Source organism: Streptomyces sp. NPDC031426, from assembly GCF_055581585.1.
The window spans coordinates 1-55,356 of the sequence record NZ_JBVIJE010000004.1; the positions used below are offsets into that span (position 1 = coordinate 1).

53 protein-coding genes, 1 pseudogene and 2 riboswitches are annotated in these 55,356 nt (G+C 71.1%); of the genes and pseudogenes, 19 read left to right on the forward strand and 35 right to left on the reverse strand.

All coding sequences use genetic code 11. The features are described 5' to 3' along the window. Positions 1-154 precede the first annotated feature (154 nt). From ACZ5NH_RS08170 to ACZ5NH_RS08180, 3 genes are all read right to left on the reverse strand, one after another. Positions 155-520, reverse strand: a complete 366-nt coding sequence (locus tag ACZ5NH_RS08170) for an Rv2175c family DNA-binding protein (protein ID WP_061919720.1) — start codon at positions 518-520, stop codon at positions 155-157. Between the two features lie 137 nt (positions 521-657). Further along, the gene (locus ACZ5NH_RS08175) at positions 658-1,917 is read right to left on the reverse strand and encodes an NAD(P)/FAD-dependent oxidoreductase (protein WP_468773542.1); all 1,260 of its coding nucleotides are present in this window, start codon (positions 1,915-1,917) and stop codon (positions 658-660) included. Between the two features lie 32 nt (positions 1,918-1,949). Further along, positions 1,950-2,300, reverse strand: coding sequence for an avidin-fold protein (locus ACZ5NH_RS08180; RefSeq protein WP_388621486.1), 351 nt, complete (start codon positions 2,298-2,300; stop codon positions 1,950-1,952). A gap of 53 nt (positions 2,301-2,353) precedes the next feature. Beyond that, positions 2,354-2,465, forward strand: a riboswitch (TPP riboswitch). Here ACZ5NH_RS08180 and thiO point away from each other — a divergent pair. The 5 genes from thiO to ACZ5NH_RS08205 all read left to right on the forward strand — a co-directional run bounded on the left by thiO (position 2,463) and on the right by ACZ5NH_RS08205 (position 8,109). Then, positions 2,463-3,635, forward strand: coding sequence for a glycine oxidase ThiO (gene thiO / locus ACZ5NH_RS08185; RefSeq protein ID WP_468773544.1), 1,173 nt, complete (start codon positions 2,463-2,465; stop codon positions 3,633-3,635). Its footprint overlaps the riboswitch before it by 3 nt. Beyond that, a complete protein-coding gene (gene thiS / locus ACZ5NH_RS08190) occupies positions 3,632-3,850 on the forward strand; it encodes a sulfur carrier protein ThiS (protein WP_468773546.1) in 219 nt (72 codons plus the stop codon). Before thiO ends, thiS begins: the two co-directional genes overlap by 4 nt. A 3-nt stretch (positions 3,851-3,853) precedes the next feature. After that, positions 3,854-4,648 carry a thiazole synthase gene (locus ACZ5NH_RS08195; RefSeq protein WP_388621492.1) on the forward strand — a complete coding sequence of 265 codons (795 nt, stop codon included), beginning with the start codon at positions 3,854-3,856 and terminating at the stop codon, positions 4,646-4,648. Between the two features lie 123 nt (positions 4,649-4,771). Further along, positions 4,772-6,724 carry a Stk1 family PASTA domain-containing Ser/Thr kinase gene (gene pknB, locus ACZ5NH_RS08200; protein WP_388621494.1) on the forward strand — a complete coding sequence of 651 codons (1,953 nt, stop codon included), beginning with the start codon at positions 4,772-4,774 and terminating at the stop codon, positions 6,722-6,724. Between the two features lie 491 nt (positions 6,725-7,215). After that, on the forward strand, positions 7,216-8,109 hold the full coding sequence (locus ACZ5NH_RS08205; RefSeq protein WP_388621495.1) for a deoxyribonuclease IV: 894 nt from the start codon (positions 7,216-7,218) through the stop codon (positions 8,107-8,109). A 76-nt stretch (positions 8,110-8,185) separates the two neighbouring features. On the opposite strand, the gene ACZ5NH_RS08210 is transcribed toward ACZ5NH_RS08205, so the two are convergent. Continuing rightward, complete coding sequence (locus ACZ5NH_RS08210) at positions 8,186-8,818, reverse strand: sulfite oxidase-like oxidoreductase (protein ID WP_388621497.1); 633 nt, start codon at positions 8,816-8,818, stop codon at positions 8,186-8,188. A gap of 176 nt (positions 8,819-8,994) precedes the next feature. Here ACZ5NH_RS08210 and bfr point away from each other — a divergent pair, with 176 nt between their 5' ends. Next, the gene (gene bfr, locus ACZ5NH_RS08215) at positions 8,995-9,513 is read left to right on the forward strand and encodes a bacterioferritin (protein ID WP_388621499.1); all 519 of its coding nucleotides are present in this window, start codon (positions 8,995-8,997) and stop codon (positions 9,511-9,513) included. 19 nt (positions 9,514-9,532) lie between these two features. On the opposite strand, the gene ACZ5NH_RS08220 is transcribed toward bfr, so the two are convergent. Beyond that, positions 9,533-9,757, reverse strand: a complete 225-nt coding sequence (locus ACZ5NH_RS08220) for a (2Fe-2S)-binding protein (protein ID WP_388621501.1) — start codon at positions 9,755-9,757, stop codon at positions 9,533-9,535. A 157-nt stretch (positions 9,758-9,914) separates the two neighbouring features. After that, on the reverse strand, positions 9,915-11,267 hold the full coding sequence (locus tag ACZ5NH_RS08225) for a class II 3-deoxy-7-phosphoheptulonate synthase (RefSeq protein WP_450980710.1): 1,353 nt from the start codon (positions 11,265-11,267) through the stop codon (positions 9,915-9,917). A gap of 107 nt (positions 11,268-11,374) precedes the next feature. On the opposite strand from ACZ5NH_RS08225, the gene ACZ5NH_RS08230 reads away from it, so the two are divergent. Beyond that, positions 11,375-11,431: a trp operon leader peptide gene (locus ACZ5NH_RS08230; RefSeq protein WP_115913573.1), complete on the forward strand. Its 57-nt coding sequence runs from the start codon at positions 11,375-11,377 to the stop codon at positions 11,429-11,431. Between the two features lie 93 nt (positions 11,432-11,524). Next, positions 11,525-13,405 carry an anthranilate synthase family protein gene (locus ACZ5NH_RS08235; RefSeq protein WP_468773551.1) on the forward strand — a complete coding sequence of 627 codons (1,881 nt, stop codon included), beginning with the start codon at positions 11,525-11,527 and terminating at the stop codon, positions 13,403-13,405. A gap of 68 nt (positions 13,406-13,473) precedes the next feature. Here ACZ5NH_RS08235 and ACZ5NH_RS08240 read toward each other — a convergent pair whose 3' ends face one another. The 4 genes from ACZ5NH_RS08240 to ACZ5NH_RS08255 form a co-directional block, all read right to left on the reverse strand. Beyond that, complete coding sequence (locus ACZ5NH_RS08240; RefSeq protein WP_388621505.1) at positions 13,474-14,502, reverse strand: 6-phosphofructokinase; 1,029 nt, start codon at positions 14,500-14,502, stop codon at positions 13,474-13,476. Positions 14,503-14,613: 111 nt separating this feature from the next. Beyond that, on the reverse strand, positions 14,614-15,291 hold the full coding sequence (locus ACZ5NH_RS08245) for a response regulator (protein WP_388621506.1): 678 nt from the start codon (positions 15,289-15,291) through the stop codon (positions 14,614-14,616). Continuing rightward, complete coding sequence (gene macS, locus ACZ5NH_RS08250) at positions 15,288-16,493, reverse strand: MacS family sensor histidine kinase (protein ID WP_468773554.1); 1,206 nt, start codon at positions 16,491-16,493, stop codon at positions 15,288-15,290. Before macS ends, ACZ5NH_RS08245 begins: the two co-directional genes overlap by 4 nt. Before the next feature lie 34 nt (positions 16,494-16,527). Next, on the reverse strand, positions 16,528-17,238 hold the full coding sequence (locus ACZ5NH_RS08255; RefSeq protein ID WP_388622319.1) for a lysophospholipid acyltransferase family protein: 711 nt from the start codon (positions 17,236-17,238) through the stop codon (positions 16,528-16,530). A 186-nt stretch (positions 17,239-17,424) separates the two neighbouring features. On the opposite strand from ACZ5NH_RS08255, the gene ACZ5NH_RS08260 reads away from it, so the two are divergent. After that, positions 17,425-18,204, forward strand: coding sequence for an alpha/beta hydrolase (locus ACZ5NH_RS08260; RefSeq protein ID WP_468773556.1), 780 nt, complete (start codon positions 17,425-17,427; stop codon positions 18,202-18,204). Beyond that, positions 18,197-18,754 carry a hypothetical protein gene (locus tag ACZ5NH_RS08265; protein ID WP_468773558.1) on the forward strand — a complete coding sequence of 186 codons (558 nt, stop codon included), beginning with the start codon at positions 18,197-18,199 and terminating at the stop codon, positions 18,752-18,754. The genes ACZ5NH_RS08260 and ACZ5NH_RS08265 overlap by 8 nt, the downstream gene beginning before the upstream one ends. Positions 18,755-18,837: 83 nt before the next feature. On the opposite strand, the gene ACZ5NH_RS08270 is transcribed toward ACZ5NH_RS08265, so the two are convergent. The 6 genes from ACZ5NH_RS08270 to ACZ5NH_RS08295 all read right to left on the reverse strand — a co-directional run bounded on the left by ACZ5NH_RS08270 (position 18,838) and on the right by ACZ5NH_RS08295 (position 24,061). Beyond that, entirely contained in the window at positions 18,838-19,629 is a 792-nt protein-coding gene (locus ACZ5NH_RS08270) for an endonuclease/exonuclease/phosphatase family protein (RefSeq protein ID WP_468773560.1), read from the reverse strand. A gap of 69 nt (positions 19,630-19,698) precedes the next feature. Then, the gene (locus ACZ5NH_RS08275) at positions 19,699-20,652 is read right to left on the reverse strand and encodes an ROK family glucokinase (protein ID WP_055705252.1); all 954 of its coding nucleotides are present in this window, start codon (positions 20,650-20,652) and stop codon (positions 19,699-19,701) included. A 67-nt stretch (positions 20,653-20,719) separates the two neighbouring features. Beyond that, complete coding sequence (locus ACZ5NH_RS08280) at positions 20,720-21,223, reverse strand: DUF5304 domain-containing protein (protein WP_468773562.1); 504 nt, start codon at positions 21,221-21,223, stop codon at positions 20,720-20,722. 60 nt (positions 21,224-21,283) lie between these two features. After that, positions 21,284-22,459, reverse strand: coding sequence for an ArsA family ATPase (locus ACZ5NH_RS08285; RefSeq protein ID WP_468773564.1), 1,176 nt, complete (start codon positions 22,457-22,459; stop codon positions 21,284-21,286). A gap of 226 nt (positions 22,460-22,685) precedes the next feature. Continuing rightward, positions 22,686-23,126 (reverse strand): SRPBCC family protein, encoded by a 441-nt coding sequence (locus ACZ5NH_RS08290; protein WP_388621519.1) that lies wholly within the window; start codon positions 23,124-23,126, stop codon positions 22,686-22,688. 122 nt (positions 23,127-23,248) lie between these two features. Beyond that, on the reverse strand, positions 23,249-24,061 hold the full coding sequence (locus ACZ5NH_RS08295) for a metallophosphoesterase family protein (protein WP_388621521.1): 813 nt from the start codon (positions 24,059-24,061) through the stop codon (positions 23,249-23,251). Between the two features lie 296 nt (positions 24,062-24,357). Here ACZ5NH_RS08295 and ACZ5NH_RS08300 point away from each other — a divergent pair, with 296 nt between their 5' ends. Next, entirely contained in the window at positions 24,358-26,154 is a 1,797-nt protein-coding gene (locus tag ACZ5NH_RS08300; RefSeq protein WP_468773567.1) for an AMP-dependent synthetase/ligase, read from the forward strand. A gap of 13 nt (positions 26,155-26,167) precedes the next feature. Here the strand turns inward: ACZ5NH_RS08300 and ACZ5NH_RS08305 are convergent, their stop codons facing one another. Both ACZ5NH_RS08305 and ACZ5NH_RS08310 read right to left on the reverse strand, forming a co-directional pair. Then, entirely contained in the window at positions 26,168-27,790 is a 1,623-nt protein-coding gene (locus tag ACZ5NH_RS08305) for a GMC oxidoreductase (RefSeq protein WP_468774218.1), read from the reverse strand. 189 nt (positions 27,791-27,979) lie between these two features. Next, positions 27,980-29,122: a glycosyltransferase family 4 protein gene (locus ACZ5NH_RS08310; protein WP_468773569.1), complete on the reverse strand. Its 1,143-nt coding sequence runs from the start codon at positions 29,120-29,122 to the stop codon at positions 27,980-27,982. Positions 29,123-29,239: 117 nt separating this feature from the next. On the opposite strand from ACZ5NH_RS08310, the gene ACZ5NH_RS08315 reads away from it, so the two are divergent. Together ACZ5NH_RS08315 and ACZ5NH_RS08320 are read left to right on the forward strand one after the other, a co-directional pair. Further along, a complete protein-coding gene (locus tag ACZ5NH_RS08315) occupies positions 29,240-30,475 on the forward strand; it encodes a glycosyltransferase 87 family protein (RefSeq protein WP_468773571.1) in 1,236 nt (411 codons plus the stop codon). A 471-nt stretch (positions 30,476-30,946) separates the two neighbouring features. Next, positions 30,947-31,111, forward strand: a pseudogene (locus ACZ5NH_RS08320) (PadR family transcriptional regulator); the annotation flags it as partial. 24 nt (positions 31,112-31,135) lie between these two features. Here ACZ5NH_RS08320 and ACZ5NH_RS08325 read toward each other — a convergent pair. The 5 genes from ACZ5NH_RS08325 to ACZ5NH_RS08345 all read right to left on the reverse strand — a co-directional run bounded on the left by ACZ5NH_RS08325 (position 31,136) and on the right by ACZ5NH_RS08345 (position 36,546). Further along, positions 31,136-32,329, reverse strand: coding sequence for a hypothetical protein (locus ACZ5NH_RS08325; protein WP_468773573.1), 1,194 nt, complete (start codon positions 32,327-32,329; stop codon positions 31,136-31,138). Positions 32,330-32,357: 28 nt separating this feature from the next. Further along, positions 32,358-33,386, reverse strand: a complete 1,029-nt coding sequence (locus ACZ5NH_RS08330) for a C40 family peptidase (RefSeq protein WP_388621535.1) — start codon at positions 33,384-33,386, stop codon at positions 32,358-32,360. Positions 33,387-33,672: 286 nt separating this feature from the next. Further along, positions 33,673-34,707, reverse strand: coding sequence for a C40 family peptidase (locus ACZ5NH_RS08335; RefSeq protein ID WP_388621537.1), 1,035 nt, complete (start codon positions 34,705-34,707; stop codon positions 33,673-33,675). Between the two features lie 212 nt (positions 34,708-34,919). Further along, complete coding sequence (locus ACZ5NH_RS08340) at positions 34,920-36,263, reverse strand: NYN domain-containing protein (protein WP_468773576.1); 1,344 nt, start codon at positions 36,261-36,263, stop codon at positions 34,920-34,922. A gap of 43 nt (positions 36,264-36,306) precedes the next feature. Further along, a complete protein-coding gene (locus tag ACZ5NH_RS08345) occupies positions 36,307-36,546 on the reverse strand; it encodes a hypothetical protein (RefSeq protein WP_014672226.1) in 240 nt (79 codons plus the stop codon). 155 nt (positions 36,547-36,701) lie between these two features. Here ACZ5NH_RS08345 and ACZ5NH_RS08350 point away from each other — a divergent pair, with 155 nt between their 5' ends. Together ACZ5NH_RS08350 and ACZ5NH_RS08355 are read left to right on the forward strand one after the other, a co-directional pair. After that, positions 36,702-37,496, forward strand: a complete 795-nt coding sequence (locus tag ACZ5NH_RS08350) for a rhomboid family intramembrane serine protease (protein WP_468773578.1) — start codon at positions 36,702-36,704, stop codon at positions 37,494-37,496. Then, on the forward strand, positions 37,493-37,774 hold the full coding sequence (locus tag ACZ5NH_RS08355) for an Lrp/AsnC family transcriptional regulator (protein ID WP_388621543.1): 282 nt from the start codon (positions 37,493-37,495) through the stop codon (positions 37,772-37,774). The genes ACZ5NH_RS08350 and ACZ5NH_RS08355 overlap by 4 nt, the downstream gene beginning before the upstream one ends. A gap of 23 nt (positions 37,775-37,797) precedes the next feature. On the opposite strand, the gene ACZ5NH_RS08360 is transcribed toward ACZ5NH_RS08355, so the two are convergent. From ACZ5NH_RS08360 to ctaE, 6 genes are all read right to left on the reverse strand, one after another. Next, positions 37,798-39,159, reverse strand: a complete 1,362-nt coding sequence (locus tag ACZ5NH_RS08360; protein WP_468773581.1) for an aminotransferase class V-fold PLP-dependent enzyme — start codon at positions 39,157-39,159, stop codon at positions 37,798-37,800. A 158-nt stretch (positions 39,160-39,317) separates the two neighbouring features. Further along, positions 39,318-39,434, reverse strand: a riboswitch (SAM riboswitch). 75 nt (positions 39,435-39,509) lie between these two features. Continuing rightward, positions 39,510-40,574 (reverse strand): anthranilate phosphoribosyltransferase, encoded by a 1,065-nt coding sequence (gene trpD / locus ACZ5NH_RS08365; protein ID WP_468773583.1) that lies wholly within the window; start codon positions 40,572-40,574, stop codon positions 39,510-39,512. A 118-nt stretch (positions 40,575-40,692) separates the two neighbouring features. Next, the gene (gene qcrB, locus ACZ5NH_RS08370) at positions 40,693-42,330 is read right to left on the reverse strand and encodes a cytochrome bc1 complex cytochrome b subunit (protein ID WP_388621548.1); all 1,638 of its coding nucleotides are present in this window, start codon (positions 42,328-42,330) and stop codon (positions 40,693-40,695) included. Further along, a complete protein-coding gene (gene qcrA / locus ACZ5NH_RS08375) occupies positions 42,327-43,385 on the reverse strand; it encodes a cytochrome bc1 complex Rieske iron-sulfur subunit (RefSeq protein WP_388621550.1) in 1,059 nt (352 codons plus the stop codon). The genes qcrB and qcrA overlap by 4 nt, the downstream gene beginning before the upstream one ends. Further along, positions 43,382-44,194 carry a cytochrome bc1 complex diheme cytochrome c subunit gene (gene qcrC, locus ACZ5NH_RS08380; RefSeq protein WP_388621551.1) on the reverse strand — a complete coding sequence of 271 codons (813 nt, stop codon included), beginning with the start codon at positions 44,192-44,194 and terminating at the stop codon, positions 43,382-43,384. The genes qcrA and qcrC overlap by 4 nt, the downstream gene beginning before the upstream one ends. A gap of 63 nt (positions 44,195-44,257) precedes the next feature. Beyond that, positions 44,258-44,878: an aa3-type cytochrome oxidase subunit III gene (gene ctaE, locus ACZ5NH_RS08385; protein WP_351203789.1), complete on the reverse strand. Its 621-nt coding sequence runs from the start codon at positions 44,876-44,878 to the stop codon at positions 44,258-44,260. 167 nt (positions 44,879-45,045) lie between these two features. Here ctaE and ACZ5NH_RS08390 point away from each other — a divergent pair, with 167 nt between their 5' ends. Further along, positions 45,046-45,447, forward strand: a complete 402-nt coding sequence (locus tag ACZ5NH_RS08390; protein WP_388621553.1) for a response regulator — start codon at positions 45,046-45,048, stop codon at positions 45,445-45,447. Positions 45,448-45,502: 55 nt separating this feature from the next. Here the strand turns inward: ACZ5NH_RS08390 and ACZ5NH_RS08395 are convergent, their stop codons facing one another. The 4 genes from ACZ5NH_RS08395 to ctaC form a co-directional block, all read right to left on the reverse strand. Beyond that, positions 45,503-46,762: a L,D-transpeptidase gene (locus ACZ5NH_RS08395; RefSeq protein ID WP_468773587.1), complete on the reverse strand. Its 1,260-nt coding sequence runs from the start codon at positions 46,760-46,762 to the stop codon at positions 45,503-45,505. Positions 46,763-46,927: 165 nt separating this feature from the next. Then, entirely contained in the window at positions 46,928-47,326 is a 399-nt protein-coding gene (locus ACZ5NH_RS08400; RefSeq protein WP_388621557.1) for a cytochrome c oxidase subunit 4, read from the reverse strand. Continuing rightward, positions 47,323-49,056 carry an aa3-type cytochrome oxidase subunit I gene (ctaD, locus tag ACZ5NH_RS08405; RefSeq protein WP_468773589.1) on the reverse strand — a complete coding sequence of 578 codons (1,734 nt, stop codon included), beginning with the start codon at positions 49,054-49,056 and terminating at the stop codon, positions 47,323-47,325. The genes ACZ5NH_RS08400 and ctaD overlap by 4 nt, the downstream gene beginning before the upstream one ends. Next, entirely contained in the window at positions 49,053-50,012 is a 960-nt protein-coding gene (ctaC, locus tag ACZ5NH_RS08410; RefSeq protein ID WP_451554651.1) for an aa3-type cytochrome oxidase subunit II, read from the reverse strand. Before ctaC ends, ctaD begins: the two co-directional genes overlap by 4 nt. A 284-nt stretch (positions 50,013-50,296) precedes the next feature. Between ctaC and ACZ5NH_RS08415 the strand changes: the two genes are divergently transcribed. Beyond that, entirely contained in the window at positions 50,297-51,676 is a 1,380-nt protein-coding gene (locus ACZ5NH_RS08415) for an aminotransferase class V-fold PLP-dependent enzyme (RefSeq protein WP_468773591.1), read from the forward strand. Positions 51,677-51,715: 39 nt separating this feature from the next. On the opposite strand, the gene ACZ5NH_RS08420 is transcribed toward ACZ5NH_RS08415, so the two are convergent. Next, on the reverse strand, positions 51,716-52,690 hold the full coding sequence (locus tag ACZ5NH_RS08420) for a carbohydrate kinase family protein (RefSeq protein ID WP_468773593.1): 975 nt from the start codon (positions 52,688-52,690) through the stop codon (positions 51,716-51,718). Between the two features lie 130 nt (positions 52,691-52,820). On the opposite strand from ACZ5NH_RS08420, the gene ACZ5NH_RS08425 reads away from it, so the two are divergent. Together ACZ5NH_RS08425 and ACZ5NH_RS08430 are read left to right on the forward strand one after the other, a co-directional pair. Continuing rightward, the gene (locus tag ACZ5NH_RS08425) at positions 52,821-53,039 is read left to right on the forward strand and encodes a hypothetical protein (protein WP_388621565.1); all 219 of its coding nucleotides are present in this window, start codon (positions 52,821-52,823) and stop codon (positions 53,037-53,039) included. A gap of 100 nt (positions 53,040-53,139) precedes the next feature. Further along, positions 53,140-54,714, forward strand: coding sequence for a hypothetical protein (locus ACZ5NH_RS08430; RefSeq protein ID WP_468773596.1), 1,575 nt, complete (start codon positions 53,140-53,142; stop codon positions 54,712-54,714). Between the two features lie 73 nt (positions 54,715-54,787). On the opposite strand, the gene ACZ5NH_RS08435 is transcribed toward ACZ5NH_RS08430, so the two are convergent. Further along, positions 54,788-55,144 carry a HesB/IscA family protein gene (locus ACZ5NH_RS08435; protein ID WP_468773598.1) on the reverse strand — a complete coding sequence of 119 codons (357 nt, stop codon included), beginning with the start codon at positions 55,142-55,144 and terminating at the stop codon, positions 54,788-54,790. Between the last annotated feature and the right edge of the window lie 212 nt (positions 55,145-55,356).

Consider the following 55,356-nt stretch of genomic DNA (forward strand, 5'->3'; position numbering starts at 1 on the left):
GGGGTGGGGAGGGGGGGGGGGGGGGGTGGAGGGGAGGGGGGGGGGTGGGGGGGGGCGCTTGTGTTTTTCCTTTTTTTTGTTTTTTTTTTGTGGTTGGGGGGGTTTGTCCCCCCCCCCCCCCCCCCCCCCCACCACCCCTCATGTGCGATTCGGCTCAGACGGCGAGCGCCTGGGCGCGGCGCTTCACCTCCGTGCCGCGATTCTCGCTCAGAGCCTGCGCGGGGGTGCCGGGCAGGGTCGGGTCGGGGGTGAAGAGCCACTCGATCATCTCTTCGACCGTGAAGCCGTCGTCCCGCAGGAGCGTCAGGGTGCCGGACAGGCCCTTGACGACCTTGTCCCCGTCGATGAAGGCGGCGGGGACGTGCAGTGCGCGGTTCTCACCCCGGCGTACGGCGATGAGCTGGCCCTCCTTGACCAGCTGCCGCACGCGCGTCACCTCGACGCCGAACTGTTCGGCGATGTCGGGGAGGGTGAGCCAGGCGGGGACGAGAGCATCGATCTTTGCGTCAATCTCGGTCACAGGACAAGCGTAGGCGCTCCGCCGGTTCGGCCGCGATGTGGTCGGTCCCGGGTTGTGTCGTCCGGCGGGTGCGGGTTCGTCCTGGTTGCTCGTGCCCACGCGGCGGTAGCCGCGTATCAGACACAGCCCCGCGCCCCCTACGGGCGCCGCCCGGAGCCCCCTGACTGGTCGACCGCGGCATCCTTCAGGGGCTTTCCAGGGTCGGCCACGGCCTCCGGGTCCATGGCGCGGCCCGCCTCGATCAGCCGCCGGCCCTGCGCCAGATCACGCGGACGGCCCACCGCCAGCAGGGCCATCAGCCGGTTCTCGTGGAGCCAGCACACCGTCCAGGCCGGGCCGGACGGGTCGCCGCGCCAGACCATGCGGTCGGCGGCGGCGTGGTGGCCGGCGTACTGCACGAAGCGGCCGAACTGCTCGGACCAGAAGTACGGCACCGGGTCGTAGACCGCCGGGGTCTCGCCGAGGATGTTCGCGGCCACCGTGCGCGGGCCCTGGAGGGCGTTGTCCCAGTGGTGGACGAGCAGCCGTTCGCCGTAGCGGGCGGAGGGGAAGGACGCGCAGTCGCCGACGGCGTACACGTCCTCCACGGAGGTGCGCAGACGGTTGTCGGCGAGGACGTCCCCGTGCGGGCCCAGCTCGACGCCGGAGCCGGCCAGCCAGGCCGTGGCGGGGCGGGCGCCGATGCCGACGACGGCGGCCCCCGCGGGCAGCCGGGTGCCGTCGGCGAGCACCACCGCGCCGGGCTCGATGCGCTCCACGCGCGCGTGGGTGCGCAGTTCCACACCCGCGTCGGCGTACCAGCCGGTCATGGGGGCCGCGACCTCGGGGGGCAGGGCGCCGGCGAGCGGACGGTCGGCGGCCTCCACGACGGTCACCGCGCAGCCGGCCTCGCGGGCGGCCGTGGCGAACTCGGCGCCGATCCAGCCGGCGCCGACGACCACGATGTCGTGCTGCCGGGCGAGCACCGGCTTCAGCCGTTCGGCGTCGTCCAGGGTGCGCAGCAGATGCACCCCGGGCACTCCCTCGGTGCCGGGCAGGGTGATCGGCTCGGCGCCGGTGGCGAGGACCAGGACGTCGTACGGCACCGGGCCCGCCTCGGTGTCCAGCTCGTGTTCGGCGGGGCGCAGGGCCAGCGCCTCGCAGCCGAGCCGCAGCTCGACGCCGAGGGACTCGAAGTCCACGTCGAAGGCGGAGTCCTCGGCCTTGCCGAGCAGCACGGCCTTCGACAGGGGCGGCCGGTCGTACGGCTGGTGCGGCTCCGCGCCGATCACGGTGACGGGGCCCTTGAAGCCCAGTTCCCGCAGCGCGACCGCGGTCTGCACCCCGGCCATGCCCGCACCGACGACGACCACGCGCCGCCCCGCTGACGTGCCCCCTTGCGCTGTCTGCTCGCTCACCCGATCACCATAGACACGTGACAACGCGTCAGTCAGCGGGCGTGCCCGGTGACCTCTTCCACAACGCTCGTACCGGCGCCGGCCTGGGACTCCCACTCCCAGGTCTCCTCCAGCCGCACCCGCCCGTCCGGCAGCTCCACGACCGTGGAGACACAGTGCCCCGAGGAGGTCGTCCCGTCGGTCTTCAGCTGGACGTAGCGGAAGTCCAGCCGGTCACCCTCCCGGGTGCCGACCAGATGACCGCGTACGACATCGCCGCCCGCGTACTCGGCCCAGATCCCGCCGTCCTCCTCGTGGTACGCGAACCGGGTGCGGGTACCCACCTGACCTGGGGCTTGGTCCGCCACGGGGGCGAGGATCAGTCCGTCGAGCGACCGGGTCATCGGCAGGGGCTCCCTTACGGGTGACGAGGGGGGCGGGCTAGGGTGGCCACCGTACAAGCACTCGCGGGAGCCCGGACGCACCGGGCTGAGAGGGAGGCTGGCGGCCTCCGACCGTACGAACCTGATCCGGGTCATGCCGGCGAAGGGAGGGGCTGGACGCCCATGTCGTCACGTACGTCCGATACGTCCGACGTCCTTGTCCTGGGGGGCGGAATCATCGGCCTGGTCACGGCCTGGCGCGCGGCGCAGCGCGGGATCGCGACGGCCGTGGTGGACCCCGAGCCCGGGGGCGGGGCCGCGCGGGTCGCGGCCGGGATGCTGGCCGCGGTCACCGAACTGCACTACGGCGAGGAGAAACTGCTCGCCCTGAACCTGGAATCGGCCCGGCGCTACCCGGACTTCGCGGCCGAGCTGACCGAGCTGACCGGCCACGACCTCGGCTACCGCCGCTGCGGCACCCTCGCGGTCGCCCTCGACGCCGACGACCGCGCCCATCTGCGTGAACTGCACGCGCTGCAGCAGCGCTCCGGCCTGGACTCGGAGTGGCTGTCCGGGCGGGAGTGCCGGCGCCTGGAGCCGATGCTGGCGCCCGGGGTGCGCGGCGGGCTACGGGTCGACGGCGACCACCAGATCGACCCGCGGCGGCTCGCGGCGGCGCTGGTGGCCGCGTGCGAGCGGGCCGGCGTGGTGTTCCACCGCGCGTGGGCCGAGCGGCTGGACGTCGTACGGGACCGGGCCGCCGGGGTCACGCTCGCGGACGGCACCGAGTTGCGCGCCGGGCAGGTGGTGCTCGCGGCCGGCAGCATGAGCGGGCGGCTCGCGGGCGTGCCGGAGGCGCTGCTGCCGCCGGTGCGGCCGGTGAAGGGGCAGGTGCTGCGGCTGACGGTGCCGCGCCGGTACGCGCCGTTCCTCAGCCGTACCGTACGGGCCGTGGTCCGCGGCAGCCAGATCTATCTGGTGCCCCGTGAGAACGGCGAACTGGTCGTCGGCGCGACCAGCGAGGAGCTGGGCTGGGACACGACCGTCACCGCGGGCGGGGTGTACGAGCTGCTGCGCGACGCCCATGAGCTGGTGCCGGGCATCACCGAACTGCCGCTCACCGAGACCCGGGCCGGGCTGCGCCCCGGCTCCCCCGACAACGCGCCGCTGCTCGGCCCGTCCGGCCTGGAAGGGCTGCTGCTGGCCACCGGGCACTACCGCAACGGGGTGCTGCTCACGCCGGTCACCGGGGATGTGCTGGCCGAGGTGCTGGCGAGCGGCCGGCTCCCGGAAGAAGCCCGTCCCTTCACGCCGCAGCGCTTCGGCGCCGCCGTCCTCATGGAGCAGCCCGCATGACCATCTCCCTCACCGTTTCCATCGCTGTCAACGGAGAGCGCCGGGAGATCGCTCCGGGCACCGCTCTCGACGCCGTCGTACGGTCGCTGGCCCCGTCGCCCGCCGGGGTGGCCGCCGCCGTCAACGAGACCGTCGTCCCGCGCGCGCAGTGGGCGACCACGGCGCTGGCCGAGGGCGACCGGGTCGAAGTCCTCACCGCGGTCCAGGGAGGCTGAGCCATGGCCGACGATCCCTTGGTCCTGGGGGGTACGACCTTCTCGTCGCGGCTGATCATGGGCACCGGCGGTGCGCCCAGCCTGGAGGTGCTGGAGCGGGCGCTGGTCGCCTCCGGTACGGAGCTGACGACGGTCGCGATGCGGCGGGTGGACCCCTCCGTGCACGGTTCGGTGCTGTCGGTGCTGGAGAGGCTGGGCATCCGGGTGCTGCCGAACACGGCGGGCTGTTTCACGGCGGGCGAGGCCGTGCTGACCGCGCGGCTGGCGCGGGAGGCGCTGGGCACGGACCTGATCAAGCTGGAGGTCATCGCCGACGAGCGGACGCTGCTGCCGGATCCGGTGGAGCTGCTGGAGGCGGCGGAGACGCTGGTCGACGACGGGTTCACGGTGCTGCCGTACACCAATGACGATCCCGTGCTGGCGCGGAAGCTGGAGGACGTGGGGTGTGCGGCCGTCATGCCGCTGGGGTCGCCGATCGGGTCCGGGCTCGGGATCCGCAATCCCCACAACTTCCAGCTGATCGTCGAGCACGCGCGTGTGCCGGTGATTCTGGATGCGGGGGCCGGTACGGCGTCCGATGTCGCGCTGGCCATGGAGCTGGGGTGTGCGGGGGTGATGCTCGCCTCCGCGGTGACGCGGGCGCAGGAGCCGGAGCTCATGGCGGCGGCGATGCGGCATGCCGTGGAGGGGGGTCGGCTGGCTCGGTTGGCGGGGCGGATTCCGCGGCGGTACCTCGCGCAGGCGTCGTCTCCTGCGGAGGGGTTGGCCCGGCTGGATCCTGAGCGACCGGCGTTCTAGTCGCCGCCGTCGGCGGCCGCGGGTGCGTGGGTGGTGTGGGAAGCGTTACAGGTCAGCTTCAGTACCAGGGCGGAAATGGGCTCGGCCGGGGGTTTGTCGGTCCGTCCTCGTAGACTCCCCTGCGTGGATACGACCCTTCAGGACCCCCTCGTCGGGCAGGTGCTCGACGGCCGTTATCGCGTCGACGCCCGGATCGCGGTCGGCGGGATGGCCACGGTCTACCGGGCCCTGGACACCCGTCTGGACCGTGTGCTCGCGCTGAAGGTGATGCACCCGACGCTCGCGGCCGACGGATCCTTCGTGGAGCGGTTCATCCGGGAGGCGAAGTCCGTCGCCCGGCTGGCGCACCCGAACGTGGTACAGGTCTTCGACCAGGGGACCGACGGGTCGTACGTGTATCTGGCGATGGAGTACGTCGCCGGGTGCACCCTTCGGGACGTGCTGCGCGAGCGCGGGGCGCTGCAGCCCCGCGCGGCCCTGGACATCCTCGAACCCGTCCTCGCCGCGCTCGGCGCCGCGCACCGGGCCGGGTTCGTGCACCGGGACATGAAGCCCGAGAACGTGCTGATAGGCGACGACGGGAGGGTCAAGGTCGCCGACTTCGGGCTCGTGCGGTCCGTGGACACCCAGACCAGCACCACCGGCGCCGTCCTCGGGACCGTGTCGTATCTCGCGCCCGAGCAGATCGAGCAGGGCACCGCCGATCCGCGTGTCGACGTCTACGCGTGCGGTGTCGTGCTCTACGAGATGCTGACCGGCGGCAAGCCGCACTCCGGGGACTCCCCCGCCCAGGTCCTCTACAAGCACATCCACGAGGACGTGCCGCCGCCCTCGGCGCTGGTGCCCGGGCTGTCGTACGAGCTGGACGAGGTGGTCGCCTCGGCGACCGCGCGCACCCCGGACATCCGGCCGCACGACGCCGTGGCGCTGCTCGCCCAGGTGCGCGAGGCACGCCAGGGACTGAGCGACGAGCAGTTGGACGCGGTGCCGCCGCAGGCGCTGTCCGCGGTGCACGACAACGCCGGCGACCGTACGAGCGTGATACCGCGCTCGCTGACCTCCCCCACGCTCGGCTTCGCTCGCGCGGGGGGATCCAAATCCCGGCCGCTGCCCGTCGACGAGGAGGAGCCGGCCGGGGGTGGCGTCCAGCACACCAGCCGGCTGCAGGCGCCGCCGCTGCCGCCGCGCCGGTCGCGGCGCCTGGTGCTGACGATCGTCGCCGCCGTGCTGGTGGTGTTCGGCGTGGGCGCCGGGGTCTGGTACATAAACTCCGGCCAGTTCACGAAGGTCCCGCCGCTGCTGGCCAAGACCGAGGCACAGGCCCGGGACCGGCTCAGGTCGGCCGGCCTGGAGGTCGGGCAGGTCAAGCGCGAGTACAACGACGCGGTCCAGCGGGGCACGGTCATCGGCACCGATCCCGCGCCCGGCGCCCGGATCCGTGACCACGACTCGGTGACGCTGACCATCTCGCTGGGCCCGGCGACGGTGAACGTGCCCGATGTCGCGGGCCGTCCCCTGGCCGAGGCGCGAGCGCGGCTGAGGGCGGACGGGCTGGAACCGGGCATGGTCACCCGGGAGTTCAGCGAGGACGTCGCCAAGGGCGCGGTGATCGCGACCACTCCGCAGGCCGGCACCAAGCGGCACGCCGGGTCGGCGATCGCGCTGACCGTCAGCAAGGGCCGCCCGATCGACGTGCCGGACGTCACCGGTGACGATCCTGCCGACGCCAGACAGCAGCTGACGGACGCCGGGCTGAAGGTGCGGATCGCGCCCCAGCAGGTCAACTCCGAGTACGACAAGGGCAAGGTGGCCCAGCAGAGCCCGGGAGACGGCAGCCAGGCCGCCGAGGGCGACACGGTGACGCTGACGCTGTCCAAGGGACCGGAGATGGTCGAGGTGCCGGACGTGGTCGGCGACAGCGTCGACGACGCCCACAAGGCGCTGGAGGGCGCCGGGTTCAAGGTGAACGAGGACCGCGGCCTGCTCGGGCTGTTCGGCGACACCGTGAAGAAGCAGTCGGTGCGGGGCGGCGACAAGGCGCCCAAGGGGGCGACCATCACGATCACCATCCGCTGACCGGGGCACTTGCGCGCCCGTCGGCAACAGTGTCAACCGGCCGCCGTCGATGGGCCTCTGAGGGTGGAACCGGTCGCGGAGTTGACCGCAACCGACGTCTGGCAGCTGAGCATCCGCCCTCGGCCGGCCGTGGCAGGACGGCCCGGGCGCCACCGGGGCGATCCCTGGTCGGCGACCGGTTCCCCACCTCGCACGGCGGCTGCGGTGCGAAGGACGTGGCGGCCTCCCGGGTGATGGGGCCGGCGGTCCTGCGGGACAGGGCACCGGACGCGGCGGTGACCCGGAGGATGATCCCGATGGCCCGGCCGGCCCGGTCCCGGCCCCCGTAGACGTCCTCGTCGACCGGTTCGACGCGGACGCTGCCTCCGTCCGGCAGTGAGAGGCTGACGACGTCCCCCTGTACACCCGCCCCTGGCGTCCGCACAGGTGCGCTGGTGCAGTCGTACCCTGATCGAGGGCGTCCCCACTCGTCCTGGCATGCTGGGTGAGCCATGACCTCAGCAAACTCTCCCTCGCTCCCGGCCTCCCCCGCCCGCAACCCCGTCGGCGGTCATGTCCCCGTCGCCGGTGGCCTGCACTCCGTCGGGCTGTCGTACGCCCGTGAGCTGCGGGCGGAGACCGTGCAGGTCTTCGTGGCCAACCCGCGGGGCTGGGCCACGCCCGCCGGGAATCCCCGGCAGGACGAGGCCTTTCGCGCGGCCTGCGCCGAGGAGTCGATCCCGGCCTACGTCCATGCGCCCTACCTGATCAACTTCGGCTCGCACACCGAGGCGACCGTGGAGCGGTCGGTGGAGTCGCTGCGGCACTCCCTGCGGCGCGGGCGGGAGATCGGCGCGCTGGGTGTGGTCGTGCACACCGGGAGCGCGACCGGCGGGCGGGCCCGGGAGGTGGCGCTCAAGCAGGTGCGCGCGCACATGCTGCCGCTGCTGGACGAGCTGACGCACGACGACGACCCGTTCCTGCTGCTGGAGTCGACCGCCGGGCAGGGCGCCTCGCTCTGCTCGCGCACCTGGGACTTCGGACCGTACTTCGAGGCACTCGACGCGCACCCGAAGCTCGGGGTCTGCCTGGACACCTGCCACGTCTTCGCCGCGGGCCACGATCTGACCGGGCCGAGCGGGATGCACCAGACCCTGGACCTGCTGGTGGACACCGTCGGCGAGGGCCGCCTGAAACTGATCCACGCCAACGACTCCAAGGACGTGGTCGGCGCGCACAAGGACCGGCACGAGAACATCGGCGCCGGCCACATCGGCGAGGCCCCCTTCCGGGCCCTGATGGCCCACCCCGCGACCGAGGGCGTACCCCTGATCATCGAGACGCCCGGCGGCAAGCTGGGACACGCGGCGGACGTGGAACGCCTGAAGAAGCTCAGGGACGGATGAGGCGCCGGGGTCGGTCGCGCGAGCGAACGGGCCTTCTCGTCGCCGGAGATGGTAGCGGCGCTGAGAGCCCCGCCGGTCAGAGTTCCGGCCCCTCCCCCGGTTCCTCCTGGTACGAGTACCGCTGTTCCTTCCATGGGTCGCCGATGTTGTGGTAGCCGCGTTCCTCCCAGAAGCCGCGGCGGTCGGCGGTCATGTACTCGACGCCGCGGACCCACTTGGGGCCCTTCCAGGCGTACAGGTGCGGCACGATCAGGCGGACCGGGAAGCCGTGCTCGGCGGTGAGGAGTTCGCCGTCCTTGTGAGTGGCGAAGAGGGTGCGGTCCGAGGCGAAGTCCGACAGGCGGAGGTTCGAGCTGAAGCCGTACTCCGCCCAGACCATCACATGGGTGACCTCCGGCGCCGGCGGGGCCAGCTCGAGGATGGTGCGGGCGGGGACGCCGCCCCACTCCGCGCCGATCATGCTGAACTTCGTCACGCAGTGCAGATCGGCCACCACGGTGGTGTAAGGCAGGGCCGTGAACTCCTCGTGGTTCCAGATGTGCTTGCCACCGTCGGCGGTCGCACCGAAGACCCGGAACTCCCAGCGCTCGGGGCGGAACTTCGGGACGGGTCCGTAGTGCGTGACCGGCCAGCCGCGCTGGAGCCGCTGACCCGGCGGAAGCTCGGACCCTGCCGTTGCTCCAGACTCGCGCTCCACCGGATGACCCATGTATCCATCCTGACAGACCTGGGGCAGTGCCCTTGACCACCCTCCCGAAAATCGGGCAAGACGCATCAGTTCAGTACATATTTACTAAGTGCACACTTACTGGACGATCTTCGTCGCCGATGCCATCATGCGGCGCTATCGGCCGGGTCCGGTTTACCTGGAAGGAGTCCATTGCGATGCAGGGCGACCCCGAGATCATCGAACTGCTCAACGAACAGCTGACCGCCGAGCTGACCGCGATCAACCAGTACTTCCTGCACGCCAAACTGCAGGACCACAAGGGGTGGTCGAAGCTCGCCAGATACACCCGGGAAGAGTCGTTCGACGAGATGCGGCACGCGGAGATCCTCACCGACCGCATCCTGCTGCTGGACGGCCTGCCGAACTACCAGCGGCTCTTCCATGTCCGGGTCGGGCAGACGGTGACCGAGATGTTCCAGGCGGACCGGCAGATCGAGGTCGAGGCGATCGACCGGCTGCGCCGGGGCGTCCAGGTGATGCGCGAGAAGAACGACATCACCTCGGCGAACGTCTTCGAGGCGATCCTGGCCGACGAGGAGCACCACATCGACTACCTGGACACCCAGCTGGAACTCGTGGACAAGCTGGGCGAGGCGCTGTACCTCTCGACCGTGATCGAGCAGAGCCAGCCCGACTCCTCGGGCCCGGGCACCAGCGGCTTCTCCGCACACTGAACGCCGGCCCGCACGACCGCTAGGCCGCGTCGTCCAGCCGCTCCAGCGCCGGGACGCGCCGGTCGATCAGCTCCCGGCGGGGGCAGGCACCCCGGCCGAGCAGTGCCTGGATGCGCCGCACACAGTTCCCGCAGTCCGTGCCCGCCTTGCAGGCGGAGGCTATCTGGCGGGGGGTGCCGGCACCGTCCTCCGCGTGCTGCTTGACCTGGGCCTCGGTGATGCCGAAGCAGCTGCAGACGTACACGCGGACTCACCTCCCGACGGGATCGCTCTCTTGATGCCATCCCCTTGATCGGTGAGGCAAACCTAACCTTACCCGCCGCACAGGGCCCGCAAAAGTGGGGAAGGGCGCGGATCGGATGTGATCCGCGCCCCAGATCGCCCACAGGCCCGGCCGGGCCCTACTGGTCCCGGTACATCTCAGCGACCAGGAACGCCAGGTCCAGCGACTGGCTGCGGTTCAGCCGCGGGTCGCAGGCCGTCTCGTAGCGCTGGTGCAGGTCGTCGACGAAGATCTCGTCGCCGCCGCCGACGCACTCGGTGACGTCGTCGCCGGTCAGCTCCACATGGATGCCGCCCGGGTGGGTGCCGAGCGCCTTGTGGACCTCGAAGAAGCCCTTGACCTCGTCGAGCACGTCGTCGAAGCGGCGGGTCTTGTGCCCGGAGGCCGCCTCGAAGGTGTTGCCGTGCATCGGGTCGGTCACCCAGGCCACCGTCGCGCCGGACGCCGTGACCTTCTCCACCAGCTCGGGGAGCTTGTCACGGATCTTGTCGGCGCCCATCCGCACGATGAAGGTCAGCCGGCCCGGCTCCCGCTCGGGGTCGAGGCGGTCGATGTACTGCAGCGCCTCCTCGGCCGTCGTCGTCGGGCCGAGCTTGATGCCGAGCGGGTTGCGGATCTTCGAGGCGAACTCGATGTGCGCCCCGTCCAGCTGGCGGGTGCGCTCACCGATCCACACCATGTGCGCGGAGACGTCGTACAGCTTGCCGGTGCGCGAGTCGACCCTGGTCAGGGCGGACTCATAGGCCAGCAGCAACGCCTCGTGCGAGGAGTACAGCTCGACGGTCTTGAACTCCTCCGGGTCCGTGCCGCAGGCCCGCATGAAGTTCAGCGCGTTGTCGATCTCGCGCGCGAGCTGCTCGTAGCGCTGGCCCGACGGCGAGGTCTTCACGAAGTCCTGGTTCCAGGCGTGCACCTGGCGCAGGTCCGCGTAACCGCCGGTGGTGAAGGCGCGCACCAGGTTCAGCGTGGACGCCGAGGCGTGGTACATGCGCTTGAGCCGCTCGGGGTCCGGGATGCGGGACGCCTCGGTGAACTCGAAGCCGTTGACGGAGTCGCCCCGGTACACCGGGAGCGTCACGCCGTCGCGGGTCTCGGTCGGCTTGGAGCGGGGCTTGGAGTACTGCCCGGCGATACGGCCGACCTTCACCACGGGCACGGCGGCCGCGTAGGTGAGGACGGCACCCATCTGGAGCAGCGTCTTCAGCTTGTTGCGGATGTGGTCGGCGGACACCGCGTCGAACGCCTCGGCGCAGTCGCCGCCCTGGAGGAGGAACGCCTCTCCCTTGGCGACGGCCGCCATCCGGGCGCGCAGCTGGTCGCACTCGCCCGCGAAGACGAGCGGCGGATACGACTCGAGGTCCGCGATCACTGCGCGCAGAGCCTCGGGGTCGGGGTACTCGGGCTGCTGCGCCGCGGGCAGGTCTCGCCAGGTGTTGCCAGCGCTCGGGCTGGTCTTAGCGTTCACGGTCACCTCGTAAACATTACGGGGTCGTGTCGCATGCCCCATCTTCTGGCTCGAAGGGTGAGACGCGCGGGTTGTCCTGTGGACCGGGGGGCGGGTGCGGTAGGGTTTTCGTCATGTTCGCGCTTTCGATCCAGAACTGGTGGTGGACCGCTCATCCGGCGGCCCACTGACTGCGCGTACGCAAGACTTCGCGAAGGCCGCCCGAGGGGCGGCCTTCGGTGTGTCCGGGGTCGTTCCTCACCGAGATCGACGGAAGAGGACCCATGGACCTGGCACAGCTCCTGCACGACGACCGCCCCTTCGCCCTGCTCCGCCGCCGCACCCCGGGCCGCGACGAGCACACGGTGGAGGTCCTGCTCGGCCCGGTGACCCGCCGCGACCGGCTCGCCGACCTGCCCGACGAGGGACTGGCACTGGTCCCGTTCCGGCAGATCCGCGAGCGCGGCTTCGACGTCCGCGACGACGGCACCCCGCTGCTGGTGCTCACCCCCGAGGAGTCGTACGAGGTCCCGCTGGACGTGGCACTGGCGCAGCTCCCGGCGCACGAGGTGCGCGTCGAGGGCGGCGGCTTCGACGTGGGCGACGAGGAGTACGGCGAGATCGTCGGGCGGGTGCTGACCGAGGAGATCGGCCGGGGCGAGGGCGCGAACTTCGTGATCCGGCGCACCTACGAGGGCGAGATCCCGGGGTTCGGCCGTGCCGACGCGCTCGCGCTGTTCCGGCGGCTGCTGAAGGGCGAGCGGGGCGCGTACTGGACGTTCGTCGTGCACACCGGGGAGCGCACGCTGGTCGGCGCCAGCCCCGAGGTGCACGTCCGGATGTCCGGCGGGACGGTCGTGATGAACCCGATCAGCGGGACGTACCGCTATCCCGCCGAGGGCCCGACCCCCGGGCATCTCCTCTCCTTCCTCGCCGACGGCAAGGAGATCGAGGAGCTGTCGATGGTGGTCGACGAGGAACTGAAGATGATGTGCACCGTCGGCGACATGGGCGGGGTCGTCGTCGGCCCCCGGCTGAAGGAGATGGCGCACCTCGCGCACACCGAGTACGAACTGCGCGGCAAGTCCTCCCTGGACGCGCGGGAGGTGCTGAAGGAGACCATGTTCGCGGCCACGGTGACCGGGTCGCCGGTGCAGAACGCGTGCCGGGTCATCGAGCGCCACGAAGTCGGCGGGCGCGGCTACTACGCGGGCGCGCTGGCGCTGCTCGGCCGGGACCACGGGGGCGCGCAGACCCTGGACTCCCCCATCCTGATCCGCACCGCCGACATCTCCGCCCAGGGGCGGCTGCGCGTCCCGGTCGGGGCGACCCTGGTGCGCGGCTCGGACCCGGCGGGCGAGGTCGCGGAGACGCACGCGAAGGCGGCGGGGGTGCTGGCGGCCCTCGGGGTACGTCCGTCCCGGCCGCGCGCGGAGCGCGAGCGGCCCCGGCTGGCCGACGACCCGCGGGTGCGGGCGGCGCTGGACGGCCGGCGCGCCGCGCTCGCGCCGTTCTGGCTGCGGATGCAGGAGCCGGCGCGCGAGCTGACCGGCCATGCCCTGGTCGTGGACGGCGAGGACACCTTCACCGCGATGCTGGCGCATGTGCTGCGCTCGGGCGGCCTGGAGGTGACCGTACGGCGGTACGACGAGCCGGGGCTGCGGGCGGCCGTGCTCGCGCACGAGGGCCCGGTGGTGCTCGGCCCCGGCCCGGGCGACCCGGCGGATCTGGCCGACCCGAAGATGCGGTTCCTGCGGGAGCTGACCGCCACCGTGCTCCGGGGGCACCGGCACGGGGTGCTGGGCGTCTGCCTGGGCCATGAGCTGATCGCGGCCGAGCTGGGGCTGGACATCGTCCGCAAGGAGGTGCCGTACCAGGGGGCGCAGACCGCGATCGACCTGTTCGGGCGGCCCGAGACCGCCGGCTTCTACAACAGCTTCGTCGCCCGCTGCGACGAGGAGACGGCCCGGGAACTGGCCGCGCACGGCATCGAGGTGAGCCGGGCCGCGAACGACGAGGTGCACGCCCTGCGGGGTCCCGGTTTCGCGGGTGTGCAGTTCCACCCGGAGTCGGTCCTCAGCCTGAACGGGGCCGCGATCGTGCGGGAGCTGGTCGGTCAGCTGCGCGGGACGAGCACGTTCTCCGAGCGGCGGCCCGCCCTGTAGAACCGACCCCGGTGCAGCGGCCCTCGCGCGGCGGGGCGACGAGGGCCGGTACCGGGAACGCGCCGCGTTCAGCCGAAGAACACCCCGACCTCCGCGTACAGCTTCGGGTCCACCGTCTTCAGGCGGGCGGTGGCCTCGGCGAGCGGAACGCGGACGATGTCGGTGGCGCGCAGGGCGACCATCCTGCCGAAGTCGCCGTCGTGGACGCAGTCGATGGCGTGCAGGCCGAAGCGGGTGGCGAGCCAGCGGTCGAAGGCGCTCGGGGTGCCGCCGCGCTGGACATGGCCGAGGACCGTGGTCCTGGCCTCCTTGCCGGTGCGGCCCTCGATCTCCTTGGCCAGCCACTCGCCGACCCCGGAGAGCCGGACATGCCCGAAGGAGTCCAGCGAGCCGTCCTTGAGCACCATGTCGCCGTCCTTCGGCATGGCGCCCTCGGCGATGACCACGATCGGCGCGTAGGACGCCCGGAACCGGGAGGTCACCCAGGCGCAGACCTGGTCGACGTCGAAACGCTGCTCGGGGATGAGGATGACGTTGGCGCCGCCGGCCAGGCCGGAGTGCAGGGCGATCCAGCCGGCGTGCCGGCCCATCACCTCCACGACCAGGACCCGCATATGGGACTCTGCGGTGGTGTGCAGCCGGTCGATGGCCTCGGTGGCGATGTTGACGGCGGTGTCGAAGCCGAAGGTGTAGTCGGTGGCCGACAGGTCGTTGTCGATGGTCTTGGGCACCCCGACGCAGGGCACCCCGTACTCGTCGGACAGCCGCGCGGCGACGCCCAGGGTGTCCTCGCCGCCGATCGCGATGAGGGCCTGGACGTCCAGCTTGGCCAGGTTGTCCTTGATCCGGCGGATGCCGTTCTCCGCCTTGAGGGGGTTGGTGCGCGAGGAGCCGAGGATGGTGCCGCCGCGGGGCAGGATGCCGCGCACCGCGGGGATGTCGAGACGGACGCTGTCGCCTTCGAGGGGGCCCCGCCAGCCGTCCCGGAAGCCGACGAAGTCATAGCCGTACTCCTGCACGCCCTTGCGGACGATGCCCCGGATGACGGCGTTGAGCCCGGGGCAGTCGCCGCCTCCGGTCAGTACTCCGACCCGCATGGAAATGTCCCTTCGCCGCGGTTCCCTGACACAGAGTCACGCTAATGGTGATTCACGTCACATCGCGAGAGGCGGGAAGGGTGATTCAGGCGTACGGCCGCGCAGCGGGCCCTACTCGTCGTCCAGTCCGCGCTCTATGGCGTACCGCACCAGCTCGACCCTGTTGTGCAACTGCAGCTTGCCGAGGGTGTTCTGGACGTGGTTCTGCACCGTGCGATGGGAGATGACGAGGCGTTCGGCGATCTGCTTGTAGCTCAGTCCCTTGGCGACCAGCCGCAGCACCTCCGTCTCCCGGTCCGTCAGCCGGGGCGCGCCGGGCTCGTCGGTGTCGGCGGCGGGCGCGGGCTCGGCGGCCAGCCGGCGGTACTCGCCGAGGACCAGCCCGGCGAGACCGGGCGTGAACACCGGATCGCCGACGGCGGTACGGCGCACCGCGTCCAGCAGCTCCTCGGTGGACGCCGACTTCAGCAGGTAGCCGGTCGCGCCGGACTTGACCGCCTCCAGCACATCGGCGTGCTCGCCGCTCGCCGAGAGGACGAGGACGCGCAACGCCGGGTTGTGGCCGACGACTTCCTTGCACACCTGGACCCCGGGCTTGGCGGGCAGGTTGAGGTCCAGCACGAGGACGTCGGGGACGGCGGCCCTGGCGCGGCGGACCGCCTGCTCGCCGTCACCGGCGGTGGCTACCACGTGGAAGCCGGACTCGGTCAGGTCCCGGGCGACCGAGTCGCGCCACATGGGGTGGTCGTCCACCACCATGACCTTGATCGGGTCCTGCTGCTCGCTCATCGACGCCCCGCCTTCGCGTTCTTCGGTACCTTCAGTTCCACTTCCGTGCCCTGCCCGGGGACGGAGACGAGTTCGGCGCTGCCGCCCAGGTCGCGCAGCCGCCCCCGGATCGACTGGGCCACGCCGAGCCGGCCCTCCCCCTCGGCCTGGGCGAGCCGGCCCTCGGGGATGCCGGGGCCGTCGTCCCGGACGGTCACGACGATCCCGTCCGGCTCGTCCTCGACCAGGATCCAGGCCCGGGCCTGCTCGCCCGCGTGCTCGCGGACGTTCTCCAGGGCGGCGCCGACCGCGGCGGCCAGCTCCCGCGCGGCCGGCCGGGGCAGCTCGACCGGCGCACCGGGCTCGGCCAGGCTCACCCGGGCGCCGGCGTACCGGGCGAGCAGGGAGCGCAGATCGACCGGTCCCTCGTCGTCGGGCTCGTCCACCGCCCGTACGACGGCCCCGGCCGCGGCGTCCTCCGACACCCGGGAGACCGGCAGCAGACCGCCGGAGACCAGCGTGCGCAGCGCCACCTCCTGCTCCCCGGCGAGCCGCCCCAGCTCCGCCGCCTCGCCGCCGATGACCGCGCCGCGCCGCTGCACCATCGCCAGCACCTGGAGCACGCTGTCGTGGATGTCCCGGGCCAGCCGCTCCCGTTCCCGGGTCGCCGCCTCGATCTCCAGGGCGCGGGCGAGGGTGCGCTCGGAGGCGCGGGCGACCTCCACGACGTAGCCGATGCCGATGGAGGCCACCCAGACGAGGATCAGGATGTGCACGGTGTCCCGGGCGGGATGGCCGCGTTCGACCAGGTTGGCCAGCGCGACCGGCGTGGAGGCCGCGGCGGCCCAGCGCCAGCCGCCCTTGATCGCGAAGGCCAGCACCGCACCGCCGGTCCATATCGACGGCAGCGTGGGGCCGCCCGCGATCCGCTGATGGCTGTCGGCGAGCGGGGTGATCAGGACGCCGGCGAGGGCGATGGTCAGGTCGGCGGCCAGGAAGGGCCTGGTGCAGCTCGCCGCGTTGCGCATCCTCGGCAGGGTGGCGAGGGTCCAGACGAACAGGAGGGCGAAGTAGCAGACGGCGACCCAGGGGTGCGTGAACAGGTCGTACCTGGTGGCGCCCAGACCGATGGCGTACAGCATGGTCAGCACGCGGTAGCCGGCGAGCGCGCGCCACAGCGGCAGCTCTACCGACATCCTCATCACGCGCTCGCGCTTGGGCATGTCCCCCCGGCCCCCCACTCCCCCGGCTCCCCGCCTACTCCTCGGTCTTCTTCTCCGCTTCCTTGGCGGCCTTCGCCGCCTCCGCGATCTGCCGCTTGGCCGCCGTCGCGTACATGTCGACGTACTCCTGGCCGGACAGCTTCATGATCTCGTACATGACCTCGTCGGTCAGGGCACGCAGGACGAAGCGGTCGTGCTCCATGCCGTGGTAGCGGCTGAAGTCCAGCGGCTTGCCGATGCGGATGCCGGGCCGCATCAGCTTCGGCACCACCTTGCCGGGCGGCTGGATCTTCTCGGTGTCGATCATGGCCACCGGGATGACCGGCGCGCCGGTGGCGAGCGCCACGCGCGCGAGGCCGCCGGGCTTGCCCCGGTAGAGCCGGCCGTCGGGCGAGCGGGTGCCCTCGGGGTAGATGCCGAACAGCTCGCCGCGCTCCAGCACCTCTATGCCGCTCTTGATCGCGGCCTCACCGGCGCCGCGCGCCCCGGAGCGGTCCACCGGGAGCTGTCCGACGCCCTTGAAGAAAGCGGCGGTCAGCCGGCCCTTCACACCGGGCGTGGTGAAGTACTCGGCCTTCGCGATGAAGGTGACCTTGCGGTCCAGGACCGCGGGCAGAAAGAAGGAGTCCGAGAAGGACAGGTGATTGCTCGCCAGGATGGCGGGGCCCTCGGCCGGTATGTTCTCCAGTCCCTCCACCCAAGGTCTGAAGGCGACCTTCAGCGGCCCACCGATGGCGACCTTCATCGTGCCGTACAACACCCGCTTGCCTCCTGTTTCCGTCGAACAGACCTTAACCCTTCAGGACCGTCAAAGGGCCCGACGACCCTGGTCGGTGTCAGTGCGGTCGCGTACGGTGAAGCACATCCGCACGTTTTCCTCACGCCCCCGCCGTCCGCCGGTGGGCCCTCTTCAGGAACAGGAGCGTCGAAGGTGCCGGTCCTCCCCGGAGCCGAGCCGTACCGCCACCAGGGCGGGGAGGTGGGGGTCCTCCTCTGCCACGGCTTCACCGGCTCGCCCCAGTCGCTGCGCCCCTGGGCGGAACACCACGCTGCGCACGGCCTGACCGTGTCGCTGCCCCTGCTGCCCGGCCATGGCACCCGCTGGGAGGACATGCAGGTCACGGGCTGGCAGGACTGGTACGCAGAGGTGGACCGCGAGCTGCGGATCCTCGCCGAGCGCTGCTCCCGGGTGTTCGTCGCGGGCCTGTCGATGGGCGGCGCGCTGGCGCTCCGGCTGGCGGCCCGGCACGGCGAGCGGGTCACGGGCGCGGTGGTCGTCAACCCGGCGAACAAGGTGCACGGCCTGTCGGCGTACGCCCTTCCGGTGGCCCGGCATCTCGTGCGGACGACGAAGGGCATCGCCAGCGACATCGCCAAGGAGGGCGCGGCCGAGCTGGGCTACGACCGGGTGCCGCTGCACGCCGCGCACTCGCTGCGGGTGTTCCTGCGCCGGCTGGACGCCGAGCTGCCCCAGGTCACCCAGCCCTTGCTGCTGCTGCGCAGCGCCCAGGACCATGTCGTCCCGGCGGCCGACTCGGCCCGGGTGCTCAGCCGGGTGTCGTCCACGGACGTGACGGAGATCGTGCTGGAACAGAGCTACCACGTGGCGACGTTGGACCAGGATGCGGACCGGATCTTCGAGGAGAGCCTCGCCTTCATGGGCCGGCTCGCACCCAGTCTCGGCAAGGAAGGGGCGGCCACAGGTGGCTGAGCACGAGTCCGACCGCGAGGACCGCGAGCCGGACGAGCAGAAGGTGCCCTTCGACGAGGACGCCGCCTGGCGGGCCATCGTCGCGGGGTACGGCGACGAGCCGCCGGACCCGCCGGGCGCCCGGCCCTTCAAGCCGGTGGAGGACCTGGCGCTGCCGGAGCCTGAGCCGGAGAGGGACGCCGAGAGCGACACCGGCAAGGCCCCGGTGCGGCCGCTGGGCAGCTCGGTCTCCTTCGCGCCCGGTGTCGGCCCGCGCGACCACACCCCGCCCGAGCCCTCCGAAAACGACTTCGACGAGGACGACGAGGGCCACTTCGTCCCACCGGATCCGCCGCTGCCGGAGGCCGACACCACCGCGAAGTTCGCCTGGCTGGGCGTCGTCGGCGGGCCGGTCCTGCTGCTGCTGGCGGTGCTGCTCGGCTGGGACATGACCTGGTGGCTGACGACGCTCGGCATCGGCGGCTTCCTCGGCGGCTTCGCCACGCTGGTGATGCGCATGCGCACGGACGACGACGAGGACGACGACCCGGGCCGGGGCGCGGTGGTCTGAGGGCGAGGGGGCGCCCGGACATGGAGGGCTGAAATCCCGCGCCCAGTGCTGCCGCCGGTTTCCCGTGCCGGGTCGTGCAGAGCTCATGCCACCGGTACGCGCAGGGCGGCGAGGACCGGGAGATGGTCCGTGGCCGCGGTCAGGTCGGCCCGGGTGATGCCCGGCTGGGCATGGGGGTCCCCCCGCTCGAGCGAAGCCGGGAGTGGGGAAGGGACCCCGCAGCCGAGCACCTCGATGCCCTTGGTCGCGAAGACGGCGTCGATGCGCTGCGGGGGCTCGCTGTGCGGCCAGGTGGTCTCGCCGCCCCAGGGGGCGACGGCCCGGCAGTCCTGGAGGCTCGCGGAGAGCAGACGGAAGGCGGGGCCGTCGGGGCCTTCGTTGAGGTCGCCGCCGGCGACGGCGTGCTCGACACCGAGTCCGGCGAGCCGGTCGAGGAGCATGCCGCCCTGCTCGTACCGCTCCTTGCCGTCCAGGCTCAGATGGCAGCTGATGACGCCCAGCCGGACCCCTCCGAAACGGACCACCGCCATGGCGAAGCCGCGTCGGTGGAGTCCGGGGGTGAGCGGGAGGAGTACGTCCTCCGTGCGCTCGACGGTGGCCCGGAGCGAGCAGAGGATCGCCGGGCCGGCCGCGGTGGCTCCGCCGGTGAGGACCACCTGGCCGGAGGCCGCGGCGAGGCGGGCGAGCTTCTTGCGCCAGCGGAAGAAGCGGGGGGCTTCCTGGATCAGGACCAGGTCGGGGGCGCAGGCGGTGATGATCCTGGCCAGGGCGTCGGTGTCGTCGCGCATCGAGCGGACGTTGTAGCTCAGGACGCGGATGACAGCCGAACCGTCGGATTCGGTACGGGAGTTGGGAAGCAGCGTGCTGGTCGCCATGCCGATCAACATACGACGATGCCCGCCCGTCCCGGGACCGGACGCGGCGGGCACTGCCGTACGACCCCACTACATGATCGGGTCGGGCTCCCGGGCCAGGTCCGCCGCGCCGACGAGGCCCGCCTTGTTGCCGAGCTGGGCGGCGATCACGTCGGCCACCGGGCGCCAGTTGCCGCCGACCAGCCAGCGCTTGTAGGACTTGCGGATCGGGTCGAGGACCAGTTCACCCTCGTCGGAGAGGCCGCCGCCGACGATGAACGCGGACGGGTCGAAGAGGGAGGCGAGGTCGGCCAGGCCCGCGCCGGCCCAGCGGGCCAGCTCACGGTAGGAGTCGACGGCCACCGGGTCGCCCTGGCGGGCGGCCATGGAGATGTGCTTGCCCTCGATGCCGTCCGGGGTGCCGTCGCCGAGGCCGAGCAGGATCTCGGCGTTCTCCGGGGTGGCGTTGGCGCGCTGCTTGGCGTATCTGACGAGCGCGCGACCGGAGGCGTACTGCTCCCAGCAGCCCTGCGAACCACAGCCGCACAGCAGGCCGTCCGGGACCATCCGGATGTGGCCGAATTCCGCGGCCACGCCGAAGTGGCCGCGGCGCAGCTTGTTGCCGATGATGATGCCGCCGCCGAGACCGGTGCCGAGCGTGATGCAGATGACGTTGCGGTGGCCCTTGCCGGCGCCGAACTTGTACTCGCCCCAGGCGGCGGCGTTGGCGTCGTTCTCGACCACGACCGGGAGGCCCACGCGGGCCTCGACCTTCTCCTTCAGCGGCTCCTGGCGCCAGTCGATGTTCGGCGCGAAGTACACCGTCGAGCGCTGCCGGTTGACGTAACCGGCCGCACCGATGCCCACGCCGACGATCTCGTGCCCGGCGCGCGCACCCTCCACCGCCGAGGCGATGGCGTCCACGATGGCCTCGGGCGTGGTGGGGGTCGGCACCTTGAAGGTCGAGAGGATGTTGCCTTCCTCGTCGACCACGCCGGCCGCGATCTTGGTGCCGCCGATGTCGACGCCGATGGTGAGTCCCATGAATCCCTCAGTTTCGGTCGAGCCCCGCTACGGCCAACCGTACCCGAGGCCCTGCCGGGAAAGCGCTTCAGTCCAGGTCGATCCGCTCCCCCGGGCCGGTGCCCTCGCCCCCGTCGCGCCGGTCGTCCGGCGCCTCGCGGGTGAGGTCGTCGGCCGTGCGGGCGGTCCAGCGGCGCTCCTGGGCCTGGACGGCGGAGCGGTAGGCGGCGAGCAGTTCGCCGCCGGCCGCGGCCAGGTGGTCGAAGACGTCCGGGTTGCGGTCGATGACGGGCTCGACGGCGGCCTTGGCCTGCTGGACGACCTGGCGCACCACCTGCTGGGCGGCGGGTCCGGCGAGGTTGCCGAGGAGCGGTGACGGGAGGCCGGAGAGCTTGTCGGCCACCGTGTCCACGAGCCTTTTCAGTTCCTCGGCGGCCGAGCCCGGCTGTGGGCCGTGCTCGGCGCGGCGGCGGGCCTTCTCGGCGGCGAGGTCCTCGGCGCAGGCGGTGGCCCAGGCGTCGGCGTCGGTCGCCCGCCGCGCCTGTTCCTCGTATTCCTCGGGCGAGTCGGGTGCGGGACGCTCTTCGCTCATGGCGGACTCCTGACTACGGTTCGCCCTTACGACGTTACCCGAACGGGCGTACCCGGATCATCACCGTCCGGTGGCGGGCCACAGGTCGGGATCCGGGGCGAAGCGGATGCGCAGCTCGCCCTCGCGCAGACCGGCCCCGGCGACGGTGCAGCGGCGCAGGGCGGAGGGCAGCGGGACGATCCGCCGGAACGGGCCCGCGGTGATCACGAGCTCGTCGCCGCGCCGGATCAGGTCCAGCTCGTCCCGTATGGCGCCGGGCAGCGGGATGTGCCAGACCAGCACGCCGTCGTCGCTCCTGTGGTCGGTGACGGGCCACTCGACCGGGGCGGTCACCGGGTTGACGGGTGGTACACCGAGGGCGGTGAGGTCGTCGGCGCCGCGCGGGTCGTGGCCGAGGTGCGGGACGGGGTGGACGCCGTACGGCTGCTCCTGCCAGTCGGCGAGTCCCTTGCGCTGCTGGGCGAGGAGTCCGGCGAGCAGGCTGTCCGGGTCGGTCTCGGGCAGGGTGCGGTTGGCGATCAGGGCCTCGGTGCGCAGGCCGCGCAGGGCGAGGCCGAGGCCTGCGGTCCGTACGGCGTCGGCGCCGGCCGGGCCGGGTTCGGCGACCAGGCGTACGGCGGTGTTCCGGTCGGCGAGGACGGCCTCGACGGCGGCGAGTTCGACGTCCCAGCGGGCGGCCGTCTCGTAGAGCCAGTCGGACGGCATCGGCACACCGGCCAGGCGGCCGAGGACCGGGCGCAGGGCGCGGGCCGCCTGCCGCTCGGGTGGGAGGAGGCGGCGCAGATAGCGGCGCAGCTCCTCGGGGAGGGCGAGCAGGGCGAGGGCCTGCGGGAGCGGCGGGAGGTCCACGACGAGCAGGTCGTAGCGCTCGGACAGCGCCGCGTCCCTGACGGCCCGGAGGAAGGACAGCTCCTCGGCGCCGGGCAGTGGGGTGACCTCCTCGGCGTCCAGCCGGGCGGCGCCGAGCAGGTCGAGGACGGTGGCTGCGCGGCTCTGGAAGGCGGTGAGGTCGTGCCGGAAGCGGTCGACGGCATCGGGTCGCCAGGTGGTGAGGTTCGCGGCGGCTTCCTCCGGCACCGGTCCCGTCGCGGAACCCAGTGCGGCGCCGAGGCTGTCGGTGCGGTCGGCACTCAGCAGCAGCGTGCGGACGCCGTCGCCTGCGGCGCGCTGTGCGGTGGCGGCGGCGATGGTCGTACGACCGCCGCCGCCCGGGCCCGTGATCAGGATGGTGCGCATGAGGCTGAACGGTAACGGAGGGCGGGCGGACCGGGTGTTGGGCGGCGCCCGGAGCTGCGATACCGGACGGCACCCGGAGCTGCGGCCGGCCGGGGGCGGGTCGCGCAGCCCGGCGCTGACGGGGCGCCTCCCCCAGAGGGGATGCCCCCAGCGCCCACCCGTGCCGCCCCACCGGCACGACTGCCCGCGGCTGGACGAGCGGGTGCGGGGCCCGGCGTCGAGGGGTTTACTCGGGCGATTCCACCCGCTTCTTCAGGCCTGCCAGGGCGCGGTCGATGATGACCTTCTCCGCCTTGCGCTTGATCATGCCCAGCATGGGGATCTTGACGTCCACGGTGAGGAGGTAGGTGACCTCCGTCGTGGCGGGGCCCGTGGGCTTGAGGATGTACGAGCCGTCCAGGGAGCGGAGCATCTGGGACTTGACCAGGGTCCAGGAGACCTCGTTGTCGCCGGTCCAGGTGTAGGCCAGCGTCTGGTCGTCCTTGATCGCCCCCGCGTCCATGACGAGCCGGACCTGCTCGGCACGGCCCTGGTCGTCGGTCTTGAGGACCTCCGCCTCCTTCACCTCGCCCGTCCAGTCCGGGTAGCGGGCGAAGTCGGCGATCACCCCCATGACGTCGGCCGGTGCCGCCTCGATGGTGATGCTCGAGCTGGTGTGTTCCGCCATCGCCGTGGCTCCTCCAGATGCGGGCCGGTACAGAGGTCGTCGTGCGCACGTGTGTGCAGCGTGAAGGCTACCGCGCCGCCGACCTGCCGCCTTCACCCCATGTCCCACCCACCGTCAACCGGTCACCATTCGAGCGCCCAGGGGCGGCCCGTCCCCGCGAAGTGGCCCACGTTCACGCACTCGGTCGCGCCGATCCGCATCCGGCGCGCGAGCGGCTGGTGGACGTGGCCGAAGAGCGAATAGCGCGGCCTGGTGCGGCGGATCGCGGCCAGCAGCGCGCGGCTGCCCCGCTCGAAGCGGCGCGCCACGGTGTCGTAGACCAGTTCGGGCACCTCCGGCGGGATGTGCGTGCACAGCACGTCGACCTCGCCGACCGCCTCGATCTTCGCCGCGTACTCCTCGTCACTGATCTCGTACGGCGTCCGCATGGGCGTGCGCAACCCGCCCCCGACGAACCCGAAGGTCCAGCCGCCGATCTCCACCCGCTGGCCGTCGAGCACGGTGGTGCCGGGGTGGGCGTACTCCTTCCAGAGTGGCGGCATGTCGACATTGCCGTAGGTGGCGTACGTCGGGGTCGGGAACGCGGCGAACAGCTCGGCATACTGCTTGCGCACCGCCTTCTCGATGGCCGCGGCCCGGTCCATGCCGATGCCGCCCCACAGCCGGGCGCCGAACTCCCGGGCCTCCTCGAAGCGCCGGGCGGTGCGCAGCGCGACGATGCGGTCGGCGTTCTCCCTGCCGAACAGGTCCGGGAAGATGCCGCGCGAGTGGTCGGCGTAGTCGAGGAACAGGACGAGGTCGCCCAGGCAGATCAACGCGTCCGCACCCTCGCCCGCGCGCGCCAGGTCCCGGGCGTTGCCGTGCACGTCGCTGACCACGTGGACGCGCGTCCTGCGATGTCCGGCGCTTCGGTTACCGGAGGGTGTGGGTGCCATGGCGATCAAGCGTAGGCGTGTGCGCTGTGCGTGAACAGTGTCCGTCCGGCCTGCGGTTACTCGCCGGTCGGTTCGGCCGTGGACTACTGTGCGCGAAGGAACGCCAACGTGTGTGACGCAGCGAACATCTCACCGGGAACCCCTGTCGGGAACGCCATACCGGCGGGTAACGTCCGGGCAGTCCAGTCGTGCTCTGGATTTCAACAGCTGACTTCCCGAGCACCTGCCCGAGCCTTGGACCGCACCGTCGCATCACACAGTGTCGTGGCGCCGGCGCCCTATGAGGAGCAGCAGTCTTGCGCGAGTTCAGCCTTCCGGCTTTGTACGAGGTCCCTGCGGACGGCAACCTGACCGACATCGTCCGCAGAAACGCCGCGCAGCATCCCGACGTCGCCGTCATCGCCCGCAAGGTGGGAGGTGTCTGGCAGGACGTGACGGCCGCCGCGTTCCTCGCCGAGGTGCGCGCCGCCGCCAAGGGTCTCATCGCCTCCGGCGTCCAGCCGGGCGACCGGGTGGGCCTGATGTCCCGCACCCGGTACGAGTGGACGCTGCTCGACTTCGCGATCTGGAGCGCGGGCGCGGTCACCGTACCGGTGTACGAGACCAGTTCGCCGGAGCAGGTGCAGTGGATCCTCTCCGACTCGGGCGCGACCGCCTGCATCGTGGAGCTGCCGGGCCACGCGGCGGCCGTGGAGTCGGTGCGCGAGTCGCTGCCCGCCCTCAAGCACGTCTGGCAGATCGAGGCCGGCGGTGTGGAGGAGCTCGGGCGGCTCGGGCAGGACGTGTCGGACGGGACCGTCGAGGAGCGCAGCTCGCTCGCCCGGGCCGACGACCCGGCGACCATCGTGTACACCTCCGGTACCACCGGCCGCCCCAAGGGCTGCGTGCTCACCCACCGCAGCTTCTTCGCCGAGTGCGGCAACATCGTGGAGCGGCTGCGCCCCCTGTTCCGCACCGGCGAGTGCTCGGTCCTGCTCTTCCTGCCGCTGGCGCACGTCTTCGGCCGCCTGGTGCAGATCGCGCCGATGATGGCGCCGATCAAGCTGGGCTGCGTCCCGGACATCAAGCACCTCACCGACGAGCTGGCCGCCTTCCGGCCGACGCTGATCCTCGGTGTCCCGCGCGTCTTCGAGAAGGTCTACAACACCGCGCGCGCCAAGGCGCAGGCGGACGGCAAGGGCGCGATCTTCGACAAGGCGGCGGACACCGCGATCGCCTACAGCAAGGCGCTGGACACCGCCTCCGGCCCGGCGCTCGGCCTGAAGGTCAAGCACAAGGTCTTCGACAAGCTGGTCTACAGCAAGCTGCGCGCGGTCCTCGGCGGCCGGGGCGAGTACGCCATCTCCGGCGGCGCCCCGCTGGGCGAGCGGCTCGGCCACTTCTTCCGGGGCATCGGCTTCACCGTGCTGGAGGGCTACGGGCTGACCGAGTCCTGCGCGGCGACCGCGTTCAACCCGTGGGACCGGCAGAAGATCGGCACGGTCGGCCAGCCGCTGCCCGGCTCGGTGATCCGGATAGCGGACGACGGCGAGGTGCTGCTGCACGGCGAGCACCTGTTCAAGGAGTACTGGAACAACCCGGGTGCGACCGCCGAGGCGCTGGCCGACGGCTGGTTCCACACCGGTGACATCGGCACCCTGGACGAGGACGGCTACCTCAGGATCACCGGCCGGAAGAAGGAGATCATCGTCACGGCGGGCGGCAAGAACGTGGCGCCCGCGGTGATCGAGGACCGGATCCGGGCGCACGCGCTGGTCGCGGAGTGCATGGTGGTCGGCGACGGGCGGCCGTTCGTGGGCGCGCTGGTCACCATCGACGAGGAGTTCCTGGGCCGTTGGTGCGCCGAGCACGGCAAGCCGGCGGGTTCCACCGCGGCGTCGCTGAAGGACGACCCGGATCTGCTCTCGGCGATCCAGGCGGCGGTCGACGACGGCAACGCCGCGGTGTCGAAGGCGGAATCGGTGCGGAAGTTCCGCATTCTGCCCTCCCAGTTCACGGAGGAGTCGGGCCACCTCACCCCGTCGCTGAAGCTCAAGCGGAACGTGGTGGCGAAGGACTACGCAGGCGAGATCGAGGCCATCTACCAGAAGTAGTCCGGCAGTCGGCTCATGGCGCGGTGTCCTCGGCGAGGACCCGCGCCATCGTGCGTTCGGCGAGCGCGGTGATGGTGACGAACGGGTTCACGCCGATGTTGCCGGGCACGAGCGAGCCGTCGGTGACGTAGAGGTGTGAGTACCCCTTCACCCTGCCGTAGTCGTCGGTGGCCTTCCCGAGGACGCAGCCGCCCAGCGGGTGGTAGGTGAAGTCGTCCGCGAAGACCTTGCTGACGGAGCCGAACAGGTCGTAGCGGTAGATGGTCGCGTTGGCCAGGTTGACGCGGTCGAACAGCTTCTTGGCCATGCTCACCGACACCGCGCTCTGGGCGGCGCTCCAGCCGAGCTTCACCGTGCCGGAGCCGGAGTCGTAGGTGAAGGAGGCCCGTTCGGGGTTCTTGGTGATCGCCAGGTAGAGGCTGATCCAGTGCTCGAACCCCATGGGCAGCGGGGCGATCTCGGCGAAGACCGGGTTGTCGGCGTTGGCCCAGTCGTCGATGCCCATGACGGGCATGGTGGCCTGGTCGGCGCCGACGGTGTCCCAGACGTGGTTGGCGCGGCCCAGCATGGTGTTGCCGTTGGTGCCCCAGCCGGCGCCCACGGCGGGGTCCACGTCCGGCAGGGTGCCGGTGTCGCGGGCGCGGACGAGGAGTTCGGTGGTGCCGAGGCTGCCCCCACCGAGGAAGAGATACGTGCAGCCGTAGCTCTTGGTCTCGACGACCGCGCCGGTGCTGTCGATCCGGTCGGCGGTCAGGAGGTACGACCCGTCGGCCGCCCGGCTGACGGACCTCACCTTCTCCAGGGTGTGGATGGTGACGTTGCCGGTGCCGAGGGCGGCGGCCAGATAGGTCTTGTCGAGGCTGCGCTTGCCGTGGTTGTTGCCGTAGATGACCTCGCCGGCCAGCGCGGACTTCGTGGCCGTGCCTGCGGCCTCCTGCTGCATGTAGCCGAAGTCGTAGACGTTCGGCACGAAGGTGGTCCTCAGGCCCGCGTTGCCGGCGGCCTTCCGGGAGGTCCGGGTGAACCGGTACCAGTCCGTGGACTCGAACCAGGCCGGGTCGATGGTGTTGACGCCGAGCATGGCGCGGGCGCGGGGGTAGTAGGTGCCGTACATCTCGTCGGCGTCCACGGTCGGGAACTGCTCGGCGAAGTACGACTTCAGGGGTGTGACCGCCATGCCGCCGTTGACGAGGGAGCCGCCGCCGACGCCGCGGCCGACGTAGACGGACATGTTGTCGTAGTGGACGCGGTCCAGGACACCGGGATAGGCGCCGATGTCCTTGTTGACCACGTCCAGCCAGAGGAAGGTGGCGAGCGGGGCCTCGGTGCGGGTGCGGAACCACATGGAGCGCTGGTCGGGGGCGGAGGTGGAGCAGAAGATCTTGCCGTCGCTGCCCGTGGTGTTCCACAGGCGGCCCATTTCGAGGACGAGGGTACGGATGCCGGCCTGGCCGAGGCGGAGGGCGGCGACGGCACCGCCGTAGCCGGAGCCGATGACCATCGCCGGAGCGGATTCGACCGCCTCGGGCTCGGCGGCTTGGGCCGACTGGAGTCCGATGCGGGTGAAGCCGAGGGTGGCCGCGGTCTGCAGGGCGGCCATGCCGAGTATGTGACGCCTTGTCAGCTGACGTCGCATCAGGTTTGGTGTCATGGGCGCAGCATGGGCGGATTATGGGGTTCCGCCAAGGGCTCCGCCGGGGGCAAGGGCGCCATCTCGGGTGCCGGATGCTCATCGTCGGCGAGTGCGGGTCCGTTGTGGCTTGTCGCGCCCGCGCGGCGGAGCCGCATATCGATACGGCCCCGCGCCCCTTTGGGACGCCTGGCCCTACAGCAGGTCTTCGAGTTTCTCGGCGAGTAGGTCCCAGCGCCATCTCTCCTCAACCCACTGGCGGCCTCGCTCGCCCATCCTCCTGCGCAGCTCGGGATCAGCCAGCAGGGCCACGATGCGGTCGGCCGCCTCCTCGGGAGAGCCTCCCCTGACCACCCAGCCGGTCTCGCCGTCGAGCACGGCGTCCGGGGCGCCGCCCGAGTCGCCCGCCACCACCGGCAGGCCCGTTGCCGAGGCCTCCAGGTAGACGATCCCCAGGCCCTCCACGTCCAGGCCGCCTCGCCGGGTTCGGCAGGGCATGGCGAAGACGTCGCCGGCGCCGAAGTGGGCCGGCAGGTCGGACCAGGGGACGGAGCCGGTGAAGCGGACGGAGTCGGCGACGCCGGTCTCGGTGGCCATCCGGCGCAGGTCCCGCTCGTAGGGGCCGCCGCCGACGATGAGCAGGACGGTGTCGGGCTCCGCGGCGAGGATGCGGGGCATGGCCTGGATGAGGGTGTCCTGGCCCTTGCGCGGGACCAGCCGGGAGACACAGACCACGACCGGGCGGTCGGTGAGGCCGAGGCGGGCGCGGACCTCGTCGCCGCCGGAGCCGGGGTGGAAGGTCTTCTCGTCCACGCCCGGTGGCAGCTGGACCATGCGGGCGGCCGCCGCCGGGGTGAGTGCCGTGGCGATCCTCGACCGTGTGTACTCACCCAGATAGGTGATCGTGTCCGTCGACTCCCCGATCCGGCGCAGCAGTTGCCGGGCGGCGGGCAGCTGGGCCCAGCCGGCCTCGTGGCCGTGGGTGGTGGCCACCAGCCGTTGCGCGCCGGCCTTGCGCAGGGCCGGCGCCATCAGGCCGAGTGGGGCCGCCGCGCCGAACCACACCGAGGTGCAGCCGTGCTCGCGGAGCAGGCCGACCGCCCGCCGGGTCGCCCGGGGGGTCGGCAGCAGCATGGTCGTACGGTCGCGTACGACGGTGAAGGGCTGCTCGGCGTCGAAGGCGGCCGTGGCCTCGATGCCCGCCCGGCTTCGCTTCCAGGTGGAGGCGTAGACGACCAGCCGGCCGGGGTCCAGGCGGAGGGCCATGTTGTGCAGGAAGGCCTGGATGCCGCCCGGCCGGGGCGGGAAGTCGTTGGTCACGATCAGGGTCTTGTGCATCGCCGCCGACCCTACCGAATCGTCCGTCCGGAGCCAGGTGCGGCCGAGTCTGTGGCATGCGCACAGACGCGCGCGACATCATGGTTGCCGACCCGAAGTCGAACGGCAGGGGATCACGTGGAGACGAGAGGCGCCTGGCGGTCCCTGGCATGGCTGCTCGCGACCTGGGTTGTCACCCGTGCGGTGCTGCTGCTGTTCGTCTTCCAGGTGTACGTCTTCCCGGGCCCGGACGTCACCTCCGACGTGTCGGTGACCTACCTGGGCTGGTACGAGGTGCTGCGCCAGGGAACGTTTCCGCTGGACGACGTGACCTGGCAGTACCCGCCGGCCGCCGCCCTGCCGATCCTCTCCCCCGCCGTCCTGCCCTTCCTGTCGTACGCGCATGCCTTCTTCGTGCTGGCGTTCCTCGCCGACGTGGTCGTCCTGGCGCTGCTGGTGCATCCGGGCCGGCGCCCCGGCCGCTCCCTGCGCGGGGCCTGGGTGTGGGTGGCGGGCGTTCCGCTGCTCGGGCCGACGGTGTACGCCCGCTACGACGTGATGGTGACCACGGTGGCCGTGGCGGCGCTGCTGGCCGGGGCCCGGCGGCCCCGGGTGATGGGCGCGCTGACGGCGTTCGGGGCGCTGCTGAAGGTGTGGCCTGCGCTGCTGCTGGTCGGTGCCGTGCGGCGGCGGGCGTGGTGGTCGGCGGCGGTGACCTCGGCGGGCCTGACGGCGCTGTTCTCGGTGTCCATGCCGGGCGCGTTCGCCTTCCTGACCTTCCAGCGGGACCGGGGCACCGAGGTGGAGTCGCTGGGCGCCCTGGTCTTCCATGTGGCCCGGCACTTCGGGTGGCAGGGCCAGGTGCTGCTGAACTACGGGTCGCTGGAGTTCATCGGTCCGCATGTGGACCAGGTCAGCGCGGTGGCGCTGGCGCTGACCGTGACCGCGTTCGGCTGGCTGCTGCTGTGGCGGCTGTGCATGACCCGCAGGGCGCCGCACACGCTCGCCGAGGCGGCCTTCACCGCCGTCCTGCTGTTCACGGTCACCAGCCGGGTGATCAGCCCGCAGTACCTGGTGTGGCTGGTCGGCCTGGCTGCGGTCTGTGTGTCGTACCGGGCGAGCCGGATGGGGGCGCCCGCGCTGATGGTGGTGGCCGCGTCCTTCCTGACGGTCCTGGAGTTCCCGCTCGGGTTCGGGCATGTGGTGATGAGCGACCGGTACGGCGTGCTGCTGCTGGTGCTGCGCAACGGCCTGCTGGTCGTGGCCTCGATCACGGCGGCCGGCCGGCTGTGGCGCTCGACGGTGCCCCCGGCCCCCGCCGCACCACTGCCGCCGCAGCCGGCCCGTCCCCGGCAGGCACCGGTCTCCCCCTGACCAGGCCGACCCCAGCCGTCGCGGCGAGAGGCCACAGCGTCCGCGGCGCCCACACAGACCTCGCGATCCCCACGACACCCGCCAGGCCACAGCAGCCCCTGCCACCGGAAGACCTCGACCCCCGCGCCGCGAACCGCCCCACCGACCGGGCCACACGGCCCCACCCTGCTCCCCGGTCACCCGTCACCGCCAGCTCGCCGGCCCTCGACCATGCCACTGACGCCGCTCCCGCCAGGCCACAGCAGCCCCTGCCACCGGAAGACCTCGACCCCCGCGCCGTGAACCGCCCCACCGACCGGGCCACACGGCCCCACCCTGGTCACCGCCAGCAACACCCCGGTGGCCTCGTCGGCCCTCGGCCATGTCGTCGGCGCCGCTCCCGCCGACTCCCGGGTCACCCCGTGCGGGCCAGGGGCTGTCCGGTCTCCTCGTGTCGGCCGGCTCTCCGCAGCAGTGACGCCACCGCCGCGCCTTCAGGCCCCGGCGAGCTTCTTCTACCGGCAGGGCGAGCCGGTGCACGCGGACGAGGCCGGGGACCTGTTCCGCGAGGGCATGCTGCGGGTCGCCCGGGCCACCGGGAAGGCGGAGCGGGCCTGGCTGCGCGAGGCCATCGAGACGCTCAGCGCATCCGGCTGACCTGCTGGAGAAGGGGGCCGGTCGTCACTCGGTGCGGATCAGCTGCGCCCGCACATACTCCCGCCACCGCTCGGTGAACGCCTGCGGTGTGGTGCCCAGCACCGTCTTCAGCGCGGCCTCGACCGCGCCCGCCCGCTGCTGACGGCCGCCGACGGCGCGGTAGAAGGCGTCGAGCCGGGCCGCGCCCCACTGGTCGGCGATCATCCGGCAGGCCAGCCAGCCCCCCTCGTAGGCCTGGGCGAGTTCGGCCGGGTCGCTGGTGAAGCCGAAGTCCTTGTCGGTGGGGAGCTCGGTGGGCGGGTGGCCGTCATGGACGGCGCGGGTGAGTTCCGGCGCGGCCTCGGTGGGGGTGCGGCCGGTGCCGAGGTAGCCGATCCAGTCCGCGTAGCCCTCGGAGAGCCACAGCGGGGTCGCGGCGGTGGTGTGCGCGCGGGTGGCCACGTGGGTGGTCTCGTGGGTGAGCACGACCTGCTTGCCGAGGTCGCCGAGGATGGCGTACGCCTCCGGGTTGACGACCACCCGGTCCGCGGGCGCCTTGCCCGAGCCCCCCGCCTCGCCGGTGGTGACGGCGGCGATCCCCCGGTAGTCGGCGGCGGGTGAGCCGAGCAGTCCCCCCATGCCCTGCAGGGACCGCGGGACGAGGACGACCACATGGCGGGTCCAGTCGGTGCCCCAGGCCCGGGAGACGGCCGGTACGGCGCGGTCGGCCAGCGTGGCGTATCCGCGCAGCTGGGCGGCCGTCCGGCCGGTGCCCAGGACCAGGCTGTGGGCGCCCTTGACGGCGGTCACCGGGCCCTGGTCCCACAGCTGCTGCCCGGCGTCCCGCGCGGGCCGGTCGGCGGTGACGTACCACTCGCCGTCGGCGGTGCGGCCCAGGGTGAGGATGCGGCGGGCGTCGACGGGGGCCTTGTCGTACCCGGCGACGCGGTAGCTCAGGTCGGCGTCGGCGGTGGCTCCGGCCGAGGTGCGGTGCACGGCGGTGACGCGGTAGGCCCAGGAGGCCAGCGGGAGGGCGCGCAGCCGGGTGTACTCGGTGCGGGCGCCCGTCGCCCCGTACGCCGTCTCGTCGTGGCCGAGCAGCGCGGCCGAGCGCCGGTCGAGCAGGTGCTGCACCTCGGTGCGGGCGGAGTCGGCCGGGGTGCCGCCACAGCCGGCCAGGGGCAGCAGCAGCCCGAGCCCCACCGCCCCGATACTCCACGCCCGCCTGCGACCAGCCATTTCCCGATCGTAACGGCGCCCGGCGCGGTCAGGGCCGGGTGACCGAGGAGATCGGCATCATCCCGACCGGGTCGTAGCGCACCGCGGCGCCCGGATAGGGGGCGTGGATGACCTGGCCGTTGCCCACGTACATCCCCACATGGCTGGCGTCGGAGCGGTAGATCACCAGGTCACCGGGGCGGGCCTGGGAGAGCGGGAGCTGCCGGCCGGCGAAGCGCTGCTCCTGCGAGGTGCGCGGCAGCTGGATTCCGGCGTGCGCGTACGACCACTGCATCAGGCCCGAGCAGTCGAAGCCGGAGGGGCCGCTCGCGCCCCACACATACGGCCGGCCGAGGGCGGAGCGGGCGGCGGCCACCGCGGCGGCGGCGCGGGCGTCGGGGGCGACGGCGCCGGTCAGGTCCGGCAGGCCGGGCAGGTCCACGCGGCCGGAGTCGTCGGAGCGCGAGGCCCGGCCGAACGCGGCGCGCTCGGCGGCCGGGAGCGTGTCGAGCAGTTGCTGGGCCTTGGCGAGCTTCGTCTCCACGGTCCGCTTGTGCGCGGCCACGGCCTTGCGGCTGCTCTCCAGCGCGGCGAGCTTCCCGACCGCCTCCGTGCGCTCCTGCGCGAGTTCCCGCAGCGCCGACTGCAACTCCCGGAGTTGCCCCGCCTGTTGGGTGGTGATGCGGTCGAGGGTGGACGCCTTGTCGAGATAGTCGTCGGGGTCGTCGGAGAAGAGCAGGGCGACGGCAGGGGCGATGCCGCCCGTGCGGTACTGGGCACCGGCCAGCGAACCCAGCTGTTCGCGCAGGGTGTTGACGCGCTGCTGCTGCCGGGCGATGTGGTCCTGGGCGTCGCGCACCTCGCGGCGCAGGGTGCCGGCCCGCTCCTGGGCCTTGTCGAAGGCCTGGGTCGCCCGCTCGGCCTCCTGGTAGAGCCGGTCCACCTCGGCACGGGTGTCGGTGCGCGGGGCCGCGTGCGCCGGTACGGCGCCGAGCGCGCCGGCCGCGGCCGACAGGACACAGAGGGCGACGGCGCCCCGGTCGAATCCGGAGGAGGCAAAGCGGCGATGAGACCCCACGGCAGTCCTTCTGCTGGCGAACAGTGACCGCTTCCCCGGCGCCTGGGGACGGGGAGGCCCCGGCGCCGGGGAAACGCGGCAGACAGTAGCCGTGCGCAAGGGGCTCGACCAACGGCCGTCGCGGCAACAAACGCTGACGCCCCGCCGCTGACCCAGGTCAGCGGCGGGGCGTGGAGTCAGCTCCGGTCCAGGGGATTCGCCCGTTCGGGCGCCCCCGTGCGAGCGTTTCTCGCGGGAACTCGCGGGTATCACACCCGGTTTCGCGGGCCGGTGTCCGCCGGAGGTGTCAGACCCGGACGCCGAACTGGAACGGCATGTCGGACATCGACTCGTAGCGGACCACGGCACCGGTGTGCGGGGCGTGGAGCACCTGGCCGTTGCCGGCGTACAGGCCGACGTGATGGATGTCGCCGTAGAAGAAGACCAGGTCGCCGACCTGGAGGTCGTTGATCGAGCTGATCCTGGTGCCTATGGTGGCCTGCTCCTGGGAGGTGCGCGGGATGGAGACACCGGCCTGGGCGTAGGCCCAGGAGGTCAGGCCCGAGCAGTCGAAGGCGGACGGACCGGAGGCTCCGTAGACGTACGGCGAGCCGATCACGCTCTGGGCGGCGGCGAAGGCCGCGCCGGCCCGGCCGGAGGCAGGAGTGCTGTTGCCGAGGTTGACCCGCGAGCTGGAGGAGCGGTCGGCCCGGGCCTGCTGGGCGGCGAGGGCCGCCTTCTCCTTGGCGGTCAGGGTGTTGAGCAGCTTCTGCGCGTCGGCGAGCTTGCCCTGGACGTCCTTCTTGTTCTGCGCCAGCTGGGCGCGCGTGGCGGAGAGGTCCTTGAGCTTCTGGGTGGCCTCGGCACGCTCCTGGGCCAGTTCGCGCTGTTTGTCCTGGATCTTCTTCAGCGCGTCGACCTGCTGGGCGCTCAACTGGTCGAGCGTGGACGCCTTGTCGAGGAAGTCGTTCGGGTTGGAGGACAGGAAGAGCTGGACCGAGGGGTCGATGCCGCCGGAGCGGTACTGCGAGGTGGCCAGCGAACCCAGGCCGTCGCGCAGCTTGTTGAGGTCCTGCTGACCTCGCGCGACGTTGTCCTGGATGGTGGATATCTCCTTCTGCAGCTTCTGCTGCTTCGCCTGGGCCCCGTCGTACTTCTCAGTGGCCTGCTCCGCCTGCTGGTAGAGCTCGTCGACCTTGGCCTTGACCTGGTCCTTGGTGAGCTTCTGGCTCGGCGCGGCATTGGCGGCGTTCGCGCTCAGGACGACGGCGGCGGCTGCTGCGGTGGTCAGCACGGTCACGCGAGCGCGACTCTGCTGCTTGGGTCGACGGTGGGACGCCACGGAGGACGAACTCCTTCTTGTGAGTGATCACCCGTTCGGAGGTTCGAGCCCAGACCCTAGTGACCCACTTGTGATCAGTTCAAATCCTCACACCAAAAAACCTCGTCACACAATGCATTCTTTGCACACAAGTCACATGGGGTGAGGCGCGGTTGACACTACGTTGCGTGACGATACGGCTAATTCGGGCATTGCATATGCCCCTTGGACCTTCAGGACAGTCGCTTGAGAAGCACCGCAGAGGCGACCGGACGGGCGCCCGCCCTGGCGACCCCGTCGGCCACCTCACGGTCGGTGGAGGCGACGATGACCGGACGGCCCGGCGGCTCCGCGCGCACGAGCTGCCGGATCAGCTCGTCGGCCGTGACACCCGGCTTGGAGAACAGCACCCGCACCCCGCGCGGCGGCGCCAGCAGCACCGGGGCGGCCAGTTCGGCGCCGTCGAAGACGCAGGTCACCTCGGCGCCGGTCTGCGCGGCGAGCGCGGAGAGCTGGCCGAGGAGCCTCAGCCGCTGCTTCTCCAGCGGCATCTGCGGATAGCCGGTCTTGGTGACGTTGTAGCCGTCGACCACCAGATGCGCCTGCGGCAGCGCCAGCAACTGGTCGAGAATGGCCGGGTCGTTCTCCGACAGGGCGCGCGCCGCGATGTCCTTCGGTGTCATTCGTCCCGGTTCAACCGCATCCACGGTCTCGGCGGGCCGCACGGACACGGGCGGCAGGGCGAGTTCGCGCCTGAGGCCCTGGGTGGCGTCCAGCAGGGTGTCCAGCAGCAGCCGTACCCGCATGTCCTCCACGCTGCGGCCCTCGCGGGCGGCGCGGCGGGTGGCCTCCAGCGCGGCATCGGCCTCGCCGAGGCGGGCCTTGAGCCGACGGGACTCGCTCTCGGCGGCCGAGATCTGCAGGTGCGCCTCGGCGCGCAGGGCGTCCATCTCGCCCTGGGCCTTGCGCAGGGCGGCCTCGCCCCGCTTGACGTCGCTGAGGGCGGCCCGGAGCTTGCGGTGAAGCGATTCCGCTTCCCTCTTCGCCGACTCCAGCTCCGTACGCAGCCGTTCGGTCTCGGCGCGGGTGTGCTCGCGGGCATGGGCCAGCTCGGCGCGCAGCCGCTCCAGCTCGACCCGGTTCTCCTCGTCGGCGCGCTCGGCGTCCGCGCGCTGGACCTCCTCGCCGGCCGCGGTGACCAACTTCACCCAGCCCGCCGGGCGCAGTACGTAGGCCGCGGCCGCCACGTCGAGCGGGTCCGCGGCCGGGAGCGGCGAGCCGGAGTCGAGGGCGCCGGCGAGTTCCGGCTGCGCCTCTCTGAACTTCTCCCCGATCCGCTGCCGGAACAGCGCATCGGTCTCCAGCGCCGCCGCCATCGCGTTTCCGGCGAACTTGGCCCGGCGATTGGGGGCGAACCGGGCGTACTGCCTCAGCTGGGCGGGCAGTTCGGACATGGTCAGCCCGCCGAAGCCCTCCGAGACGATCTGGACGACCCGGCGGCGCACACCGTCGGGCAGCGGACGGTCAAGCACCTCAGCGGTGCCGTCGTCCGGCCCCCCGCCTGCGGTCTCCACCATCCGTCACACCCCACTACTTCGACTTCTTCGGGGGCCGCTCCGCTCAGGAGCCGGCACCCGGCCTGTCCACGAGTTCCACCTGGTCCACCGCGTTGCACCAGCGGCACCGCACCGACTCGATGGTCTCACTGACCACCTCGCGCTCCTCCACGGTCGGCTCGCCGGCCAGATCGAGGTGGACGTACTCGACGACCTTCGAGGAACGCGTCACGTCGAACCGGGTGAGGTTGCCGCACAGGGTGCAGCGCCATCGGGTGGTGGCGGTCGGCAGGGGAACCGTCATCGTGGCTGTCCGCTTCCTTCTCGTAGTCGCTCACCGCGCCGCCGGCCGACGCGTGTGGCCGTAACCCTACGGCCTGGCGGCAACCCGCCGCTGGTCTGTCCAAGGCGGCGAGGCGGTCTGTCAGCGTGCGTCCCGTTACGTCATGCTCTGTATTCATGATCAGCGCGTGGAGCACGGCGGCAGGCAGGGCCTTCAGAGCGGTCCGGAGCACATCAGCACCCATGACGTACGGCCTCATCGCCCTGTGCTGTCTGCTCTTCGTCCTGGGCCCGGCCTCGGGGCTCACCCCGGCGTACGGCTCCGGGGACGGGCTGCTCGCCGCACAGCGGGCGTACTTCCGGAGCTGGGGCGTGGTGCCGGCCGATCTGTTCGCCAGACCGGTGCGCGAGGCCCTGACCCCCGCCACGGCCCTGTTCGTGCACGGCAGCTGGGTGCATCTGCTCGGCAACATGCTCTTCCTCTTCGTCTTCGGCGCGATGACCGAGGAACGGATGGGCCGGGTCGCGTTCACCCTCTTCTACGTCGGCTGCGGCTATCTCGCCCTGCTCGGCTACGCGGCCGCCAACGCCACCTCCGAGCAGTCGCTGGTGGGCGCGTCCGGAGCGATCTCGGCGGTCCTCGGAGCGTTCCTCTACCTGTTCCCGCGCGCCCGTGTGACCAGTCTTCTGCCTTTTCTGTTCTTCCTGCCACTGCGGTTTCCCGCGTGGATCGTGCTGCCGTTCTGGGCGGCGCTGCAGTGGGCGGCGGCGGAGCAGAGCTCGGGCGGGCCCGGGGTGGCGTATCTGGCCCACCTCGTGGGCTTCGGTCTGGGCTTCGGCTACGCGTGGGTGCGTTACGGAAGAAGGAAGGGCCCGAAGGGCGGCCTGGGAAGGGCGGTGGTGGGAGACGGGCGGGCGGCTAGAGTGAAGTGCGCCCCAGCTCCGGCACCCGAGGGAGAGAACCAGCCGTGATCACCGCGATCGTCCTCATCAAGACCAGCGTGGACCGGATCCCCGAGATCGCGGAGCAGATCGCTTCGCTGGAGTCGGTGAGCGAGGTCTTCTCCGTCACCGGCACGTACGACTTGATCGCGATGGTCCGGGTGCGGCAGCACGATGATCTCGCCGATGTCATCCCCGGCCGGATCAGCAAGATCCCCGGCGTCGAGGGCACGGACACGCATGTGGCGTTCCGCACCTACTCGACGCACGACCTGGAAGCGGCGTTCTCGATCGGCCTGGACAACTAGGGGCTGGGCCGCTCAGCCGCTGATCACACCGCCGGTACGCAGCGGCCGTCCTCGGTCCGGTACGTCCACTTCGCGCCCTCGGTCACGAGTTCCCGGACCGCCGTGACGAAGCGGTCGACGTGCTCGTCGGGGGTGCCCGCGCCGAAGCTCACGCGGATGGCGTTGAGTGACTTCTCGCCCGGCGCGGCCTCGGGGGCGCCGCACTCGCCCTGGGTCTGGGGGTCGCTGCCGAGAAGGGTGCGGACCAGGGGGTGGGCGCAGAACAGGCCGTCGCGGACGCCGATGCCGTACTCGGCGGACAGGGCCGCGGCGAAGTGGGAGCTGTTCCAGCCCTCGACGACGAAGGAGATCACGCCGACGCGCGGGGCGTCGTCGCCGAACAGGGACAGCACCTTCACCTGCGGGACCTCGGCCAGGCCCGCACGGACCCTGGCGATCAGGTGCTGCTCGCGCGCGACCAGGCCGTCCCAGCCGGCCTCGGTGAGCGCCTTGCAGGCCGACGCGATGGAGTAGGCACCGATCACATTGGGTGACCCCGCTTCGTGCCGGGCGGCACTCTCGTGCCACTCCACGTCCACGCCGCCGTCCCGGCGCCGGGCCACCTTGCGGCTGGCGCCCCCGCCCGCGAGGTAGGGCTCGGCCGCGCGCAGCCAGTCGGCGCGGCCGGCCAGGACACCGGAGCCGAAGGGGGCGTACAGCTTGTGGCCCGAGAAGGCGACCCAGTCGACGTCCAGGTCCCGGACGGACACGGGGTGGTGCGGGGCCAGCTGGGCGGCGTCCAGGACGATCCGGGCGCCGTGCGCGTGGGCGGCTGCCGCCAGCTCCCGTACGGGCCACAGCTCGCCGGTGACGTTCGAGGCGCCGGTGACGCAGACCAGGGCCGGGCCGTGCGGGTCGCGGCCGGCGAGGGCGCGCTCCAGGGTCGTGACGGCCTGCTGCGGGGTGCGCGGGGCGTCGAGGTAGCTGACCTGGGCGTCCTGCCAGGGCAGCAGGGAGGCGTGGTGCTCGGTCTCGAAGACGAAGACCTGGCAGTCGGCCGGGAGGGCGCGGGCCAGGAGGTTCAGGGAGTCGGTGGTGGAGCGGGTGAAGACCAGCTGGTCGTCGGGGCGGCAGTCCAGGAACCCGGCGACCGTCCTGCGGGCGTTCTCGAACAGGTCGGTGGAGAGCTGGGAGAGATAGCCGGCGCCCCGGTGGACGCTGCCGTAGTACGGCGCGTAGGCGGCCACGTCGTCCCAGACGCGCTGGAGGGCGGGGGCGCTGGCCGCGTAGTCGAGGGCCGCGTAGGTGACCTCGCCGCCGGTGACGAGCGGGACGGTGACATCCCGGCCCAGAACGGGCAGCGGGGAACAAACGGACTGGTCGGCGGCAGCGGTGAAGACGGACATGGGGAACTCCCGTGAGAACGTACGCCGAAGACGACGTACGGGAAGAAGAGAAAAGGGGATGCGGAGGCGGGGCTCGGCGGCCCTATCGCATTCGCTTGCTCACGGAAGGCTCCCTCGATGACCAGGACCCCTGGTCCCGCGCTCAGCAGCGCGCGAGGGGTCCGCGCTTGCCGTAGACCTCGCTGCCTACGGCCTGGTCCTCACCCGGGGCACCCCGCCACGGACGGAGGGTTGCCGGACAGCCGGCCGGGGCCGAATGGCTGTCACTCATGACCTGGTACAGGAACGTACGGGAAATGATCGTCGTCCCGCAACCCGAGTCCGGATCGCGGGACGACCGTCGGTGACCGCTAGGCGTTGCTCGCCGCCACCCACCGCTCCAGCGTCCGCTTCGCCGCGCCCGAGTCGATCGACTCCGCCGCCTTGGCCATGCCGGCCCGCAGCTGGTCGGCGAGCGGGGCGTCCGTCGGGTGCAGGGCCACGAGGGCCGCCGCGGAGTTCAGCAGCACCGCGTCCCGCACGGCCCCTGTCTCACCGTCGAGCAGACGGCGGGCGACCTCCGCGTTGTACGACGCGTCCGCGCCGCGCAGGGCCTCCACGGGGACGAGGTCGATGCCGACGTCCCTCGGGTCGAAGGTCTCCTCGGTGACCTTGCCGTCCCGGACGACCCACACCCGCGAGGTGGCGGTCGTGGTCAGCTCGTCCAGGCCGTCGTCGCCGCGGAAGACCAGGGAGGAGTTGCCGCGCTCGGCGAGGACACCGGCCACGATCGGGGCCATCCGCAGATCCGCCACGCCGACGGCCTGGGCGCGGACCTTCGCCGGGTTGGTCAGCGGACCGAGGACATTGAAGGTCGTACGGATGCCCAACTGGCCACGGGCGGCGGCCACATGGCGCAGCGCCGGGTGGAACTTCACCGCGAAGCAGAACGTGATCCCGGCCTCCTCCGCGACCTGCGAGACCCGTTCCAGCGGGAGGTTCAGATTGACGCCCAGCTTCTCCAGCACGTCCGACGCGCCCGACGCCGAGGACGCGGCACGGTTGCCGTGCTTGACGACCTTCGCGCCGGTGCCGGCGACGACGATCGAGGACATCGTGGAGATGTTCACCGTCTTGGCACCGTCACCACCGGTGCCGACGATGTCGACGGTCTCCCCCGGCACCTCGATGACGTTCGCGTGCGCGTACATCGCGCGGACGAGCCCGGTGATCTCCTCCACCGTCTCGCCCTTGGCGCGCAGGGCCACGGCGAATCCCGCGATCTGCGCGTCCGTCGCCTCCCCGCGCATGATCCGGTCCATCGCCCATGCCGTGGCGTCCGCGCTCTGGTCCCGGCCCTCCAGCAGGGCGTTCAGTACCTCGGGCCAGGAACGGCCCGCCGCGGTGTCGCCTCCAGCGGGGGTCACAGCGCTCATCAGCCGCTCCTGGTGTCGTAAGAACAGTGTGAGCCCAGCCTATCCACCCCCGGGCACGGCGAAGGGCCCCGTCCGTAAGCCGGACGGGGCCCTTCAGCGTGGCGTGGCGACGCGGGGATCAGTGGTGGCCGTGGCCGCTCGTGATCTCCTTGTACTCATCGACGGTCGGCTTCGGGATCTGGTTGTCCTCGCCGTAGTAGGCGCTGGACAGCCGCACCCGGAGCTTCTCCGAGGCCGGCACCTTGCGCTCGACACCGTTCTCGTCGACCGTCGGGCCGATCTCGGCCGGCTCGTACTGGTGGTGGGCCGTGAGGGTGTGCAGCTGCTCCTGGCTGAGCGGCTCGTGCACCTCGATGAACTCACCGTGCGGCAGCCGCTTGATGATGCCGGTCTCGCGACCGTGCAGCACCTTGTCGCGGTCGCGGCGCTGCAGACCCAGGCAGATCCGCTTGGTGACGAGGAACGCGAAGACCGGGCCGACGAAGAAGGCGATCCGGACGAACCAGGTCACGGCGTTGATCGACAGGTGGAAGTGCGTGGCCCACAGGTCGTTGCCGCCGCCGACCAGCAGCGTCAGGTACAGCGTCATCCAGGCGACACCGAGACCGGTGCGCGTCGGGGCGTTGCGCGGGCGGTCCAGGATGTGGTGCTCGCGCTTGTCGCCGGTGACCCAGGACTCGATGAACGGGTAGACGGCGATCGCCACGAGGACCAGCGGGAAGATCATCAGCGGGATGAACACGCCCAGGACGAGCGTGTGACCCCAGAAGTTGATCTCCCAGCCCGGCATGAAGCGGATCAGGCCCTCGGAGAAGCCCATGTACCAGTCGGGCTGGGCGCCGGTGGACACCTGGTCCGGACGGTAGGGGCCCATGGCCCAGATCGGGTTGATCTGGGCGACCGCGGCGATGGCCGCGATGACACCGAAGACCAGGAAGAAGAAGCCTCCGGCCTTGGCCATGTACACCGGCAGCAGCGGCATGCCGACGACGTTCTTCTCGGACTTCCCGGGACCCGCGAACTGCGTGTGCTTGTGGTAGAAGACCAGGATCAGGTGGCCCACCACCAGGCCGAGCATGATGCCCGGCAGCAGCAGGATGTGGATCGAGTAGAACCGGGCGACGAAGTCGTGACCGGGGAACTGACCGCCGAAGAGGAAGAACGACAGGTACGTGCCGACGATCGGCACGGACAGGACCGCGCCCTCCATGAAGCGGACACCGGTGCCGGAGAGCAGGTCGTCCGGGAGCGAGTAACCGGTGAAGCCGGTGAACATGCCCAGGACGAACAGCAGGAAGCCGAACAGCCAGTTGATCTCACGCGGCTTGCGGAACGCGCCGGTGAAGAACACGCGCATCATGTGCACGAACATGCCGGCGAGGAAGATCAGCGCGGCCCAGTGGTGGATCTGCCGGATGAGCAGACCACCGCGCACGTCGAAGGAGATGTGCAGGGTCGAGTTGAAGGCCTCGGACATCAGCTGTCCCTGCAGCGGGACATAGCTGCCGTGGTACTCCACCTCGTTCATCGACGGGTGGAAGAACAGCGTCAGATACACACCCGTGAGGATGATGATGATGAAGCTGTACAGGCACACTTCGCCCAACATGAACGACCAGTGGTCGGGGAAGATCTTGCGCATGTTGGCCTTGGCCAGGGAGTAGATCCCGAGCCGGCCGTCGGCCCAGTCGGCGACACGCTCGCCGGCCGGTGCCTTCCCGCGAGAGCGGGGCGTCTCGTTCGCTGCAGTACTCATCCGCGCTCCCAGAATGCAGGACCGACGGGCTCCTCGAAGTCGCCGAGCGCCTGGAGGTAACCCTCACTGTCCACACCGATGCGCAGCTGCGGCAGGGCGTGGCCGGCGGGGCCGAAGATCACTCGGGCACCGTCGGAGAGGTCGAAGGTGGACTGGTGGCACGGGCACAGCACGTGGTGCGTCTGCTGCTCGTACAGCGAGATCGGGCAGCCGACGTGGGTGCAGATCTTGGAGAACGCGACGATGCCCTCGTGCGACCAGTCGAGCTCGCGCTTGTCCTTGATGTTGCCGGGCTGCAGCCGGACGATCATCAGCGCGGCCTTGGCGATCTCCGTCTGGAACTCCTCGTCCGTCTCCTCCAGCCCGTCGGGCTTGGCGAAGGTGAGGGAGCCGACGGCGACGTCCTCGGGGCGCAGCGGCTGGCCCGTGTTCATGTTGATCAGGCGCTTGCCCTTGGCCCACAGGGTGTGCCGCAGCGAGGTGCCGGGCAGCGGACCGAGGTCGCGCAGCAGCATGACGCCGGAGAGCGGGAACAGGGCCAGCGCGCCGAACATCGTGTTGCGGAGCAGCCTGCGGCGGCCGAGCGCCGATTCCTTGGCGCCCTGCCGGAAGTCCGCGTGGACCTTCGCGCGGACGTCGGCCGGGGCCTCGATGGCGTGCCGATCGTCGGCGACCTCCACGTCGGACATCAGCGTGCGGGCCCAGTGGACCGCGCCCGCGCCGATGCAGAACAGCGACGCACCGAGGGTCAGGCCCAGCGCGAAGTTCAGCGCGCTGACGTGCCCGATCGGGAAGACGAAGATGTTCTTGTCGTGCGGGATCGTCACATACGAGACGATGAAGCCGACGGTGGCCAGCATCGACACCGTGAACAGCAGGGCGACCGAGCGCTCGGACCGCTTGGCGGCCCGCTCGTCGATGTCCTGGATGCGGTGCTCGTGAGGCGGCAGCCCCGGGTCGGCGAACGGGTTCTCCTCGTCCGCGACCGCTACCGCGCGGTGCTCTTCGCCCTGCTCAGCGGGCAGGTTCTCTTCTGGAATGTCTTGGCTACTCATGACTTCTTGGCCTTTGCGGTCCGAGCGGCGACCCAGACGGCGACTGCGATCAGTGCGCCGAGACCGAAGATCCAGGCGAACAGACCCTCACTGACCGGCCCGAGGCCGCCCAGCTCCAGACCGCCGGGGTTCGTCGTCTCGCTGCTGTCGACCGCGTGCAGGTACGCGATGATGTCCTTCTTGTTCTTCGAGGACAGCGTGGTGTCGGGGAAGGACGGCATGTTCTGCGGGCCGGTCTGCATGGCCTCGTAGATGTGCTTCGGGTCGACACCCTCCAGCGTGGGCGCGAACTTGCCCTTGGTCAGGGCACCGCCCTTGCCGGTGAAGTTGTGGCACTGCGCGCAGTTGGTGCGGAACAGCTCGCCACCCTTGGCGATGTCGGCACCGTCAGGGCCGTACTGGTCCTTGGTGGGCACGTTCGGGCCGGCGCCCAGCGAGGCGATGTACGCGGCGAGCTGGTCGATCTGCGTCTGGTTGTAGACGACCTTCTTGCGCGGGACCTGGGCGCCCTGCGAGGTGGCGGCCGGCATACGGCCGGTGCCGACCTGGAAGTCCACGGCCGCGGCACCCACGCCGACCAGGCTCGGCCCGTCGGAGGAGCCCTGGCCACCGGTGCCGTGGCAGCTGGCGCAGCCGACCTCGTAGAGCTTCTTGCCCTCCTTGATGGTCAGGGACTGGGCGGAATCGTCGGCCTGCGCCTTGCCCGCGGGCGCGAACGCGGCGTACAGCCCCCCAGTGGCCGCCAGCGCGAGGAGTAGGACGACGACCGCCGCCAGCGGATGGCGTCGTCGTGCGGAGAGCTTTTTCACGGATTACCCCGGTGTCAGGATCTTCTGCGTCGGTGCTTCTGGATGTGCGGGAGCCGGTCCCGGCTACTTGATCAGGTAGATCGTGGCGAAAAGGCCGATCCAGACCACATCGACGAAGTGCCAGTAGTAGGACACGACGATGGCGGCGGTCGCCTGCTCGTGGGTGAACCTCTTGGCCATGTAGGTGCGGCCGAGGACCAGCAGGAAGGCGATCAGACCGCCCGTCACGTGCAGGCCGTGGAAGCCGGTGGTCAGGTAGAACACCGAGCCGTACGGGTCGGAGGAGAGCGAGATGCCCTCGTCCCTCACCAGGCTCGTGTACTCGTAGATCTGACCGCCGATGAAGATCGCACCCATGATGAAGGTGAGGATGAACCACCCGCGGAGCTTCTTCACGTCACCGCGCTCGGCCGCGAACACGCCGAGCTGGCAGGTGAGCGAGGAGAGCACCAGGATCGTGGTGTTCGTCGCGGAGAAGGGCACATTGAGCGCGTCGGCCATGTGCTTCCAGTGCGCCGGACCCGTCACCGATCGCAGGGTGAAGTACATCGCGAAGAGGGCCGCGAAGAACATCAGCTCGGAACTCAGCCAGATGATGGTTCCGACGCTGGTGAGGTTCGGCCGGTTGACCGACGGGTGCGCGTGCCCGGTTTCTACTGTCGTTGCTGTCGCCACGACCGACATTATGTCGGTCGCTTATCCCGCCCTCACTCCGGGGGGTGCCGTTCGGAGTGTTGCTCCCCGCCGAACCGGTGTTGACGTGGTGTTCATGGGGACTTCGACGGGAGTAAGCTCCGCCCCGAACGGCCCTGTCCGTCCCGTCCGTACGACGCTGACGTCCCGGAGGAACAATGCAGCCGACCGCCACGGTGCTGGTCTACAGCGACGACTCCAACACCCGCGAGCAAGTACGGCTGGCCGCCGGGCGTCGGCCGGCTCCTGATGTTCCCTTGGTCGAGTTCGTGGAGTGTGCCACCCCGGAGGCGGTCATCCGCGAGTTGGGCAAGGGCGGCATCGACGTCTGTGTGCTCGACGGTGAGGCCGTGCCGATGGGGGGTATGGGGGTCTGCCGGCAGATCAAGGACGAGGTGTTCAACTGCCCGCCGGTGCTGCTGCTGATGGGGCGGCCGCAGGATGCGTGGCTGGCGACGTGGAGCCGGGCGGATGCGGCGGTCACCTTGCCGGTGGATCCGGTGGAGTTCGCCTCTGCCTTGGCTTCCCTGCTGCGTCGGAAGCGGTTGCTGAGCGCCTGAGAACTCGGGGCGCAGGGCTACGCACGGCGGATGCCCCGCGCCCCTTGCGGGGCCCTCAGAAGGCCGTCGGCTGCAGTCTCACCGTGTCCGCGTCGGACGGGCCGTCCGGCTTGCCGTTGACCAGGGCGCTGCCCTTGCGCCACTTGTTCCAGTCGACGTTCCAGTCGCCGAAGCCGTTGCCGAAGTCCTCCATCTGGTGGCCGTTGGCGTTGACGACCTTGACGATGTCGCCCTGGTGGATGTTGTCGAAGAACCACTCGGCGTTGCCGGTGCTCATGCCCGTGCAGCCGTGGCTGACGTTCGCGTAGCCCTGTGAGCCCACGGACCAGGGCGCGGCGTGCACGTATTCGCCGGACCAGGTCACCCGGGTGGCGTAGTAGACCGACAGGTCGTAGGAGTCGGAGCTGCCCGCGGCGATGCCGATCGTGGTGCCGCGCATGCGGACGACGTACGCCTTCTCCAGGACGACCTTGATGCCGTTGCGGGTGCCGAAGCCGGGTTTGCCGGTGGTGACGGGGATCCGCTTGATGTCCTGGCCGTTCTTGTAGAACGTCAGCTGGTGCGTCGCGGCGTCGGTGACGGCCTCGATCCGGTCGCCGATGGTGAGCTTCACCGGCTTGGCCGGGCCGCCCCACAGCCGGTCGCTGATCCTGATGCCCTCCAGGTTGCTGTGCACCGTGATGGTGGCGTGGGTGGGCCAGTACTCCTCGGGCCGGTAGTGGAGTTCCTTGTCGCTCACCCAGTACCAGGAGCCCTGCACGGCCGGTACGGAGTCCACCCGGAGGGCGCGCTCCACGATGGCGCGCTGCGCCTTGTCCTTGACCTCCTGGTCGAGTTGGGCGGTGATGGGCTGTCCGACGCCGTACTGGCCCGACTTCGGCCCGAAGGTGACGGTCAGGCGCTTCCTGCTGGTGGGCTTGCTGGTGTCGAACGAGAAGACCTTCCGGCCGGGCGCGCCGTCGCCGTCCTCGGTGCTCACGGTGACCGTGTAGTGGGTGTGGGCGGCCAGCGGGGCGGTGCTGTGCCATCTGCTGCCGTCGGCGGAGAGTTCGCCGGCCACATAGCGTCCTGCGGAGTCCTGGGCGGTGACGTCGGTGATGCGGTCGTCACCGCTGGCGGTGATCTCCAGGGGCTTGTCCGGGTCGGCCTGCTTCCCCGGCTCGGTGGGGCCGTTGAAGTCGATCAGGTCCGCCGCGTCGTACGGCTTGGCCGACAGGGGGTTGCCGTCCGAACCGCAGGCGGTGACGCCCGCGCCGAGCGCGGTCACCAGCAGAGCGCAGCTGACGACGGTGCGGGTCCGCGGAGTGTGGTTCATACGATCACGTTATGAGGCGCTGACCCCATTGGCGCGGCGAGTAGGCCGTACGGGGGATCGACACTACGGCAAAGGAACGACCGCACCGGCGTGGCCTGTGGAAAAAGCGGAAGCCCGGACCCTCCTGAGGGAGCGTCCGGGCTTCCGGTTGCCTGCGCGCGAGTGCTACTGGGTGCGGCTCTCACCGTGGTAGTACTCGAACACCCAGCCGAACAAACCGACCACGATGAACGGGGCGGAGAAGTAGATCAGCCACCAGCCGACCGCGATGCTGAGGAAGGCGATCGCACCGCCGAAGCCCAGCAGAAGCGGCTGCCAGCTGTGCGGGCTGAAGAAGCCCAGCTCGCCCGCGTCGTCCGCGACGTCGGCCTCCTTGTCGTCCTGGGCGCCCGCGTCGACCCGCCGGGCGGTGAAGCCCAGGTAGAAGCCGATCATGACGCTCAGGCCGAAGGCCAGGAACAGTGCGGTAGTACCGGCCGGCTCCTTCGACCACACGCCATACACGATGGCCATGATCAGGATGAAGACGCTCAGCCAGATGAACATCCGACCCTGGATCCTCACTTGCCGGCCTCCTTGCTGCCCGCGATGGCGGTGGGGTGACCGCTGTGCGCAAGCTGCTCGAGCGCGGCGATCTCAGGGTGGTGCAGGTCGAACGCCGGGGATTCGCTGCGGATCCGCGGCAGGGTGAGGAAGTTGTGCCTCGGCGGCGGGCAGGACGTCGCCCACTCCAGCGAACGGCCGTAACCCCACGGGTCGTCCACGCCGACCGGCTTGCCGTACTTGGCCGTCTTCCAGACGTTGTAGAGGAACGGCAGGATCGACAGGCCGAGCAGGAAGGAGCTGATCGTGGAGACCGTGTTCAGGGCGGTGAAGCCGTCGGCCGCCAGATAGTCGGCGTAACGACGCGGCATGCCCTCGGCACCCAGCCAGTGCTGGACCAGGAAGGTGCCGTGGAAGCCGATGAACAGCGTCCAGAAGGTGATCTTGCCGAGGCGCTCGTCCAGCATCTTGCCGGTCCACTTCGGCCACCAGAAGTGGAAGCCGGAGAACATGGCGAAGACGACCGTGCCGAAGACGACGTAGTGGAAGTGGGCCACCACGAAGTACGAGTCGGAGACGTGGAAGTCCATGGGCGGCGAGGCCAGGATGACACCGGTCAGACCACCGAACGTGAAGGTGATCAGGAAGCCGGTCGCCCAGAGCATCGGCGTCTCGAAGGACAGCGAGCCCTTCCACATCGTGCCGATCCAGTTGAAGAACTTCACACCGGTCGGCACGGCGATCAGGAACGTCATGAAGGAGAAGAACGGCAGCAGCACACCACCGGTGACGTACATGTGGTGGGCCCACACGGTCACGGACAGACCGGCGATCGCGATGGTCGCGGCGATCAGGCCCATGTAGCCGAACATCGGCTTACGGGAGAACACCGGGATCACTTCGGAGATGATTCCGAAGAACGGCAGCGCGATGATGTACACCTCTGGATGTCCGAAGAACCAGAAGAGGTGTTGCCATAGCAAGGCTCCGCCGTTCGCGGCGTCGAACACATGGGCGCCGAACTTGCGGTCCGCCTCCAGGGCGAACAGCGCGGCCGCGAGGACCGGGAAGGCCAGCAGGACCAGGACACCGGTCAGCAGGACGTTCCACACGAAGATCGGCATGCGGAACATGGTCATGCCCGGCGCGCGCATGCAGATGATCGTGGTGATGAAGTTGACCGAGCCGAGGATCGTGCCGAAGCCGGACATGGCCAGACCCATGATCCACATGTCGGCGCCGACACCCGGGCTGCGGACCGCGTCCGACAGCGGCGAGTAGGCGAACCAGCCGAAGTCGGCCGCGCCCTCCGGGGTGAGGAAGCCGCCCACCGCGATCAGCGAGCCGAACAGGTACAGCCAGTAGGCGAACATGTTCAGCCGCGGGAACGCCACGTCGGGCGCGCCGATCTGCAGCGGCATGATCCAGTTCGCGAAACCGGCGAACAGCGGCGTCGCGAACATCAGCAGCATGATCGTGCCGTGCATCGTGAACGCCTGGTTGAACTGCTCGTTCGACATGATCTGCAGGCCCGGACGGGCCAGCTCGGCGCGCATGAGCAGCGCCATCACGCCACCGATCAGGAAGAACGCGAACGACGTCGCGAGGTACATCGTCCCGATGGTCTTGTGGTCGGTGGTCGTCAGCCACTTCACCACGAGATTGCCGGGCTGCTTGCGCCTGACCGGCAGCTCGTCCGCGTAGGCGCCTTCAGCTGCCGCGGCACCCTGGGGTTCGTTGAGGATGCTCACAGGTTGTTCGTCTCCCGGTTCTTCTCGTGGCTCGTCTGCGCGATGCCGGCGGGAATGTAACCGGTCTGCCCCTTCTTGGCGAGGTCCTGGAGGTGCTTCTGGTACGCCGCCGGGGATACGACCTTCACGTTGAACAGCATCCGCGAGTGGTCGACGCCGCAGAGCTCGGCGCACTTGCCGAGGAAGGTGCCTTCGTGGTTCGGAACCACCTGGAAGGCGTTGGTGTGACCCGGGATGACGTCCTGCTTCATCAGGAACGGCACCACCCAGAAGGAGTGGATGACGTCACGAGAGGTCAGGACGAAGCGGACCGTCTTGCCCTCGGGGAGCCAGAGGGTCGGGCCGGGGTTGCCGGTCTGCGGGTTCCGCGTGCCGGGGGTACCGACGTCGTAGACACCGCCGGCGTTCGCCGGGAAGTCCTTCTTGAACCGGTCCGGAATGGCGTCCAGGTTCTTGTCGGTCTTGGCGTCGCCGGAGACACCGGGGACATTCTCGACGTAGTTGAAGCCCCAGCTCCACTGGAAGCCGACCACGTTGACCGTGACGTCGGGCTTCTTGGAGATGTCGAGGAGCTTCGACTCGTCCCGGGCCGTGAAGTAGAAGAGCACCGAGATGATGATGATCGGGACCACCGTGTACAGGGCCTCGATCGGCATGTTGTACCGGGTCTGCGGAGGTACCTCGACCTTGGTGCGGCTGCGCCGGTGGAACATGGCGCTCCACAGGATCAGGCCCCACACCAGCACGCCGACGGCGAGCGCGGCAGCCCAGGAGCCCTGCCACAGGGAGAGGATCCGCGGAGCCTCTTCCGTGGTCGGGCTGGGCATGCCAAGGCGGGGGAAGTCCTTGTATGTGCAACCGGTTGCGGTCGCCAGGACCAGGCCCGCGGTCAGTGCCTGCAGCAGCTTCCGCCGCATCGGGCGCCGCGGCGAGCGGTCGGAGCCGTTGGGACTCACGTAGCGCCTTCCCGAGAGTCTCGCCCGCGCGGTCGGCTGCGGCCTTCTTCTCGCTGGTCGGTCGCCGCCCTGCGTCGGGCAGGGGTTTGGATGTTTATGCGGACCAAACCCTAGCCGACGCCCTCCTGGGGTTCGCGGGGAGGGGTGCCTACTGGAGTGGGTGGTTCGCTTAATTGGCGGCTGCGGGTGCGTTGTGGCTGGTCGCGCCCCGCGGCGGAGCCGCTGATGTCACCGCCGCGCGCCCCTTCGGGACGCTGCCCCGACCGGCGGTTTAGCGTTGCCGTATGGCCTACTTTGATGCTGCTTCCGCCGCTCCCCTCCATCCCGTGGCCCGTCAGGCGTTGTTGGCCTCTCTGGATGAGGGGTGGGCCGATCCTGCACGGCTGTACCGGGAAGGGCGCAAGGCCCGGATGCTGCTGGACGCCGCCCGGGAGGCGGCCGCCGAGGCGGTCGGGTGCCGGGCGGACGAGGTGGTGTTCACGTCGTCCGGGACCAGGGCCGTACACACGGGTGTCGTGGGGGCGTTGGCCGGGCGGCGCCGGGTCGGACGCCACCTGATCGTGTCGTCCGTCGAACACTCCTCCGTGCTCCATTCGGCGGAGGTGTTCGAGGCGGACGGCGGCACGGCGACCCAGGTGCCGGTGAACCGGGCCGGTGCCGTGGAGCCGTCGGGTTATGCGAGTGCCCTGCGTCCGGACACCGCGCTGGCGTGTCTGCAGTCGGCCAACCATGAGGTCGGCACCGTGCAGCCGGTCGCCGAGGTGGCCGAGGTGTGCCGGACCGCCGGGGTGCCGCTGCTGGTGGACGCGGCGCAGTCGCTGGGCTGGGGGCCGGTCGAGGGTGACTGGTCGCTGCTCACGGCCAGCGCGCACAAGTGGGGCGGCCCCTCGGGGGTCGGGCTGCTCGTCGTGCGCAAGGGGGTGCGGTTCGCCGCGCAAGGGCCCGTCGACGAGCGGGAGTCGGGGCGGGCGCCCGGCTTCGAGGACATCCCGGCGATCGTGGCGGCCGTGGCCTCCCTGCGGGCGGTGCGGGCCGAGGCGGCCCAGGAGGCGGTACGGCTGCGGGAGCTGACGCAGCGGATCCGGACACGGGTGCCGCAACTGGTGCCGGACGTGGAGGTCGTCGGCGAACCCGAGCGCCGGCTGCCCGGGATCGTCACCTTCTCCTGCCTCTACGTCGACGGCGAGGCGCTGCTGCACGAGTTGGACCGGGAGGGCTTCTCCGTCTCCTCCGGTTCCTCCTGCACCAGCAGCACGCTGACGCCCAGCCATGTGCTGAAGGCTATGGGCGTGCTGAGCGAGGGGAACGTACGGGTGTCCCTGCCGCTGGGCACGCCGGAGGCCGACGTGGAGCGGTTCCTCGGGGTGCTGCCGGGGGCGGTGGCGGAGGTCCGGGAGAAGCTGGGCGCACCGGCGGCACCGGCCGCCCAGCAGGGTCCCGGGGAAGTGCTCGTCGACTCCCTGGGCAAGCGGTGCCCGATCCCGGTCATCGAACTGGCGAAGGTGTTCGGTCAGGTGCCGGTCGGCGGGATCGTACGGGTCCTCTCCGACGACGAGGCGGCCCGCCTGGACATCCCGGCGTGGTGCGAGATGCGGGGGCAGGAGTACGTCGGAGAGGAGCCGGCGGAGCGGGGTACGGCGTACTTGGTGCGCCGGGTCGGCTGAGGGGTCCGGGGGCGCCGGCCCCCGACCGGCCGCCCGGCCTCAGCCCAGATGAGCCCGCACTTCCTCCCCGGCCTCGTCCCCGTACGCCTTCACGAACCGCTCCATGAAGTGGCCCCGCCGCAGCCGGTACTCCTGCGTACCCACCGTCTCGATGACGAGCGTGGCCAGCATGCAGCCCACCTGAGCGGCCCGCTCCAGCGAGACACCCCAGGCCAGCCCCGACAGGAACCCGGCGCGGAAGGCGTCGCCGACGCCCGTCGGGTCGGCCTTGCGCTCCTCCTCGGGGCAGCCGACCTCGATCGGGTCCTCACCGACCCGCTCGATGCGCACGCCGCGCGAGCCGAGCGTGGTGACGCGGTGGCCGACCTTGGCCAGGATCTCGGCGTCGCTCCAGCCGGTCTTGGACTCGATGAGGCCCTTCTCGTACTCGTTGGAGAACAGGTACGTCGCCCCGTCCAGCAGCACCCGGATCTCGTCGCCGTCCATCCGGGCGATCTGCTGGGAGAAGTCGGCGGCGAAGGGGATCGCGCGGGAGCGGCACTCCTCCGTGTGGCGGAGCATCGCCTCCGGGTCGTCGGCGCCGATGAGGACCAGGTCAAGGCCGCCCACGCGGTCGGCGACGGTCTTCAGCTCGATGAGGCGGGCCTCGCTCATCGCGCCGGTGTAGAACGAGCCGATCTGGTTGTGGTCGGCGTCGGTGGTGCACACGAAGCGGGCGGTGTGCAGGGTCTCGGAGATCCGGACCGAGCCGGTGTCCACGCCGTGCCGGTCGAGCCAGGCCCGGTACTCGTCGAAGTCGGAGCCGGCCGCTCCGACCAGGATGGGCCGGGTGCCCAGCTGGCCCATGCCGAAGGCGATGTTGGCGCCGACGCCGCCCCGGCGCACGTCCAGGTTGTCGACGAGGAAGGAGAGCGAAACCGTGTGCAGTTGGTCCGCGACGAACTGGTCGGCGAAGCGGCCGGGGAAGGTCATGAGGTGGTCGGTGGCGATGGAGCCGGTGACTGCGATGTGCACGACGGGGAATCTCCTGCGGGAGGCAAGGTTGACAGTTCACGCTACCCGCTCGGCCACTCACTCTGTAGCTGGCGAAACTACCCGATAGTAGATCTTTCTTCACGGCCCGGAGCAGGCCTACGGTGCGGGCATGACGAACCTCAAGTTCCGCCACACCGCTCCCGCCGACCTCGGGAGTGACCCCGGCGACCTCGCCGCACTGCGCGGCGACTGCGCCCGGATGGCTCCGCACTGGGCGGTCCCCGAGCATGCCGAGCCCCGGCCGGTGCCGCCGTCGCTGATCCACGGAGTGACCGTGCCGGCGCGGTCCGCACGGCTGCTGGACGCGATGTCGGACTACGGCGACTGACGCGGGGCGCATTTCGCGGGGAACCGCACGCTCCCCTCGCGCGTCCCATCGCCGTCCCCCAGACGGGGGATGCGGGATACGACCAGCGAGGAGCGATGCGGTGAACACCGAGCGACCCGAGAACCGCGAGCACCCCGAGGGCTCCGAGCAGGCCGAGGGCGCGGAGAGCGCCGGGAACGGCGGGAGCCAGGAGGGTCTCGAGGACTCGGGGCAGCCTGAGCCGGTGCCCGCCGCGGCGGAGGGCGCCGACGACACGGAGGACGGGCCGGCCGGCCGGCGGCGGTCGCGGCTCGTCGTCGTCTCCGTCGCCGCCGCCGTGCTGCTGGTCGGCGGCGGCGCCTACCTCGCGGCGAGCGGCGCCACCGGCGGCCGTACGGGCGGACCCGGGGCGGCCGGCTCCGGGGCCACTCCCCCGCCGCTCGCGCTGGACGGCTTCGGCGGCACGGGCGGCATCGCCCCGGGCGAACCGGCCCCCTACGGCGCCACGTACGTCGCCCAGGGCGAGCTGCCGGCCGGCCCCGGCTCCGCGCCGGTGTACGTGCCGAAGGGCGAGGTCGGCAAGGACGCGGTGACCCGGCTGGCCAAGGCGCTGGGCATCGACGGCGCGCCGGTGGCCGAGGGCCGGATCTGGCGGGTCGGCGGCAAGGACGGCACCGGTCCGAGCCTGACGGTGAACCGGGACGCGCCGGGCAGCTGGACGTTCAGCCGGTACGCGCCGGGCACCGACGACTGCAAGAAGGGCGTCCTGTGCGCGCATGACCCGATGGGCCCGACCGGCGCCCCGGTGAGCGTGCGCAAGGCGACCGAGGCGGCCGCGCCGGTGCTGAAGGCGGCGGGGCTGGACGACGCGAAGATCGACGCGAGCCAGGTCATGGGGAGTCAGCGGGTCGTGAACGCCGACCCGGTGGTCGGCGGGCTGCCGACGTACGGCTGGACGACCGGCCTGACCGTGGACCAGCAGGGCGCGCTGGTCGGCGGGCACGGGTTGCTCGGGGCGCCGGTGAAGGGCGACACGTATCCCGTGCTGAGTGCCGCGAAGACACTGAAGCTGATGAACGCGGCGCCGAAGGGCGACCACCGCATGGGGATCGGCGGCTGTGCCAGTCCGGTGCCGCTGAAGAACCGGCTGGAGCAGCCCTGCGGCGGGTCGACGGGCGTGCCGAAGCGGGGGGCGGACGCGGGGACGGACCCGGTCACCGTGGAGAAGGCGGAGTTCGGGCTGGCCGCGCACTCCGTCGCCGGGCGGCAGACGCTGGTGCCGTCCTGGCTGTTCGAGGTGCGGGAGCCGGCCGCCCAGGGCGCCTCGACGGTCTCGTACCCGGCGGTCGATCCGCGGTATCTGGCGTCGGCGACGACTGCCCCCAGCGGGCCGGGCACGGCACCGAGCCCGCACACCGTGAAGGTCACCGGCTACACGGCCGAGGGCCGGGTCCTGACCGTGAGCTTCTACGGCGGGGTGTGCGCCGACTACACGGTGGCGGCGAAGGAGAGCGGCGAGCGGGTGACCGTGAGCGTCACCGAGCACCCTTGGCCGGACAAGGTGTGTGTGCTGATCGCCAAGGAGTACGTGAAGACCGTACGGCTGGCCGCGCCGCTCGACGGGCGGACGGTCGTCGGCATCGACGGCGGCCGTATTCCGCAGGGCAAGCCGGGCGCCCTGCGGGGAGGTTCCTGACGGTTCGCGCCCGCGCGGCGGTGGCCGCACATGAGAAGACCCCGCGCCCCTTGGGGCGCGGGGAACTCCGTTCTCAGCTGAAGGAGTCGCCGCAGGCGCAGGAGCCGGTCGCGTTCGGGTTGTCGATCGTGAAGCCCTGCTTCTCGATCGTGTCCACGAAGTCGATGGTCGCGCCGCCGAGGTACGGAGCGCTCATGCGGTCCGTGACGACCTTGACCCCGCCGAAGTCCTTCATCACGTCACCGTCGAGCGAGCGCTCGTCGAAGAAGAGCTGGTAGCGCAGGCCGGAGCAGCCGCCGGGCTGGACGGCGACACGCAGCGCGAGATCGTCGCGGCCTTCCTGGTCGAGCAGCGCCTTGACCTTGGACGCGGCGGCGTCGGTCAGGATGATGCCGTCGGTGACGGTGGTGGTCTCGTCCGATACGGACATCTACATCTCTCCCGGGTTGTACGGAGACTGCTTGCCGACGAGTGCAACCGGCGCTTCCGCGGATTCATTCCGGGCCGGGCAATCGCGTTGTCGCGTTTTTACTTCCGTCTTCATGCTCGCACATGCCCCACGGGGTCGGCAGCGGCCTGTGGAGGTACCCGAGCGGGATTCACGTCACATCGACGTTATGGCCATCGTCAAACTGACGTGAA

Coding starts and splice junctions, on each gene's coding strand:
- ACZ5NH_RS08395 (WP_468773587.1), bottom strand. CDS start 46,762: ATGAACCACACTCCGCGGACCCGCACCGTCGTCAGCTGCGCTCTGCTG.
- ACZ5NH_RS08285 (WP_468773564.1), bottom strand. CDS start 22,459: ATGCGCACCATCCTGATCACGGGCCCGGGCGGCGGCGGTCGTACGACC.
- ACZ5NH_RS08245 (WP_388621506.1), bottom strand. CDS start 15,291: ATGAGCGAGCAGCAGGACCCGATCAAGGTCATGGTGGTGGACGACCAC.
- ACZ5NH_RS08345 (WP_014672226.1), bottom strand. CDS start 36,546: ATGACGGTTCCCCTGCCGACCGCCACCACCCGATGGCGCTGCACCCTG.
- ACZ5NH_RS08305 (WP_468774218.1), bottom strand. CDS start 27,790: ATGCGACGTCAGCTGACAAGGCGTCACATACTCGGCATGGCCGCCCTG.
- ACZ5NH_RS08360 (WP_468773581.1), bottom strand. CDS start 39,159: ATGTCCGTCTTCACCGCTGCCGCCGACCAGTCCGTTTGTTCCCCGCTG.
- ACZ5NH_RS08210 (WP_388621497.1), bottom strand. CDS start 8,818: ATGGGTCATCCGGTGGAGCGCGAGTCTGGAGCAACGGCAGGGTCCGAG.
- thiO (WP_468773544.1), top strand. CDS start 2,463: ATGTCGTCACGTACGTCCGATACGTCCGACGTCCTTGTCCTGGGGGGC.
- ACZ5NH_RS08290 (WP_388621519.1), bottom strand. CDS start 23,126: ATGGCGGAACACACCAGCTCGAGCATCACCATCGAGGCGGCACCGGCC.
- ACZ5NH_RS08390 (WP_388621553.1), top strand. CDS start 45,046: ATGCAGCCGACCGCCACGGTGCTGGTCTACAGCGACGACTCCAACACC.
- ACZ5NH_RS08415 (WP_468773591.1), top strand. CDS start 50,297: ATGGCCTACTTTGATGCTGCTTCCGCCGCTCCCCTCCATCCCGTGGCC.
- ACZ5NH_RS08180 (WP_388621486.1), bottom strand. CDS start 2,300: ATGACCCGGTCGCTCGACGGACTGATCCTCGCCCCCGTGGCGGACCAA.
- ACZ5NH_RS08350 (WP_468773578.1), top strand. CDS start 36,702: ATGATCAGCGCGTGGAGCACGGCGGCAGGCAGGGCCTTCAGAGCGGTC.
- ACZ5NH_RS08425 (WP_388621565.1), top strand. CDS start 52,821: ATGACGAACCTCAAGTTCCGCCACACCGCTCCCGCCGACCTCGGGAGT.
- qcrA (WP_388621550.1), bottom strand. CDS start 43,385: ATGAGTAGCCAAGACATTCCAGAAGAGAACCTGCCCGCTGAGCAGGGC.
- ctaE (WP_351203789.1), bottom strand. CDS start 44,878: ATGTCGGTCGTGGCGACAGCAACGACAGTAGAAACCGGGCACGCGCAC.
- ACZ5NH_RS08325 (WP_468773573.1), bottom strand. CDS start 32,329: ATGGCTGGTCGCAGGCGGGCGTGGAGTATCGGGGCGGTGGGGCTCGGG.
- ACZ5NH_RS08275 (WP_055705252.1), bottom strand. CDS start 20,652: ATGGGACTCACCATCGGCGTCGACATCGGCGGCACCAAGATCGCGGCC.
- ACZ5NH_RS08340 (WP_468773576.1), bottom strand. CDS start 36,263: ATGGTGGAGACCGCAGGCGGGGGGCCGGACGACGGCACCGCTGAGGTG.
- ACZ5NH_RS08310 (WP_468773569.1), bottom strand. CDS start 29,122: ATGCACAAGACCCTGATCGTGACCAACGACTTCCCGCCCCGGCCGGGC.
- ACZ5NH_RS08280 (WP_468773562.1), bottom strand. CDS start 21,223: ATGAGCGAAGAGCGTCCCGCACCCGACTCGCCCGAGGAATACGAGGAA.
- ACZ5NH_RS08255 (WP_388622319.1), bottom strand. CDS start 17,238: ATGAAGGTCGCCATCGGTGGGCCGCTGAAGGTCGCCTTCAGACCTTGG.
- ACZ5NH_RS08205 (WP_388621495.1), top strand. CDS start 7,216: ATGACCTCAGCAAACTCTCCCTCGCTCCCGGCCTCCCCCGCCCGCAAC.
- macS (WP_468773554.1), bottom strand. CDS start 16,493: ATGCCCAAGCGCGAGCGCGTGATGAGGATGTCGGTAGAGCTGCCGCTG.
- qcrB (WP_388621548.1), bottom strand. CDS start 42,330: ATGAGTACTGCAGCGAACGAGACGCCCCGCTCTCGCGGGAAGGCACCG.
- bfr (WP_388621499.1), top strand. CDS start 8,995: ATGCAGGGCGACCCCGAGATCATCGAACTGCTCAACGAACAGCTGACC.
- trpD (WP_468773583.1), bottom strand. CDS start 40,574: ATGAGCGCTGTGACCCCCGCTGGAGGCGACACCGCGGCGGGCCGTTCC.
- thiS (WP_468773546.1), top strand. CDS start 3,632: ATGACCATCTCCCTCACCGTTTCCATCGCTGTCAACGGAGAGCGCCGG.
- ACZ5NH_RS08295 (WP_388621521.1), bottom strand. CDS start 24,061: ATGGCACCCACACCCTCCGGTAACCGAAGCGCCGGACATCGCAGGACG.
- ACZ5NH_RS08435 (WP_468773598.1), bottom strand. CDS start 55,144: ATGTCCGTATCGGACGAGACCACCACCGTCACCGACGGCATCATCCTG.
- ACZ5NH_RS08240 (WP_388621505.1), bottom strand. CDS start 14,502: ATGCGGGTCGGAGTACTGACCGGAGGCGGCGACTGCCCCGGGCTCAAC.
- ACZ5NH_RS08195 (WP_388621492.1), top strand. CDS start 3,854: ATGGCCGACGATCCCTTGGTCCTGGGGGGTACGACCTTCTCGTCGCGG.
- ACZ5NH_RS08270 (WP_468773560.1), bottom strand. CDS start 19,629: ATGGCGACCAGCACGCTGCTTCCCAACTCCCGTACCGAATCCGACGGT.
- ACZ5NH_RS08235 (WP_468773551.1), top strand. CDS start 11,525: ATGGACCTGGCACAGCTCCTGCACGACGACCGCCCCTTCGCCCTGCTC.